Raw genomic sequence first — 57,671 nt, 5'->3', positions numbered from 1 at the left:
CAAGTTCATAGATAAACTTATCGCGCAAGTTTGTGATTTTTTTGGTACCGGGACGTTCGCTAAGTTGAACCATTGTGATTCTCCTAAAGGTTGACGTTGTATTTCACGGTCATACCCTAAACCTACGTCCCTCACCAAATCTTCTCTTCATACCTGAGGCACAGCTAAGTGTTAAATCTGACTGCTAAACTCAATACACAATCTCACATTCAAAGAGTGTAGGGGGTAGAGTGTGGGGAACCCACGTTTGAAAACGTGGGATTGCAACAAGGAGCCAAGCTTCGGAGGCTCTGGCTTTGCACTATTTTTAAGACGCTTTGTGTTCCTTAAAACATTTTTTTAAACTGAGCTTTAAATTTGGCAACTTTAGTTTTTATTTAAACCCATACACCCCAGACCCTATTCTTTGTAAGTAACATTTGTTTATTTTCGATTCATAATCGAGCCATTTTGTAAAGTAGCCAAACACCTACTTCAGTAGGGGGACGGACTGAAGTAGGAATCAGGTAAATTAAGATAAGTAAACAAAACGTTTTGAATTCAATGACAGCTTTAAGCTTAGAAGAAATTTCTACTCAGTTAGAAAGTCCAAATTTGCGCGATCGCATGGTAGCCCTTGCTAATCTGCGTCACATTCCTGCTGAGGATGCACTACCTTTAATCAAAAAAGTATTAGACGACGAATCTTTGCAACTGCGATCAATGGCAATATTTGCCCTTGGAGTCAAGTCTACGCCAGAATCTTTTCCGATTTTAGTGAGAATTCTGGAAACTGACCCAGATTATGGTATTCGTGCTGATGCAGCTGGTGCTTTAGGATATTTGGGTGATGCCAGAGCTTTTGAGGTACTCTCACGGGCGTTTTATGAAGATACTGATTGGTTAGTACGCTTCAGTGCAGCCGTGTCTCTAGGTAATATTAAAGACCCACGTGCCCATCAAGTTCTCCTGCAAGCCCTCGATAGCAAAGAAATAGTATTGCAAGAAGCTGCTATCTCTGCACTTGGAGAAATTAAAGACATTGAATCTGTCGATAGTATCCTACGGTTTGCCCAATCTGATGATTGGTTAATTAGGCAGCGTCTAGCAGAAGCTTTGGGCAATCTTCCCACTCCCAAAAGCTTCTCAGCTTTAAAATACCTAGAAAAAGACAATCATTTTAACGTGGCTGAGGCAGCAAGAATTAGCCTCAAGAGGCTTGAGGAAATAGGCAATCAAGCTTAATATTAAAGCCTCCTACTAGCTTTTAATAATAATTAAGTGAGAATTTTTGCATTTTGATGCAGGGTAATTTCATTCATGAATATTGAAGAGTTTTTTGAGTTAAGTGCTGGAAAATGGTTTTCCCATCGTACTATTCATTATTTAGCTTTGAATCAATCTGAACATGGCAAGTCAGAGATTGTCATTGAGACACTGCCAGCAGAACATCCAGAAGTGAGTAAATTGTGTCAACAGTACGAAATTAATTCTAGTTCCGCCTCCTGTGGTCTTAAAGTCACCTGGAACGGCACAACAGAACGGGAGCAAGTAAAACATAGTGGTTCAACTGTGTTAGTTTCAATACCTGATACCGATAATCCACGGCAAGGCAAGTTACTTAGACAAATAGTTGATACCAACGAAACTCCAGTTCACGGACGTTATCAGATAGACAGTGATGGTGCTTTGACTTTAAGTATAGAAGATGAAACCATGAAGTCTGAGGAGCGTCTCTGGTTTGCTAGCCCCAATTTGCGAATGCGGGTGAATGTCTTAAAGCGTTCTGCTGGGTTAAGTATCACTTCCTTTACTTCTGAGATTCGTTTGGGTGGCTTTCCACCTGCGGCGAAGGCGAACGAGGCAGCTAGTTCAGTTTCGAGTTAATTTGAATACAAAATATTCCCCCTTTTGTTCGGGGGAATTGCATTTAACATTTGAATACAGGTATGACAAAAATCTCTAGACGTAAACACCAAATTAGCAAAGCGTCCAAATCAAGCCTTTTGCTGTTTCTTTAAACAAATTTTTAACGAGTCAGTTAATTCAATAGACACTCTTAACACCCAAAAACTCAAATCTATGTAATTAAACTTACTACAAAAAGGGAAGTCGAGGCTGCTATTGGCAGCCCCAACTTCTCTACATATAATGATAATCATTCTTAATGATTGAGGATTTTATTTTTTGTCAGTCCCTTTGTTGACCTGTAGCGAGACTTTTTAGATTTGTAAAAAGTTGGCGATCGCCTGAGGTAATGGCAGTACAATCACAACCAACAAAGCCATTCCTAACAATCCCAAAATATCACGTCCATTATCCAATTCAGTAACATCATTCAGGGCAGGTTCATCAATTAATGGCATAAATAATAAGATAATTGCCCACAACAAAAATTCTTCTCGAACTAAAGAAAGTAATAGTAATAGTATACGAGCTATTTGACCAATTACAATTGCAGTTCGTTGTCCAAACATGGCATGGACAATGTGACCTCCATCTAGTTGTCCCACAGGCATTAAATTTAAAGCAGTGACAACTAATCCCAGAAAACCAGCTACTGCAACTGGATGCAAGTCAAGAGCGGATTTTGCTGTTAATTCGCTACCCAAAGCTAACTTCGAGAGTAGCGCTAATAAAATAGAATATTTGGGATTGAGGGCATCAGGATTCAAAAGTTGAGTTTTTTCTGTTAGGGGAACCACATCAGAATGAGCCAATCCCCAGATTAATACTGGCAAGGTGACGACAAAGCCTGCAATTGGCCCAGCAATGCTAATGTCAAATAAAGCTTTACGGTTAGGAATTGGACTACGCATTTGAATGAATGCCCCAAAAGTTCCCAAGAAGAAAGGCACGGGAATAAAGTAAGGCAATGTCGAGCGAATCTTGTAAAATTTAGCTATTAAATAATGTCCAAGTTCATGAGTGCCTAAAATCGCCATTAATCCTAGAGCATAGGGCAATCCCTTGAGTAGGATATCTGGATTAGATAGAACTTCGAGCAAAGATTTTATTTCCCAGATTCGTGGCAGAGAAACATCAGCAATTTCTACTCCCACCAAAGTAGTAGTTATCAAAGTAGCGAATAGCAATAAAAGTGCTAAACCTGGGCGAGTTAACTGTTGTTGGTCGCGTCGTGGTGTATTTGTCTGTTTCGCAGCTTGAGTATTGGGAACTAGTACAAAGAAAGGTTTGCCATTGAAACCTTCTTGAAAGATTAATAGAAAGCGATCGCCAAATTGTGCTTCAATATTACTCTTAATCTGCTGATAAGCGTTGCTAGCTTTGGTTCGCAACTGACCTCGACAAATCACTGCTTGTGGTCGATACTCAATATTTTGGACGTAATATACAGACCAAGGAAAACAATTTCGCAGTTGAGTTTCTTCCCTTGGTTCAATGGGACGCACTGTTGTTTCTACGGGAGGCTGGATAATTGGCTGTGATTCCGGGGCTTGGGTTTGGGCTTCGGTCTGAGTATCTGTTGGTACTCGACGCCCCCATTGAAACAATATCCAGTAGAACACTATGGAGATAAATAAAGACCACATAAACAATCCTACTGGCGGAGGTTGTTTCGCCCCGTACATCAGCATCCATCCAATCAACAGCAATGCTGGTGTCATTAAAACCAACCACAACAACCATACTGGCGTCCGGGTGATCTGAGCGACCCTATGCTGCACCATTAGATAAGTAGCTAGCCCCAGTAGGAGGAGAAACAAAAACCAAAATTCCATATTATCTTCAGTATTTTTGACAAAACGCCCTGCCGATAGCTTTAGCACCATCGCCTTAACACCAGGCAGACCTCAAACCCGAATCTTTTTAACAATGGTTACCAGTGCTAGTTAAAGCTTAAGTTTCAATCCTTGAGAATTTTCACACTATAACCAGATCATCCACAACTCCTGAGTTTCAGTTCTTTATATTATGTCTCCTTTACCTCAACAACCAAGTCGCACAACCAACCCACCACGGGCTGTGTTTGTTGACGAAATTCCTAGCAAAGATTCTCTGGGAAGGAATTTCGCACAAGAGAGTATTTTTGCTTTTCCACCCAATCGAGACACATTAGGGGGAACCTCTTATTTTATTGTAAGAAATGAAAGCAACATCCTCATAGACTGCCCTACCCTAAACCAAACAAATCAAGATTTTTTAACAGCGCATGGGGGCGTGGATTGGTTATTTCTCACCCATCGAGGTGCTATTGGCAAGACCCCTGAAATTCAGCAAATTTTTGATTGTAAAGTCCTGATTCAAGAGCAAGAAGCTTATTTATTACCAGGTTTAACCGTAACTACTTTTAGTCAAGAATTTACTACTGATGCAGAAATACAAGTGATTTGGACACCAGGTCATTCTCCTGGCTCATCTTGCCTATACTACAGCCAACTTGGAGGCATACTGTTTTCTGGTCGCCATTTAGTCCCCAACCAGCAAGGTCAAGCAGTACTATTACGGACAGCCAAAACTTTCCACTGGCCGCGACAAATTAACAGTCTTCGATTGTTATTAGAACGTTTTACACCAGAAACTCTTCAGTACATTTGTCCAGGAGCCAATATAGGTTTTCTTAGAGGCAAGCGGTTCATAGCTCAAGCTTATCAGCACCTTGCCTCTGTTGATTTACAAGTTTTGTTGCAGATATCCAGACAGCTTCTATGATTTTACGCTGGTATACGTATCGTTAGCGGGTTAAAGAGTATCATAAAATTTTCAAGTCGGGATGTCAGGTGGAAAGATTATGTAATTGTTTAAAGTTAAATGAAGCGGCAATTAACATCATAATTCTGGAAAAATAGCTTTTGATAATACCGAATTAAACTTTTATACAATCAACCTTTACTGGAGCAATTTTTTTGATGRCAACTCAACTTACTCATCGCAAAATTATTCTCGACACCGACCCAGGTGGAGATGATATCTATACCTTCCTGTGGCTTGTGAGCTTAGTCAAACAAGGATTTGCTGAACTTGTCGCTGTTACTTCCGCAGATGGCAATGTTGCTGCTAAATGCACATTTTCTAGTGCTAGCCAGATTTTAAATTTAACAGGATTCCCACACATTAAAGTGGCTCGTGGTGTCCTTGCAAAAAGAGAAATTATAGAAGATGCCAGCCATATTCATGGTTCGGATGGGATGGGCAATCTTTCTCAGACTTTACCCCCTACCACCCACACTTTTGAAGATGCTCTGTACTCTGATGAACTGATTATCAATGAGTTGAACACTGCTCCGGGAGAAATTACCATTGTAGCGATCGCACCCTTGACCAACCTCGCAGCAGCAGAAATAAAAAGTCCCGGCATCCTCAAAAAAGCGAAGGAAATCGTGATTATGGGGGGTGCTTTCTTCTGTCCTGGTAATGTGACTCCTCATGCTGAATTTAATATTTGGTTTAATGTTGAAGCTGCTCAGACAGTATTTGATAGCCGAGACGATATCGTTGTGTTGCCGTTGGATGTAACCCGACACTTAATTTTCACGCGAGATATGGCTGTGACAGTCACTCAGGCGAATCCAGAGGGTAAACTTTCTCAGTTTTTGAGGGGTCTTTGTGAGTTTATGATTGGCACAGCCTTGAGTTATCGAGAGACAGCAGGAATTTCAGGTTTTCTTGTCCATGATGCAGCAACATTAGGATACTTGTTTTATCCAGAAACTCTGATGTTGAAAAGAGCAAAAGTCCGGATTGAAACAAAGGGACAGTGGACACTAGGACAGACATTGATTGATAGTCGTCCTGCTCCGAAAATAGCAGCAAATGCCTGGGTGGCATTGCAGGTAGATAAGGACAAATTTTTTACCAGCTTCGTTGAAGATTTGAAGCACCTATTCTAAGCGCTAATATTTAAGCTTCTCTTGTAGAGGCGCTTGCTCTTGATTTTAGGTTAGTAGTTAGTGGCAATTTTCACTAGTTGTTTCAAAATGTAACCACTGGCGATCGTAAGAAAGAATTTATTCAAAGATGAAATTCCTTAGGCAACTGATTTTCTATTTGACATTTGCTTCACTTAAATTCACGATTACAGAGATTTATCTGGGAGCAAACAAGCTTTAGAAACGCAAGCATGATCAAGCGGTTGCTAAGAGTATTTCGATTAGGGACAGACAAATAAAAAAACATCCCAAATTTTATTTTAGGATGGGTATCTTCACCCGTCCCACATTCAGGGCGGGCTTTCCTGCCCACCCCACAAGAGGGATGATTTATTTTCTGGAAATCCTCAAAGGACTGACAAATAAAAAAATATCCCAGTGTTCACAGTCATCAGTCATCAACTTCTAACTTTTTAAGTTTTTCCGGCCACAACTGAGTTTTCTAGCAACAGTTCCATTGCTGCTTGATATTGCAAATCCGCAGTTGTGGCAATCTCTTCGCGATTCAAGGGTGCTTGGGAAATCACTCGATCTGGCTTAATACCTAGTTTGTTAATATCCCGATGTTTAGGAGTTTCATACTTAGCAATTGTTACTGCTAAACCCGAACCATCTGATAATTCAAACAAAGATTGAATTAAACCCTTACCAAAAGTAGTTTCGCCTACCAACTGGGCACGCCCATTATCTTGGAGTGCGCCAGCAAGAATCTCACTCGCACTGGCAGTTCCTTGATTCACCAAAATCACCAGAGGATCGCTTGTCAAAGCAGGGCCAGAAGCTTCAAAACTACCCTGAATGCCTTCTCGGTTAACAGTGTAGACAATAGTGCCAGAGTCTAACCACAGACGGGCGATTTCAATTCCAGCTTGTAATAGACCTCCAGGATTATTTCGCAAATCTAGAATGTAGGCAGCAGCGCCTTTTTTTTCTAGACTAGAAATAGTGTGTGCCAATTCCATAGAGGCGTTGGCATTGAATTGAGTAAGGCGAAGGTAGCCAATGGGTGTACCCTTCGGGGAAACACGCAATTCAGAAACCACAGGGTTAAGAGCAATGCGTGAGCGTCTAAGTCTAATTTCTGTTTCTGCTTCTCCATCTCGTTCGATTAGGAGAGTCACAAGGCTGCCACTGGGGCCGCGCATTTTCGCTGCAGCTTCATCAAGAGTGAGATTTTCAGTGGGAATACCTTCGATTTTGAGAATGCGATCGCGTGGTTTAATTCCCGCTTTATCTGCTGGTGAACCTGTGATGGGAGCCACTACTTCCAGCCTACCAGTTTCAGCATTGAGAGCAATTTGTAATCCCACTCCCGTTAGTTCTCCAGAAGTGTTTACCTGTAAGCTGCGGTATTGTTCTGGATCTAAAAAGCGGGTAAAAGGGTCGTCAAGGCTCTTGAGCATTGTCTGAATGGCCGTATAAGCTGCATTGGAATCGCTAAGCGGCTTCTCCAAAACTTTTTGTCGGACTGCCGCCCAATTTTGATGATTAAAGGTCTCATCCAGGTAAGTACGATTGACAACTCGCCAAACTTCAGAAACCAGCTTTTGTTGTGCCGTCAAAGCCAGTGTCGGCTGGGTAAGTGTACCCATAGCCAAACAAAACGCCATTAGCAGTGAAAATCCAACTCGGAAAAACTGTTTGTTCATGAACCCCATTATCAATTCCACCTCAACCCAATTGCCTACGATTGCCCACTTGTCCTGTTGTTGATGAAATCTATCTCTCGATTATGTTACTTTTTTTATAGAAGTGGTGCATTCTTCTCATCAAGTTATTTACTCAACTGATGCAGTTCATCCCACTCAGCAAACGATAAAATCTACTTTGTGCCCACCATTTTGTGTGTTGAGGCATAAAGAGACCGCAATACATTCCATCTTTACAGAGTGTAAAGTTTCTGAAAACTCTCTAGCACACTCAAAGCTCGCAAACAAAAAAGTCCCCTTTACTAAAATCCCAAAATTGCTAATTGGGAGAGAAGTCAGGACTCGGCGGCTTCTAGAAAGTCTGCAGAGGGTTATGCTGCTACTCTAGCCTGTGGCATCCCTTGGGAGAAGCTCGAAAGCCAAACTCACAAAATGCCGAGGCTTGGAACCCTTGAAACTTACGTCGCCGATTTACAACTTCAGAATTTATCAAACGCAACCGATTCTTAGGAACTTGAGATTGTATGGCCAACGTTTACGACTGGTTTGAGGAACGCTTGGAAATTCAAGCGATCGCTGAAGACGTTACTAGCAAGTACGTCCCTCCCCATGTCAACATCTTTTACTGCCTGGGTGGAATTACCCTAACTTGCTTTTTGATCCAGTTTGCCACTGGATTTGCCATGACGTTCTACTACAAGCCAACAGTCGCTGAAGCTTTCTCCTCAGTGGAGTACATCATGAATGAAGTGAACTTCGGTTGGCTAATTCGCTCCATCCATCGCTGGTCTGCCAGCATGATGGTATTGATGATGATTTTGCACGTCTTCCGGGTTTACCTCACAGGTGGTTTCAAAAAGCCTCGGGAACTGACCTGGGTGAGTGGTGTCATCTTGGCTGTAATCACCGTTTCCTTTGGTGTTACCGGCTACTCCCTGCCTTGGGACCAAGTTGGTTACTGGGCTGTGAAAATCGTTAGCGGTGTACCAGAAGCAATTCCTGTGGTTGGTGTTCTAATCTCTGACCTCCTGCGTGGTGGTTCGAGTGTTGGTCAAGCAACACTGACTCGTTACTACAGCGCACATACCTTTGTTTTGCCTTGGTTAATTGCAGTTTTCATGCTGTTTCACTTCTTGATGATCCGCAAACAAGGGATTTCTGGCCCTTTGTAATTTCAGGGATTAGCAAAAGGCAACATTTGTCAGTTTCCAGATCGAGATTGTTTGTTCTAAACTTATGGAACACAAGAAATTAAGTTCTACATAAGTTACAAAAAACAAACACTTGTATCGCAAGCCAAAAGCTTTAGATGCCCTCAAAGCGGCTGAGTGTAGATAAACGTAACGCTGCTAGCCGCTTGTTAGGTTTGTCTAATAGCTGATGGCTTTCAACAAATGCTTTAATTAAACTTAAGCAGGAGAGCACATTTAAAAATGGCAACACACAAAAAACCAGATCTCAGCGATCCCAAATTAAGAGCCAAACTCGCTAAAGGTATGGGTCACAATTACTATGGTGAACCGGCTTGGCCTAATGACCTACTTTACGTGTTTCCCATTGTAATCATGGGTTCGTTCGCTGCAATTGTAGCTCTAGCTGTGCTAGATCCAGCTATGACGGGTGAACCAGCAGATCCTTTTGCCACACCATTGGAAATTTTACCGGAGTGGTACTTATACCCAGTGTTCCAGATTTTGCGATCGCTTCCTAACAAACTTTTAGGAGTGTTAGCAATGGCTTCCGTACCTTTGGGACTAATCCTGGTTCCTTTTATTGAGAACGTGAATAAGTTCCAAAACCCCTTCCGTCGTCCAGTTGCAACTGCAGTCTTCCTGTTTGGTACCTTTGTCACTCTGTGGCTGGGTATTGGTGCTGCCTTACCATTGGATAAATCTTTGACCTTGGGACTATTCTAAATTAGTCACCAGATAGTGCTTTGACGCCTGTGAGTTTTAAGAGCATCTGCAAATGTGCTTTTAAAAAAATTAACAGGCGTCAATTTTAATAGTTCAGCTGAGATATTGGATTTGAAGTTTTGRATGAAAAAGCCTCAGAATTGGGCATCTATGAGTCAAAAGTCAGAATTAATTAGAAGTTTAGGATAATTGGTATGTTCATCGCTCAAATATTCTCCTAATTATTTAAGTATTCTGACTCTGTGTTGGTATAGCGTCCCGCTTTGAAGTTTCACTCTCAGTCAGTCTTAGTGCAACTTGAAAGCGAATTCTGACACTAAGCCCCGCAGTTTCTTTGACTTGCTCTTGAATTCTAAATTCTTATGCAAAAGCAATTCCAAAATTTAAAACCACTAAAAGTCAACAAATACAAACATTTTCACTTACTCAAGGTAAGTTGCTAGTTACAACCCGAGAATGCCAAAATTGTTCATGTTTTGTATTTTGTTRCACAGAATATGTCAATTTAGATTTTTAGATGTCAAAGAAATTTTGCACAAAGCGCAGAATTTAATCACTAGCAATTTGGGTTTACTTTTATTTAAGTCAAAGTTAGTGCTTACCATAGTGCAGCAAGACCATCTGACGGTTAGGAGCGAACTTAGTCTCCTAAACGAAGTCCAAGAATGGTTTGAGCAATTTTGTTTACAACATTTGTCTCAACTTGGTTGGTCAAAAACCCAACTCGATCGCCTCAATTTAGCATTAGCAGAAGGCTTTACCAATGCTGTTCGTCATGCTCATCATGCCTTACCACCAGAAACCGCCATTGACATAGGCGTTTATTTATGGATTGACCGACTAGAGATTAAAATTTGGGATTATGGAAAACCTTTCAATCCTGATGCGATTCCAGAGCCGAAGCCAGGCAGTCTGATAGTAGGCGGATATGGATGGTTTCTGCTACGGCGTTTGGCTGACCGTGTTGTCTACGAACGTGTTGCAGATGGGAGAAACTGTCTGCTGATTGTCAAATATTCTACAAAAGTACAAAAATCAAAGTTAGGTATTCAAGGATAAACCAGGGCAAAAATAGTTTTGCTCCCAATTTGAGATTTTGTGGAAAGTATGTAGTAAGTGTATTGCCTTAGAGCAGTTCCTTTGCAAACACTAACAGACACTATTGATTAGCTAAAGGGTTTTCCTAATTAATATCAACACGCAACATGAAGACCTAGGATAAACAAGTTAGGCAACGCAGTGGCTCAACCTTCCAATCACGATTTTGGCTAATCATTGAGCCATCCAATTCCAAATAAAACTATCAATAGAAACAGTATTTAGCAACCTAGTGTCTAGTTTTTGATTGATAAAAGTATACTCTTTTTTCATAATACATGAATTGGAGTATTATGTTTTTTCAGTTAAATTGCTTAACTATTATAATTTTTTGATGAAAAATCAAAGAGCAATCCTTGTATAAAAAGAATTTACTGAATACAGTAAAGATAGCATTCGAGTTGTAAAACCTCCTTTGTTAAGATTTGTCAGCAGTGTTGAGAGTCTTATTTTTGTTCTCCAACAAGTGCCATTTAGTGCTTAAAGAGATAGAAGATATAGGAGACAGAATATGACTAAGACAGCCCTAATTACAGGAATCACTGGTCAAGATGGCTACTATCTCAGCCATTTGCTCCTCAACCAAGGTTACCGAGTTGTCGGATTAGTACCCCCACACCGACAACCTAATTTGACAAAATTAGGAAAATTGGCAAATCAGGTAGAAATTTTTACGGTAGATTTGAGAGATAGTATGGCGCTGTTGACCGCTGTTGAACAACTACGTCCTCAAGAAATTTATAATTTAGCAGCTCCGAGTTTTGTACCCGATTCTTGGAAGGATCCCTTAGGAACTCTAGATTTAATAACTGGTACAGCCACTAGGCTGTTAGAAGCAGTACGGCAAGTTGGTTTGTCTACCAGATTTTATCAAGCCAGCAGTTCAGAAATGTTTGGTGATGTCTTGTTTTCGCCTCAAGATGAGGAAACTCCTTTTCGACCGAAAAATCCTTATGCTGCAGCCAAGATGCACGCCCACTGGACAATGGTGCATCACAGACAGCGTTATGGACTATTTGCCTGTAGCGGAATTTTATATAATCACGAGTCTCCTCTACGCGCACCTCAGTTTGTCACACGCAAAGTTTCTTTAGGAGTTGCATCGATTAAATTAGGTTTAACTGACACTTTACAAATAGGTAACCTAGATGCCAAACGCGATTGGGGTTTTGCAGGAGATTACGTAGAAGCGATGTGGCGGATGCTCCAAATAGATGAGCCAGAAGAATACGTGATTGGCACAGGGAGGCTACACAGTGTCAAAGACTTAGTAGTTACAGCCTTTGAGTCAGTAGAATTAGATTGGAAAAACCATGTAATCATCAATACTAACTTATTGCGACAAGATGAGCATTTTCAATTAGTTGCCAACCCTAGTAAAGCTAAAAGAAACCTTGGTTGGGAACCACAAGTCAGCTTTGAGCAACTTTTAGAAAAAATGGTCAAAACAGATTTAGAGCAGTTACAAAGCGGTGCGTTGGATGAAGTCCTTGCCGCAGGCATCGCCCCCTTGCCACGAATGTAAATAATCAAATATGCTCATTAATACAGTGACAGAAAACTTAAAATTAGGTAATAAAGTTAATCAAAAAACTAACCACGTTTTCGTGTTCTTAGAAATTTTTACCCAGGAAGGCGGTATTCAATCATATATAAAAGATATTTTTCGAGCTTATTTAAAATTGAATCAAGGCTATAAAGCGGAAGTTTTTTTACTGCGAGATAGTCCTAATTGCTTAAATTATTTTGCAAACGAAAATTTAAAATTTCATTACTATAAAAATCACTCTCCCCATTTGGGAAGAGTCAAAATCGCAGCAGCTTTACTCAAATGTCTGTTACAAAACCGTCCGCAGCAAGTTTTCTGCGGTCACATTAATTTAGCAGTATTAATCCAAACCCTTTGTCAGCCCTTGGGGATTCCCTACACCGTACTAACTTACGGCAAAGAAGTCTGGGAACCGCTCAAAAGTCAAGAACGTCGCGCCCTAATATCAGCAGCAGGAATTTGGACAATTAGTCGCTACAGCCGTGATCGCGCTTGTGTTGCCAATGGTCTAGACCCTAAAATGATACAGATGATGCCTTGTGCAATTGATGGGGATAAATTCACCCCTGGTTGCAAACAGCCAGAATTAGTTGAAAAGTACGGCTTAACTGGTGCTAAGGTGTTAATGACAGTGGCAAGGCTGTGGTCGGGGGATATTTACAAAGGCGTAGATGTCACGATTCGAGCGTTACCACAAATTGCCAAGGTTTTTCCAGAACTAAAATATTTAGTAATTGGTCGTGGTGATGACCAACCGCGATTAGCTCAACTTGCTGCATATTTAGGTGTGAGCGATAGGGTTGTGTTTGCTGGTTTCGTTGCCACAGAAGAATTAATGGAACATTATCGCCTTGCTGATGCCTATATTATGCCTTCTCAAGAAGGCTTCGGAATTGTCTATTTAGAGGCAATGGCTTGTCAAGTACCTGTATTATCTGGTGATGACGATGGGTCAGCTGACCCCTTGCAGGATGGTAAGCTGGGATGGCAAGTACCACACCGCAATCCTGATGCTGTAGCAGCAGCTTGTATAGAAATGTTGCAAGGCAATGACCAGCGCTGTAATGGAGAGTGGCTACGAAAACAAGCGATCGCTATGTTTGGCTTGGATGCGTTTGGGTTGAAATTGCAACAGTTGCTTCTGTCCTCAGTCCTCAGTCCTAATCACAAATGACCATAATGACTAAAATTGCTATTTAAGAGCGTGAGAAACTATGACTAAAATGTTCGATACAGCTAATATTAATAGATATTTTGTCCAATAGAAAACTTGCTATACTTGTATGAGCGCAAAAATCAAGTAAAAAAATTAAGGCTTGAGAACCTGTACAAAACTTTTAAGAGTAGCCCACCTGATCTAAGGCAACTCTTGAAGTCCAAAAAACCTTAATAATGCCTAATTAGTGGATTAAAGTAGCAAAGTTTCTCAAAATCTCACTCAAAGACAATTTAATTTATAACTAGGGTAAGCTTTATCTGAGCTTAAACCTGTAGAGTGGTGAATGCCGACACTGCTAGAACGTAGCAGGAAGAAATCTGGGCAATGTGTGACAAAGTTGAAGTTTGTTTAACTTTATCCAAATGTTGTATAGCGGAGAGCAGGACGACATTTAAAAATGAGCTTTAAGTCATCTCAATTAAATCTTTTAAATCTCCGTCCCTGGCTGACTCTGCTAGCAGTTATTTGGTTGCTAGCATCACTAGGCTTGGGTTGGTTAGTAAATTCGTTGTTAATTATTTTTGGGTTGCTGTTGTTAGCACCTATTGTGGCTTTCTTTGGTTTTCGTTGGTGGCTGCAACGCAACTTGATTGCTGACCAATGTCCCGTATGTAGATATGAATTTACAGCTTTAAATAATAGCCAGGTACAGTGTCCTAACTGTGGTGAGTCGTTGTTAGTACAGAATCATTTTCAGCGCTTGACACCAGCAGGCACTATTGATGTCAAGGCAATTGAAGTACCAACCCAATCATTGGAAGATTAGTCATTGGTAACTGACAAATGACAAAGAGCAAAGTCTGTAAAAGCTTCTGCGGCTTCCTGCTGGGTGCGCCGACTTGAGGCAATCTGATGTTACTCGCAGTGGCTCAACGGCAGTTTCTTTAAGCGGGGGAAAAGAGCCAACGAACTGCCTTAACTTTGCACGAGAGGACGAAGCACAAATGATTAATGACTATTTCTTTTGTTGCGAGATTGAGAGGATGTAGTTATACTCTTGCCCGGATAGTTCGCCTACGTATAGTGAGTATTTTCCTGCTTGCCAGTAACCAGAAAGTTCTGGTTTGCTTCCAGAGTAATTATCTGCTTGTACACAGAACTTTCCTCCAGGGCCGTCAATTAACAGGGTTGGTTGACCTTGGCTCTCTAGTGTTAATCGTAAGTAAGGCAGTGACTCTGTAACTTGGATAATTTGATTAGGTGCAGTGGTGATATTACCACATTTACTTTTGACAGACCCCCCAGACTTTCCCTTCAAAACTAGCGGATCTGGTTGCAAATTCCGGTTAATTTCGATCTGTGGTGTCTGTGCTAAATTAGCCTCAGTGAAAATTAAACTAATCGCTAAAGCTGTAGGAACAATCGTCAATAGACTAAACGCCTTCATTTTAATTAGTGCTCCAGATTTTTCTAGAGCAGTATAGTTATGTATACTCTGATTCAACAGACGACAGCGATTCCTACTTTGTTCCACAAATGCTAGTATATTTTAATACTTTAAAATCTAGGATTGTTGGGAAAAATTTGGAGAAGTAAGAGCTGCAAACAGATGCTTCATCAGTCGAATGTAGTGAAGTTAATCCTTCCTCTTGATTTTTTACTAATTATAATTTTTACAATAAATACAAGTTATAGTACTGATAACAGAAAGTGGGTTGCAAGATAAAAGAAAAAATATAATTTTCCCTGCCGAAAAAGGTCTTGCGAGACAGACATTAGCTAAAATCACTAACACAACCACCAAAGTAGAATTTGATTGGTATGTTGTTGAACAAGTGTCCTAGCTGAGGTAGGAAAATTGATGAACCCTCAAAGAGAAGAAGACTTGCAGCGTCGCCTCAATAAGCTAGAGGCAGAGATTAATTCCTCACCCAAGGTGGTTCCCCAATCACCAGAACAAAAACAGACATCTGAGTTTAGTTTTGCTAACTTAAACTTGCAACTAGAGCGATTTCGGATCTGGTTTGGGAGTTTATCAGGGGCGAAAAAGCTCTTGTTTTTGGGTGCAGCAGTGCTATTGGGCTTGGCGATAGTGCAAGCAGTATTCAAACTGGTTGCATCTGTAATCAGTCTGGCAGTTTTAGCAGTGTTAGTGTATGTTGGATACAAATTTTTTGTATCTAGTAGCTTTGAACGTAAGCGATAGTCTATTTTAATTGTGCCAATTAAGGCGTAGTAATAATGTCAAAGGGAATTATGCGATGACGACACCAACTGTGAGGAGAAGTAATCAATCTGGTCAGTCACAAGAACCAGAAAAAGCTAATTCGCTGCTGCTAGCCAGTAGGCGTTTTGCTGCTTGGGCGGCTGAAATCACACTAGTGGTTACTAGTGGGTTGATTCCCTTTGGCATTGGTGTCTATGCCAATTCTAGGAGTGATCTCAACCGAGTGCCCCTCAATCCCGTACTAGTAACAACGGAAAGAGCGATTGCTAGGCCATTAGCTTTGCCCGTTAGCTATGGCATTCGTAACGTAGCATGGCCGACTAATTTTTTGTGGACAATCGCGATATTAGCGCCTGTAACTCTTTCATGGTGGCAATTGTATTTATTGGGTAAAACTGGTAGCACAATTCCCAAACGTTGGCTAGGAGTGCGGGTTGTGAACGACCGAGGATCAGCACCCGGTTTGGCAGCAGTTGCAATCAGAGAAGGAGTTGGTCGTTGGACTATACCCATTTCCATCGCTTATCTACTGTGGCGTTACAGCTTTGCTTTTCCTAATTTAGGATTATTCACATTTTTAGCTGTGTTAATGGTGCTGGGTGAAGGGATAGCTTTACCGTCGCGTCACGGGGGGCGTCGCGCGCTGCACGATCAACTTGCAAATACTTATAGTATAGATGCAACTCGCCCCTTACCAGTTTCACTTTTTGCTAACAAACAAATCCAGTCTACTAACGATAGTGATCGCCAAGCAGAAGAATGGCAGCAGGGAAATGCAGAATTAGCCCCAACCGCAACTAAAACACCTCATCTGTGGCGGCGCATACAACAAAATCCTAATCTGACTTTGTTTGGAGTTGGGCTAGTAAGCATGACTGCTGTGCTGGCAACTTTAATAGGTACTCAAGTTTATATCCAAATTCAACAATCTCAGCGAGCAACTAAGCAAATCAACAGTCAACAGTTCCTCGAACTTGTCAAACAATTGAGTCCCGACTCTGGGGCTACCAATGAACAACGCCAAAGTGCAATTTTGGCCTTGGGTGGTCTCAAAGATCCACAGTCGATTCAATTTCTCGCAGATCTCTTGGTGAAGGAAACCAACCCCAGCCTCTTGGATACAATTCAACAAGCCCTGACAAGTATCGGTACCCAAGCCATCCCCGAATTAAAAAATAAGAATCAATTTCTAGTGAGTGAACTGGAGTCTTTGAACAGCAGTGCAACCCAAGAGCGAGAATTGCGGCAAGGGCGGCTACAAAGAAACCAGCAGACAATCAATAAAATTCTGTCTGTTTCTAATGGGAAAATCGAAGGTGTCGATCTCAGTCGCATCCAATTAGGTCAAAGCAGTACTCCAGGTAATTCCTCATTCAACTTGGTACTAGACAACATTGATTTGTCAGGAGTTAAATTAAAATCTGCAAATCTGAACCAAGCCAGTTTTAAAGCTAGCCGCTTTCGTAGCGTGGGTGAAGATGGACGTTGGGATACTTTCGATGATGTGATGGCTGATTTAAGCCAAGCTCAATTGCAGCAAGCTAATCTTACTGATGCCAATCTCAGCCGAGTTTTGATGAACCGTACCGATTTGAGTCGCGCCACTCTCAACAGAGCCAACTTATCCAATGCCCGTTTGTATGAGGCTAAACTCAATAGCACCCAACTAGTAGGAGCCGATCTGCGAAACGCAGTCTTGGAACAAGCCAGCTTAACTGGGGCAGATTTAGGTGACGCCAAATTGAACGAAGCCAATCTCTACGCTGCACGTTTAGGTCGCGTTACTGCCATAGGAACACAATTATCCTTTGCCAACTTAACTAATACCGATTGGGAAGGGGCAGATTTATCAGGAGCATATTTGGATCGGGCTAATCTCAGCAATGCGAACTTGAGTGCGACTCGTCTGACGGGTGCTGTTTTACGTTCTGCTCAAATGCAAAACGTTAACTTGCAAAATGCCGACCTCAGTCTTGCAGATCTACGGGGAGCAAATGTAGCCGGAGCAAATTTTCAAGGAACAATTCTCGCTCCTAGTAAACAAGATCCAGCCGATCAATTTGTCCAAACCCCAGATTTGGGCTCAGTATCTGCCGTAGTTCAAGGCGTTGATTTTTCTCAAGCCAAAAATTTAGATTCTAAGCAACTAGCGTATATTTGTACACAAGGAGGCATTCATCCCCGTTGCCCGTAAAATGAGATCAGGGAGATGAGGAGATGAGGAGGTGGGGTGATGGGGATATGGGAGAGAATTTCACCCCCATTACTCCACCGACCCAGTGCCCCATACCCTATGCCCAATGACAATTGAGAAAATGGTGTGAGGAATTGGGTTATGAAATATGTTCCATATTTGCTTTCTGTTTTGGGGGCTACCTTGGTTTGGAATTTGGCTCAACCAGCACAAGCTCAAGTAGCGTATGGTAGTTATATCGGTATTGGGCCAGCTATTGGTTTTACAGATGGTGTCCAAATTAGTGGGGTAATAGCTGGCCGTTACAAACTTTTGGAAGCACCAATTTCTCTGCGTGCCCAAGTGTTAATTGGTAATAATACGGCAATTGTACCGACAGTTTCTTACGATGTCCCTCTGAACTGGCAAGCTGATGCCTATTTAGGTGCTGGATTAGTGTTGGCTAGTGGTGGTGGTTCTTCTCCTGTGGGGGACAAAATTAGTTTTGCTTTACAGCCGGGGATTGATTATATGATTCCAAATAGCAATACTGTGCTTTTTGGCAACGCTATCATCGCTTTTGATGCCTACCGTGATAGTGGTGGTACAGCGATCTCTGTGCAAGGTGGTATCGGTTTGAGATTTTAACAGACTGGCAGCGTAGCGCGCACTTGTGTAGGAGACGCTGTTGCTAGCTTGCTTAAGAGCAGGGGTACGACAAGCTCAGTGACCATTGTAGATATCGCTATGTCTAAGAAGCGTTAAACTTCATTGCAAATTAAGAAGTTAGTCCAAACAACGTGATAGTTTTTGATGATGTCAAGCAAAAACCTTGAGCAGCGACTGCCGACGCTCAAGGTTTTTCAAGAGGAGAGACAGCATAGGATTAATACAGGAGAACACAGTGGTAATGGAATCAAATTTATTAAAGAATGCAGATGCAGATGAAATGAATCAATATTTCAGTGAATATGTTGCTAACTTACAACTTCACATGACTCTGCAAGCTCGCAATCTTGTTCCACCCCTGAAGCAAACACTGGTCGATAGTCGTCAGCAACTACTCCATCAAACCCAAGCCCACTTTGAAAAGCTAGTTTCTCGACAAGGCTTATAAATATATACATACTTTAATTAAAATTCAAATAAAATAAAGGCAGATATTGTTGGGTTAATACCAATGGTTATTCCCACAACATCTGCTTTTTCTGCTTTTTTAAGTATTGAGTTTCTAAAATCACCCTTTTGGCGCAATAGTCAGGAGCAGAAAGTAGTTAAGATGATTGCAACAGTTCTGACAAAGAGCAGTTAGTTAAGGCTAAATGGCGGCTGGAATAAAAATGACTTCATTACTTCCCCGAAACCTCAGCGTTGTCATCCGACCAGTCCAATACCGCGATCTGGATGGAATCGAGCGCATAACTCAAGAGTCATTCGCAGCCCTTACTCCCAAGGAAGCAGATTTTGCCATCAGCCAGATGCAATGGTTGCGTCGCTGGTATGGATTACTCAAATTTTTGAGTTGGTTTCCTAACCCGCTACAGTATCGCCTTTGTGCTTACGTAGCAGAGCAAGGGCGTATACTTCTAGGGATGATTCAAGTATCACCTTTTAATCGCACACGCAGTACTTGGCGGATTGATCGAGTGCTATTAGAGCGCGGTGTCGATAAACAAGGAATTGGCTCCCAGCTTTTGCGTCATTGCTTTGAATCGATTTTGGAAGCTCGCACTTGGCTACTGGAAGTTAACATCAACGACATAGAAGCGCTGGCATTGTATCGCCAAAACGGATTTCAGCGTCTGGCAGAAATGACATATTGGGAGATCGAGCCTCAATTGTTGATTGAATTGGCACAAGCAGAGCCAGATTTGCCCAACCTCTTGCCAGTCAGCAATGCTGATGCTCAGTTGTTATATCAATTAGATACAGCATCAATGCCACCTTTGATCCGTCAAGTTTTTGACCGCAATACCCGCGACTTTAAAACCAGTTTGTTCGGTGTTTTAACTGATGCTGTCAAGCAATGGGTAACCAAAACAGAAGTAGTGAGCGGTTATGTATTTGAACCCCAACGCAAAGCGGCGATTGGCTATTTTCAAGTGCAACTTGACCGCAAGGGACAAGTCCCCCACGTTGCAACGCTGACAGTTCATCCTGCTTACACCTGGCTTTATCCAGAATTACTATCTCAACTGGCTCGGATTGCCCAAGATTTTCCCCAGCAAGGCTTACAATTAGCTTCCTCAGATTATCAGGCAGAGCGAGAAGAATATTTGGAGCGAATCGGGGCAAAACGCATCGAACACACGCTAATTATGTCTCGCTCGGTGTGGCACAAGTTACGTGAGTCAAAATTCGTCTCCTTAGAAGGAATTCAGTGGACTGATATGCTACAAGGTCTACAACCAGCTCGCAAACCCATACCAGGCGGAATGTCGTGGGTACAACCACCATCGCCATCGTCAGATAGACCACAGCCAAGCAAATCAGAACCAATTAATTTTTCCGGAAAAAACACTAGCATAGAAGCATCGCCAATTCCGGAATCACTAGATACACAGCAGGAGAATTAGGTGATACCCCAACAGCAAGCAAAACCGTTTATTTCAGCTTTGGGATTAGATTTCGGTCGCAAGCGGATTGGTGTGGCTGGGTGTGATCGCACCGGTTTGATTGCCACGGGGATCGTTACAATTGAGCGTGCATCTTTTGATTGGGATGTCGAGCAAATCCGACAAATAGTTAATGAACGCCAGGTGCAAATCCTGGTTATAGGTTTACCTTATTCAATGGATGGCTCAATAGGATTTCAGGCACGTCAAGTTCAAAAGTTTGCTAAAAGACTTGCCAAAGCGCTGAATTTGCCTGTGGAATATGTTGATGAACGATTAACTTCATTTCAAGCAGAACAACTGTTAATTGCTGAAAATCGCTCTCCATCACGCCATAAAGGTTTGATTGACCGCAAGGCAGCCTCTTTGATTTTGCAACAATGGCTCGATACTAGGCGTACTAATTCCCGCACTTCAGTGGCGGCTATTGAGTATTGATACCTTTTAACATGATATTCTGAAAACGATTACCCAGCATTTGGATCTACGTGTAAAGCTATTTGATAGTTAAACGATTTACGAACTTGCTGGTATTTATTAAAGTTATACATTTGGCCATGTCTTTCTCTCCATTTCCTGAAGAAAATGATAACGCTCATGAGGGTTCCATCACTTTGACCGATGACAAAGGGCGATCGCTCGAATGTTATATAGAGCATTCCCTGGAGGTAGATGGGCAAGAATATGTTTTACTTCTTCCTGTAGACTCACCTGTCGAAATTTTTTCTTGGCAAGGTGAAGATGAGGAGGAAGAAGCAGTTCTTGTAGAAGATGACAGCATTATTGAGCAAATTTTTAGCACTGCCCAAGCTGTACTATCTGAGCAAAACTTAACATTGAAGAATACAGCTTATGCTCTGACAGTTGCAGGTGATTTACCGCCAGTTGAAGAATCAGAACTTTTTACTTTAGAAATTGAAGACGAAGAAGCAGATTTAGAGCCAGAGCAATTACAGCTACTCGCTAGCTTCTATGATGAACACCAGGAGTATGCAATTTATACACCCCTGGATCCACTATTATTTTTTGCAAGAATAGCGAAAACAGGTGAACCCGAATTACTTTCTCCAGAAGAGTTTCGCAAAGTACAGCCTTTGTTAGAGGAACACCTTTTTAATGAAGTAGAATAAGATGCAAAAATAAAATTTAAAATTAACATTTTGAATTTTTTGATTGGGATTACCCAAATATTTTGCTATGCTCCATTAAATATAGAAGCAATAAAACATTACACCTGCCTGAAAAATAGGGTATTAGGCGTTGGCAATCTAAAATACAAAATTGCTATGAAGTGCTAAAACTGGCTTATAGCAAGTTTTTATTAAGTAAATTTAAAAAGTCATTCAGCATCGGTATTGATGAAGAAACTGATTTGTGTGCCAATGTAGAACCTCTACAAAGCGATCAACTCACGAATACTTTAGAAGAAACCACAGAACTGGCTTTAGCAATTAATAATGAAAAAGCTAGTTTAAAAGTGATTACTAGACCAATATTATTGGAGGTAAGACGTAGAGCTAGTTATCCAATTAGTTTATTTTTTGTAAATTGACTTTAATGTAGAATACAGAAAAAAGTCTGAATGGTTATTGTGACTTTATTATCAGTCTTTCTAAACAACTAATAATTAATGTGCCTGTGGTAATTATTATCGAAGCAAAAAATGAAAATCTTAAAGGTGGATGGGATCAATGTACCGCAGCAATGTTAGCAGCACAATTATCTAATCAACAAAAAGGAAATGAAATTAAAAAAATTGATGGTGCGGTAAGAACGGGAGATATTTGCAAGTTTTTGAAGTTAGTAGAAAACGAGATATTTATTGATTTGAATAATTATTATACTAAAGAGATAGATAAAATTTTAGGTATTTTATCTGAAAGTGTTCATGGAGATATTCCAGGATTGAGTTCGACTAACTAAACTGTATTGGGTTATGCTCGTTTCTCTAGAGCTATTTATATTTGCCTGTTGACTATGACCTGGAACAATCTTTTACAGCCTGACTTAATTTTAGAAGGTTCAGTGTTAAACCTGACACCAGATATTATCCAACAGTCTGGTCTCAAGGGGCTGGTATTGGATGTAGACGAAACTTTGGTACCCTTTAGAGTAGGAATAGCTTCCCCAGAACTACAAACGTGGGTAAAGGAAATACGTGGTTGTACTGCATTGTGCTTGGTGAGCAATAATTTGAGTGAAGCGCGAATTGGTGGAATTGCGCGATCGCTCAACTTACCTTACTATTTGGGTGCAGCTAAACCTTCCCGACGTAAAATTAGAGCCGCACTGCAAGCAATGAATTTACCTGTGCATCAAGTAGGGATGGTAGGCGATCGCTTGTTTACCGATGTTTTAGCAGGTAATCGCTTGGGAATGTTTACCATTTTGGTTGAACCGATTATTCATCCAGAGGCCGCACTCCGCTCTCATCCTGTGCGAAATTTTGAAGTTTGGGTATCTGAAATACTCGGAGCCTCTATTACGCCCAAGAAAAACAAAATTCACAAAACTTGAGAAATCATCAGGAAAGTAAATCTAAAGAAATAATTAAGGAATCTTACTGGAATCCAAAAATCGGGGATCATAGGTATTAATAATATGGAGTCAGCTAAAAAAGACTCTAGCGAATACTAAATAAATATAAACTCGTAAAGCGTCAGCCTTCACTTATAGAAGGACTGGCGCTTTACAAATTGGGGATTAAGTATGGGGCATTGAGGAGCCAGTTGCATGGGCGGGTCTCCCGACTTGTGTGAACTGGAGTTATTGGAAATTAAATTTTACATGTTAGAAAAACCTTCCCCAGTCCTTGTTAAAAGTATATTACATTAACTGTGAAAAGTATTTCATAATGCTACATAAAAGTGATACTATATTACTTAATTTTACTTAAATACTTATTAAATAATGTTACAACAAAATTCTTTTCTTGTGGGAAAACCAGTACCTCCAGAGCATTTCGCTGGGCGAACATCAGAAATTGCGGCAGCCTTCGATCAAATTTATAATCGCAGCCACCTAGCGATTTGGGGGGGACCAGGGATGGGGAAAACCTCGTTTTTGCAGAAATTAGAATCACCCCAAGCTTGGGAAGACCACGGAATGGACTCATCTCAAGCTGTAATTGTTCGTTTTAGTTGCGAGAATATTACTCCTTTCACTCCCTCGGATTTTTGGGGAGAAATACTAAGTCTTGTCAAAGATAAATTAGCAGCATTGGAGGGTGAAATTGATGCAATCTTGCAAGTAGGAAAGCCAACTAAAGATAGCCTGCGACAGATATTGCGAAAGCTGAAAGTACAAGATAAATATCTAGTGTTGCTGATAGATGACTTTCATGTAGCACTCGAGACGAACCAGGAATACGATGAAGATGCGATGCAAAAGTTTTTGAGTGAGTGCCGTAATTTAGCTGTTCACTCTGCAGAAGGACAACACATGTCGATGATTGTTACTTCGCTAAAGCGTCTCAATGAACTAGGCCCAAAGCTCAATCCGAATGCTTCTCCGTGGTACAACCATTATCTATTTTTACGACTTAAAACATTTAATAACCTGGAAATTGACGATATATTTAAGATATTAAGAGTACCAGAGTTACGGGAAGCAATTAAAGAAATTACAGGCGGACACCCATCTTTACTACAAATATCTGGTTTTTTACTCCACAGAGATTTACTGACTGCAAATGCGCCAAATGTAGATAAATTTGTTAATGAGTTTGAAAGTGTAACGCAACAGATTTTTGACAATATTTGGCAAAGGTGTAGTGAAGTAGAACAAACTTTACTGATGCTCATGGCTCTTTCTGCGTTAAAAGGTCGCCTGCATAAACAAAAACAATTTGATGTCAGTGGTATTGAATTAATTTTTAGCCAAAGAGAAGCAGAGCTAATCAAACTAGAAGAACAAGGTGTAGTGACTCACACTGTTCATGAAGAGAAAAATGTTTACTCTTTCACTTCATCAACAATGGAGCGTTGGGTAATTCAACAACTTTGGCAAACAGATGATAAGTGGTTGCAAGCACAAGAAAAAGTTTTTTTTAATTTGATGAGTCGCCAACAAATGAACAAATTTACTACAGCTGTTAAATGGTTATCAAAGAATCAAGATAAAATTCCCAAAATTATAGAGTGGTTTGGTAAGTTAGTAGCTGCTTTACCAAAAGGATTGAGCTTACCAGGTAATTAGCATGAGCAAGTAATATGAATCAAGGAAATTATAAGAACAACCCTTACATTATTGGTCGACCAATACATGTACATGAAAGCAAGAAGTTTTTTGGTCGTGAAAGTCTATTCCTCTTTATTGAAGATAATTTAAGTCAAGGTGTAAAAGTCATATTGTTGCATGGCCAAAGACGTATTGGAAAATCTTCTGTACTTAAACAGATTCCCAATTTTATTCAGCTTGACAAATTTGTTTTTATTCAATTTGATCTGCAAGATAAAGGTAGTTTAAGTCTGAGTGATATTATTTATGATTTAGCTCTAAAAATAAATGATGCTTTTAGTAGAGATGAAGATGAGTTGGTATTACCAAAAAAGATAGAATTTGAGCGAAAACTAAATTTATTTTTTGATGAATTTATCCCACAAGTTTATCAGAGGATAGGAGATAAAAATATAGTATTATTACTTGATGAATTCGATGTTGTCAATAATGATTTTTTTCCATATTTAGCAAGACTTATAAATGATGTACAAGTAAATTTATTTGTTATCCCAGTAATTGGGAGATATCTTCATGATTTACCCAACTTGCAAAGGTTATTTAAAGGTGCGCCACACCAAGAAATTGGTTTACTAGATAATACTAGTGCTAAACGAATGATTCAGAATCCTGCTAAACGAGTTTTGCAATACCAACCAGAAGCAATAGAGAAAATTATAGAACTCTCAGCAGGGCACCCATGTTTTACTCAAGTTATTTGCTCTGCTCTTTTTGAACAAGCAAGAGAAAATGATAGATGGAACATTGAACGTGCTGATGTAAAATTTATTTTAGAAAAAGCAATTGAAAAAGCTGATTCTTTTTTGCAGGGTTTTTGGGATGTACTAACCGTTGAAGAAAGAATTATTATGTCAACTGTGGCAGAGGCTCAAAAAATAGCTATTGAGCAAAGAAGAAGAACTCCAGAAGAACCATTAGATTTGCTTGCAAAAAATGACATAAATCAGACAGAACAGCTATCTGATGCATGGGAAAGATTAATTAAAAACCGTTATTTATCTGATGACGGACGCAAAGTCACAGTGGAATTAATCCGTCGTTGGTTACTACAATGTCATTCACTACAAAACGAAATCCAAGGTTTAAAAATTCAGGAATCAGAAACACAAAAAAATCAAAATCTTGAAGATATTGTTAATAACTTAATCACAATAGCAATTTTTTGGTCTGAACAGAAAAAATACAATTTAGCAATACAGCATTATGAACAGGCTCTAGAAAGAGATCCTAATAATCTTAATATTAAAGGGTCTTTGGCTGAACAATATTTACAAGCAAACAATTTTTTTAAATCTTTAGAACTTCATCAAGAACTTTTTAAAATTGATTCTCAATATTACAAAGAAGGATATTTAGATGCGCTTTCAGAATATGGACATCATTTAACAATTGAAAAAGAATACAAATTAGCGAAAAAACAATACAACAAAATCTTAGAAATTGAACTTAACAAAAAATCAGCTAAGCAAAGAATTTTAGAAATAGAAATTTATGAGAATAATTCTAAAACTATCTTACCAGATAAAAATAATTTTTTAAATGAACATATACAGGAAAAGCTAAGATTTGTAATTAGAAATTTTAGAACAACATTAACAGTAACAACAGTTTTAGTTTTGGGAACTGTAGGTTTAAGTTATGTTATTTCTCAGTTTTTATCTGAATGTTCTCCTGGTCAAGAGAAAGAGTTTGGTCTTTTTTGTATAAAAGATAAGAAAATAGTTAGTAATGGCGATCGCACTTTTTTTCCTAAAATTAAAAATATTGCTCGTGACCAAGGAATTCAAGCCTTTAAAAAACAAGATTATAAACAATCAATTAAGTTATTTCAACAAGCTATAGCAGCTAAGCGCAACGATCCAGAAGTTTTTATTTACTATAATAATGCCTTAGCCTATGACAAGGGAAATTATTTTACATTGGCAGTAGCTATTCCAGCAGATAATAATACTAACTTTGCTCAAGAGATATTACGCGGTGTATCACAAGCACAGCAAGAGTTTAATAATAAAAATGGCTTAAATGGTCGATTGCTAGAAATTAAAATTGCCAACGATGCAGGTCAACCAGAACAAGCTAAAGAAGTAGCTGCCGAGTTAAGCAAAGACAATTCAATCTTAGGAATTATTGGCCACTATAGTTCTGAATCTACCAAAGCAGCCCTGCAAGAATATAACAAAATCGATATTCCGATTATCTCTCCAAGCAGTACTAGTACACAATTACAGGGTAGGAATTTTTTTAGAAGTTTACCTTCTGATGCTGCTGGGGGAAAAAAATTAGCCCAATATGCTTTTAAGAACTTGAATTTAAGAAATGTAGTGATTTTCTCGAATCCTGAGAGTTCATACAGTAATAGCATGCGAGAAGAATTTCAACATCAATTTGAAAATATGGGGGGTAAGCTGGTTCACAAACCACTTATTAACTTAGCTGATACTTCATTAGATGTAAATGCAGAAGTTTACAAAAGTATTTATCAATATAAAGCACAAGCAGCTATCTTGATTCCAGATGCGCTACGTGCAGATGCTGCTCTCAAAGTTGCTAGAGCAAACCAGGAACTAGTTAATCAATCCCAATCTCAAAATGGAGCTAAAGTAGGACTGAAGCTTTTAGCTGGAGATATTCTTTATAGCGATGAAACCTTAAGTGAAGGTACAAATGCAGTAGAAGGTTTAATTACAGTTGTTCCTTGGTTTCGCGAAGCACCACAAGCACAAACCTATGCTCAAAGAGCATTCAAGCAATGGGGAGGAGGAGTGAGCTGGCGAACAGCAACTAGCTACGATGCTACGCAAGCTTTTATTCAAGCTTTGTCTGCTAATTCTACTCGCGTAACAGTTATCGAAAAACTAAAAATTGTTAATATTTCTCCAGATAATACATCTGGAGATCCACTTCAATTTGATTCCCAAGGAGAACGACAAACAGAGCCAGTTTTAGTTCAAATCCAAGGTGGAAAGTGGGCTATGTTACAGTCAAAATAAACGAGCGTAAAATAGATTATATCATTCCCTATTAATCTACGGTTAATTTTATGGTATTTCGGAGAAACCCTTATATAATTGGTCGTCCAATCGATGAACCAAAACTACTTTTTGKACGACAAGGTTTGTTTGATTTTATTAAAGATAATCTAAGTCAAGGTATAAAAGTAACTTTGCTGCATGGTCAAAGACGTATCGGTAAGTCATCTATTATTCGTAATATTCCAAAATTTGTTCAATTAGAAGACTTTGTTTTTATTGCTTTCAATTTAGAAGATTATTATGGTGAAAATCTATATAAAATATTAGCAGAATTATCTAAAGAAATCATTAATACTCTGCAACTAAATGCAGAAAAGATAAAGCCACCTAGTATTGTAGATTTAGAAAAAGACGAATATATCTTTTATAGTAAATTTTTGAATAAAGTTTACGAGCAATTAGATGGTAAAAAAATAGTTTTTTTACTAGATGAGTTTGAAGCATTAATGGATGAAGCTTCTGCATTACTATTGGAGCAATTTTTGACCTATTTGAATTCAATAATTGAAGTAGAAGAAAAACTATTTTTGATTATGTTTGCAGGTAGACAATCAACAAATATGCCAAATTTGCTCAATGATTTTAAGGGTGCTTCTACCTGTGAAATCGAGTTTTTAAATGAAAATAGTGCTATACAGCTAATTACCGAGCCTGCTGAGGGAATTTTAGAATATGAACCAAAAGCAGTTCAAGCCATTATTGAACTATCAGCAGGACATCCTTATTTTATTCAAGTCATCTGCTTTGCTATTTTTGTCAGAGCTAGGGAATTAGATAAATGGGATATTAACCTAGAAGATATAGATAATATTGTTGATAAAGCAATTGAGAATGCAGAAGCAGGACTAGCATGGTTTTGGGAAGGACTGACTATTCCAGAAAAAGTTGTATTTTCTGCCGTTGCAGAGTTTCAAAAGATAGCCCTTGATAAATTTCAAACAGCTCCAGACAGTCCATTAAAATTACTTCAAACATACGGAAAAGTAAAAATAGAAATTATAGAGCAAGCAGTTAAAGAGCTTGTAGACTATAATTTTTTGGATAAAACAGGTGACAGAATCAAAATTGAATTAGTACGTCGTTGGTTGCTACAACGTCATCCATTACGACAAGAAATTAAAGAGTTACAAAAATTTAATCAAGAAGATATTGGTACAAATCCTGAAGCTAAAAAATATTTACCTGTAGAGAAAAAAAAACAGAATAGCCTAGCTAATTATAATCAAAATTGGACAGAAAATTATAGTACTTTCAATTCAGCATTGGTTTGGTCTGAAGGATACTTTTACCAAGAAGATTATAAGACAGCTTTAGAACTTTACGTTCAGGCTGATAGAGCAGATTCTATCAGTAAAGAAGGATTTTTACAAGCTATTGAAAAATATGTAGATAAATTGAAGCAACAACATCGTTGGGAAGAGGCAAAGGATTTAGTTAGCAAAATATTAGACATAGAGCCATTAAGGTTTTCTGCAAAAGATAAAAAACGAGAGATTGAAATTTCCGAAAAAGAAGAAAAGTATCAAAGGATCTCAAAGACAAGATACTATTTTCCAGCCAAATGGAGGTTATCCAAAAGGATTTATGTCATTACTATAGCAGGATCAATGGCAATTTCTAGCATTGCAGGTCTAGGAATTAGCCGTTTGTCAACACCATGTTTGGCAAGTGAAAATAAAGTATTAGGTGTTTTCTGTGTAGAGAATCCAAGAGTTAATTTAAGTAGTGGTGATCGCACCTTTTTTCCTATAATAAATAATCCCTATCGTGACCAAGGTATTCAAAGTTTTAAAAACCGTAATTATCCAGTTGCCGTTAAATTATTTGAACAAGCAGTACAAAGTGATCGCACAGACCCAGAAGTATTAATTTACTATAACAATGCTCGTGCTAACCAAAAAGGAAATCCTTTTACATTAGCAGTAGCTGTCCCCGCAGATAACAACTCTAGCATTGCTCAAGAAATATTGCGCGGTGTAGCACAGGCACAGCAAGAGTTTAATCAAAAAAATGGTTTAAATAGTAGATTACTGCAAATTAAAATTGCTAACGATGGAGGACAACTGAAACAAGCCAAACAAGTAGCTGCTCAGTTGATAAAAGATGATTCTATTTTAGGAGTCATTGGTCATTACAGTTCTGAATCTACAAAAGCAGCCTTAGAAGAGTATAACAAAATAGATCTGGCGATTATTTCTCCAACGACCACTAGTACACAATTACAGGGTAAGAATTTTTTTAGGAGTTTACCTTCCGATGCTGCTGGAGGAAAACAATTAGCGAAATATGCGTTTGCTCAAAAGTTAATAAAAGTAGTGATTTTTTCTAATCCTGAGAGTTCATACAGTCAGAGCATCAGAGAGGAATTTACAAAGACTTATGAAATCGTGGGAGGCGAGGTGCTGCACAAACCACAAATTAATTTGGCTGATACCTCACTAAATATGGATTCAGAAGTTTATAGAAGTATTTATAGAGACAAAGCAGAAGCAGCTGTATTAATTCCAGATACCAGACATATAAATATTGCTCTCAAGATTGCTAAGGAAAATCAGGATATAGTTGATAGATTCAAATCTCAAAATATAAACAGACCTGGGCTAAAGCTTTTAGCTGGAGACACACTTTATAGCAATGATATTTTAAGTCAAGGTGGAAATGCAGTAGAAGGTTTAATTGTAATTGTTCCTTGGTATAACGAAGCGCCGCAAGCAATAAAATTCGCCCAGAAAGCCAAAAATCTATGGGGAGAAGAAGTGAGTTGGCGAACAGCAACTAGTTACGATGCTATGCAAGCTTTTATTCAAGCTTTATCTATTAATTCTAATCGAACAATAATTCTCGGAAGATTGGAAAAAGACAATTTTTTGATTAAAGAAACTTCAGGCTATCCACTTAAATTTAATTCTGAGGGAGAGCGGCAAAGTGAGCCAATTTTATTACAGATAAAAGATGGGAAGTATGTTGCAGTACCATAGTGAGTTATGATAAAAATTTTAGATTTGGGATTTTGGATTAAATAAAAAATCTTAGTTCTAAAATCTAAAATTTAAGGACTCGTAACTCTTAACTTTTTTGATGTCACTAACGATTGTTGTCAAAATCGGTACTTCTAGCCTTACTCAACCAGAAACGGGACAATTAGCACTTTCTACCATCGCCACCTTGGCGGAGACACTCTGTCATTTAAGACGCCAGGGACATCGGGTGATTTTAGTTTCTTCTGGGGCTGTAGGGGTGGGTTGTGCGCGGTTGGGTTTAACCGAACGTCCGAAAGCGATCGCCCTCAAACAAGCTGTAGCAGCAGTTGGACAAGGCAGGTTAATCCGTATATACGATGATTTATTTAATACTTTACAACAAGCGATCGCTCAAGTATTATTGACTCGCAGCGATTTGGTACAGCGCAGCCGCTATCTAAATGTATACAATACTTTTCAAGAATTATTAGGACTAGGAGTAATTCCCATAGTCAATGAAAATGATACCGTAGCAGTAGAGGAACTAAAATTTGGCGATAATGATACCCTTTCAGCATTGGTTGCTAGCTTAGTACAAGCTGATTGGCTATTTTTGCTCACCGATGTCGATCGCTTATACTCGGCCGATCCGCGTTCTGTGCCAGATGCCCGGCCGATCGCTTTAGTTAGTAGCATTAAAGAATTAGCTCAATTACAAATACAAACAGGTTGCCAAGGTTCTCAATGGGGCACCGGCGGTATGGTAACAAAAATTTCTGCTGCGAGGATCGCGATCGCCGCTGGAGTGCGGACTGTAATTACCCAAGGACGATTTCCTCACAATATAGAAAAAATTCTCCAAGGAGACTCGATTGGGACGCATTTTGAACCGCAACCAGAACCAACTTCTGCGCGTAAACGTTGGATAGCTTACGGACTTGTACCTGCGGGAAAATTGTATTTAGATGAAGGTGCGATCGCCGCAATTTCTTTAGCAGGAAAATCGTTATTAGCAACTGGAATTAAAACAGTAGAAGGAGAGTTTGACACACAAGATGCTGTGCAATTGTGTGATATCAACGGTAATGAAATTGCCAGAGGACTTGTGAATTATAACAACGATGAACTGCAAAAAATTCGCGGACATCATTCACGGGAAATTTCCACAATTTTAGGCTACGCCGGTGCGGAAACTGTGATTCATCGGGATAATTTGGTTTTGACTTAGGATAGAAATAAGTGAGTATTAACTGAGAGAGTAAAAAATATTATGACTCAAACGTTAGAAAATTCTCTCAACTTACCAGAAGAACTTTTTAAGAATGTGATAACAAAGAAGGCAGTTGATACATGGAGTGAAAAACACGCGCTCCACATGCTTCGAGTAAAGTAGCCTCACTTTGATTGCTGTAACCTAAAACTCTCATCCCAGCAGCAACACCGGCACGCACACCCAAAATGCTATCTTCTACAACAGTGCAAAATGAAGCTTCAAACCCCATATTTTTAGCTGCATGTAAGAACAAGTCTGGTGCTGGTTTCCAGCTGCCGATTTCATAAGAACTAAAGATGCGCCCTTCAAATCGCGGTAGCAGATTAGTGACACCCAAAGCTAACTTAATTTTTTCCGGGGGACCACTGGAAGCCACACAAATAGGTAAGTTTATTTTGTCTAGAGCCGCTTCTATGCCGTTGACAGGAAGCAGTTCGCGCTCGAATGCTTTAGCAGTGCGGGCACGAAACTGAGTCACAAAATCTTGTGGCAGGTTTTCTCCCAGCCTTTGCTCAATAACCGCAATACAATCAGCCATTTTGCAACCCTTAAATAACAAAATGGCTTCTTTAAGTCCGAGTACTAGTCCGAACTCTGCAACAAATTCGACAAGAATACGATTGCCCAATGTCTCGCTATCTACCAATACCCCATCACAATCAAAAATTACCAGTTCTGTTTGCACTTATACACTCCGTACATAGCTTGAGTACCAGTATTACCATAAATTTTTTACAAATCCGAGATGCTCATTATAGAAGCGATCGCCACCGCCCCCCACAACGGCGCATCATCACCCAATGCCGCTGGTACAATTTCAAAATCAACTTCCGGTAAAGCTGTCTCCCGCGCCACCTGTCGCACCACCCGCCAAAAATCCTCGCCCGCCTTTGTCACGCCACCCCCCAACACGAAGCGCTGCGGATTCATCAAATTCGCCACATTTCCAATACCCACACCCAGCGCCCAAGCAGCCTTGTACAAAACTTGCTTAGCCACATCATCTCCACAGGCTGCCGCCTCACTTACCAACTGTCCCGTCAGTAACGTTAAATCATTTTCCACAAAACCCCTTAAGACCTCTCCACCTCTGTGGGGTTGATTTTCTAAAACTTCCMTAGCATTCTGTGCCATATAAGGCCCCGAAGCCAAACGTTCCACACATCCCCGCTTCCCACATAAACATACTGGCCCAGCAGGATCTACAACTATATGTCCAATTTCACCAGCCATTCCACCCACACCCCGCCAAGGCTGGCCGTTGAGTATCCAACCACCACCCACACCAGTGCTGACAGTTATATAAAATAAGCTATCGTAACCCTGTCCTGCACCAAAGCGATGTTCGCCCAAAGCCGCAATGTTAGCATCGTTATCTACACCAACACCCACACCAAACTCCTCCTCTAACAAGTCTTTGAGCGGAATATTTTCCCATCCAGCGACATGATGGGATAGTCGCACTATCCCCGTGGAAGCATCTACAGGGCCGCCAAAGCTAACACCGATGGCACTCACTTTTGTATCTTTTACTAAAGAGTAAATCAGCGATCGCATAATTTCCAAGTCAGTGCTAGCATCTGCATTCGCTGGTGAAAAGCGGCGTTCATAGCGCAACCACTTTCTTGAGCCAATATTTACTAATGCAGCCGCTAATTTAGTTCCGCCAAAATCGAGAGCTAAGATTAATGTCATTGTCTATTCTCTTCTTAAACCATTACACAACGTAGTTTCTCTCTCAAAAAAGATGTTTGCCCTCAAGATACATTTAACACTAGAAGAAACTACACTATTATTTAGCAACTGATGACTACTGAGCAACCAAATCCACTCATTGATTTCTCTGACGCCAAAAAATCTCCTCGCTCTCTTGAGCTTGATAAACAAACAGCACTGATTAAACCAGAATAAGTTAGTAAAGATGATTTTAATAGCCAAGAGGAAAGCAAAGAAAATCAAAGGGAGCCACAAATAATAATTGCCAATGTTCCAGGTAGAGTAGTTGTCAATCCAGAAGATGATAATTACTAATCTATTCACCTGTTTTTGAGTCAAGTACCCCATTGATAAACTGTTGCAAGCGTTCATAATGCGAACCTTTCCAATAAATGCGATCGCAATCTTGGCAGCGTTGAAATTCATCAATCTGCACTCGCACCTTTTCTGGCACTTGTTCAACAATCGATTGTTTATCTACAGGTTCTAATAATCCATTGCAGCGCAAACACCTTTGAAATGGTGAAACTAATTTAAATAGGTCGAAGCGTTGCAATACTTCTAGGATTTGTTTGTCAGGGTTAGTATTTCTCACATAATACCCATGCGTTACCAAACTACGCATTAATAAACCCTTATCACGAGTTAAAAGAATTCGTGCTTGGTTGTCAGATATCTTTGCTAATTCCTCATCCTCGTAGTCATTGCGGTATAAAGTATCAAAGCCTAAAAGTCGTAGAGATGTTGCTAGTTTGCCTAAATGAATATCTAAAACAAAACGAATAATACTCAGGGATTTTGGTGATACAGAAACACTTGGTGTTATATCACTCCTACTAGAAATCGGATAAACATTAATAATATCTTCGTCTGCAACAATGTAAGAAAAATCTACATATTCATCATTAACTTTTATAAAATCAATTTCTGGATGAGGAACGCCCAATGACTCGATCATATCTTTAATTGAGGCTCTCTCCTCAAAATAATGGGAAATTCTCACTTCCTTTTGCTGCCGTGGTAAAAAATGATTCAATTCTGCGTGAAAGTATAAGTATGCGATCGCCATAATCATAAATCTTTGGATTAGTCATTAGTTACAGTTGGTAGCCAGGCTGAGCGCAGTTGATACAATTGCAAATAATTCTCTATTATTTGAAAAGGATCTATTCTTGCTCTTGTAAAACCTGTTTACCATGAATTCCCTATTTACCTTAATTTAACTAACTTCTTGGAGATGAAAAGTTGTAAAGATAATATAAAGATTATCAAATACTTGCATTTCTTATTGACTTCAGTTACAGTCAAGGCAGCTATCTGAAATCAAACCCTGATGTAATTTTCAGGAAGTTAGTACTATTGCCTTATAAGTCACGCACTCAAAAGTCAAAGGTTTACACTGAGCAAAGTCGAAGTGTCAAAACAATTGTATTTTTGGCGGGCTATTTTGGAGACAGGAAGTAGCTGACCGCAGGGCATGGTCTGTTTATTTCCACGCCCGCTGTATTAAATTAGGTAACAAAGTAAACACTAGGTTTGTTAACGCTGAAATTAGTGATGGTGCTAAATAATCAGTCACTAATCTCAATCGTTAACATATCGCCCATCGAGTACAGCGTACTAAAGCATTTACCGTTGAATCTAGGGATGATTCTTGTAGGGTAGGCATTTCGCCCGCTTTGGAATACAACTGACGGGTAAGACGTAGCACCTTTTTGAGGATGACGCGAGCATTGTAAATCAGCTTGCTTGCTATTAACTTCTGTCTATGCCACAAAACTAACAAAATCATCCCTCAAACCTAACTATCTTTATTTTTCTCATTCAATTGAGAACATTTTGCAATATATGTATGGAAAGATAGATTAAAATGTATCAGTAAGGGAAAATTTATGAAATACCAAATAATAATAAAACTAGATACAAAATTAACATCGCTCTTAGAGAAAAATATCTTTTGACAGCGTTTTATCTTTCTTATGGAGAATTAACTAAATGGCAAGACATTAATCAATAATAATGTTAGAAAATAACTAAAAATTTTAACTTTTATATACATATTGTTCTTTTTATTTATTGTAATTATGAATATTTTATTAAAGAACAAAAATGTAGTTCCTCGTACCTTTTGTCCAAAAAATACACTAATGAGTATAGTTAGATGAACACCTTTTTTTGTTCTGATTCTTCACGGCAAGCAGCAGAAGATATAATTGGTACCGCCACCAATTATCAAACTTATATTTTAATTGAGTGTCCGCCACCTTGGACATCAGAAGCGTTTAATTCTAAATGGGTGCCCAATAATTTGAGGATTTTAGTTGAGGAAGTGAAGCGTGCTAAACTACCGATTAGATTCCTCTTAATTGCTAATGATTTTTCTCACAAAGTCAATAAAACTACGCTTTTGATTTATCAAAGAAAAGAAGGGTTGAGTAATGGATATCAAAAGCAAGAGATTATACTAGCAAATATTGAGCAGGTAGCAGCAGTTTTACAAAAATGGTTATGGGGTATTGGTTCTAATTCTGAGGTTGAAACTACTGCAACTAGAGATATTTTAGTTTGTACCCACGGTAGCCATGATAAGTGCTGTGCCAGATACGGAAATCCCTTTTATTTTCATGCTACAGCAACTATTTCTAATTTGAACTTAGACAATGTGCGGATTTGGAAATCATCGCATTTTGGTGGACATCGCTTTGCACCAACAATTATAGACTTGCCAGAAGGAAGATACTACGGTGTTCTGGAGCAAGATTCATTCAGATCAATTTTGACTCGTAGCGGCGAAATTCAATGCTTGCATACAGTGTATCGAGGTTGGGGAATTTTGCCGGCTGCACTTCAAATTTTGGAGAGAGAATTAATTTTCACTGAAGGATGGGATTGGTTGAACTACAAAGTTGTAGGCAAAATCTTAGAGCAAAGTTTAGATAATAATACGATTTTAGCTGAGCTAAGTTTTGAAAAAACTTCTGGTTCTCTCTACACTTACCAGGCTAAACTTGTGAAAGATGCTACCAAGATTAAAAAACTTAAGAGTTCATGCAATGCTGTACAAGAGTCAGTGATTACTAAATATGCTGTAGCTAGTATTTGGCTTACTTGTAGTAAGGTAATGACTTATAGTACCTAAATAGGAGTCAGAATAATTCGTAATTCGTAATTCGTAATTACAAATTACGAATTAATAATTATTCGTTCATACACGATTCATTCTGAATTCTTGCTAAGGCATATTTAAGACTTTTCGTAACAGTACTTGGTCTTCTAATTTGGCTTTTAAACGACCATTTTCTATATCTCGAATCCAGCTTTGGCTTTTACCTGCAAGCTTTGCTAATTCTCTTTGAGAGAGATTCAAATTTTTTCGCGCTTCCGAAACCTCTTCACCTAGTAAATCACCTGTGGTGGCGGACTTCCTTTTACTTTTAACACCTCGCCGCTGCTTTTTCTGTGATTGTGAGATTTGTTGTTCCCATTCTGCTGGTAGTTCAAAAGCCAAAATCCGCGCATTCATTAGCAGATTCCACTTCCCACGAGGACCTGTATCTGTTAGGCGAGTTTCAGCCCCGCCGTCATTAGTCCAGAATTCCAATGCTTCATCTGGATCTTCGGGAATATCCATTAACTTTGCCCACAAAGGTTGGATTTCTGGTGGGTAGGTAACTGGGTCGAAAATTGGTTTCATTCCATAATGATTGAGAACTTCCAAATCGTTTTCAAAAGTTCGTAGCAGGCGTTTGCGTTCTTCCCGTTGTCTGGATGCAATGGCGACTTTTTCTTCACCGTAAGCAACACGCAGCAAGGTAGGAACAGTAATGCGTTGTTCTTTACCCATTTTAGTTTTAAACAACAACCACAACATTAGTCGGACTGCTCCTTCATGTTGTTGCCAAATGCTCATGACTGTAGTTAGCAGCGTTTTGGGGAGACTACCATATTGATAGAATGCAGTTCGCTCTTTACATGCTTGTTTGTTTAAGAAATATTGTGCCCAAATACCGGCTTTGACTTTAAAAGTTAGCCCAATCAGATATTTGCAGCCGAGAGCATCTTCTTGAAAATGGTGCTGAATGTCCACCAAGTGCCATAAACGGGTTCCTGTAACAGAAAATCCGTTGACTCGACCTTGTTGAGGCCAGTCGATGGAGATAATTAGCGAGCAAGCTTGCTGCACAAGATTTTTCATCAAAGCTAGCTTGGCAGCTTTGTTTAAATCTTTGCGTTTCTCCATCCCCAAATATTTCTCAATTTGGCGCTCATCGATCGCAAATTCCTGTTCCCAAGGTCGATCTAAAGCTGTAGCATAAGCTGCAAAAATTAGATGTATGCAAGCAGCTCTGATATCTAGCCCTTCAATTGCTGCTAAATCTGTCGCTTTATCGCTCACCTTGAATGGATCTTGGATATGGAAAGCGATCGCTCCTTTACCTTGGTTAACTTGTCTGCCATAACATAAGTAACCCTCTTCATCAGTTTCCCAATGTAAGGATGTGCGTTGCGCCAGTAGATTACAAGCTTCCCAAATCGCGATCGCCGAAGCAAATGGATTATTCTTTCCGTTAGAAAATAAATCTAAGCTGGTAGCATCTCTCGGCTCAATTTTACATCTACCCTTTTTTACCTGCCAAGGAATGGGAGAATTAGTTGGACAAGCTATTACACATTGTGGTTCTGGATAATAACCCTCACAATTGTTACAAAGACAAGGATCGATCCAGTAATCATCATCCTCTATTTTGATTGCACCCGTAGGACATTGGGGGCGGCAGTTGTCACATCCAACGCAACTGTTGTTAGGAATCGTATAAGGCATATGGCTCTGTTCCCACTCTAATCGTTGAGATGTCTGGCTCAGGTCTCCCCTGGATGAGTCCTGTTTATTTATCACTCGCTACCACATGATCTTTCTGGTAAGAAAAATCTTTTCTTACCTCAGCTAAAACACATATTCACTTTATTTGGTTGTCATTTGTTAGTTACTAATGACCAATGACTAATGACTAATGATCAATCACTAATACTTCTCTACCTTGGGCTGCGCCAACAGCTTCTCCTAAAGGAGACCCTCTTGCTAGCTTGCTTAAGAGCAAGGGTACGATCAGTACAAGTGACCAATCACCAATGACAGACTTAACCAGAGAATGTGCAAATTGGATGCATACTAGCTTGCTAAGTCCCCACATCCATCTGCTTGACTTTGCATCCAAATTGAAAGCTATTTAAGGCTTTCAAACCGAGCCTAGTATTACTTCTTTATTAAATATACATTTCATAAATTAAATAATTAAGTTGTTCGCAATGAGCTTAGAAAAAAACCTTAACATTTATTTAATTATGTAGTTAATGAACATTTCACCTTTAGCCGTAGAACCTTACCCAAAGTCTTTTTAGTCAAAATTTAAGCCAATAACAATTCCTTGTTCGCTGATTTATTAATAATTTTAATATTTAAAGCTTCATAATATTCTGCCATAAAGTTTACAGTTTCTTCATGATAAGCTCTTTTTCATCTAGTGAATCAAGGAAAAACAATAATCTTTACTTTGTCAGTATTTATTTAGATATTTTCATAAAAAATAAATTCAAAATTGTTGTTTGAAAAATACATAATGCAGATATAAAAATGTAATTAAAAAACATTTAATTTTGTATATAATGCTACTGTTATTATCTATTTTTTGGTCTCAATATTAAAATATTTGAAAAATAATATCATCATTTTTATAGATAAATTTAGAGCTTCAGGAAACAATAGTTATTGCTAGTAGAGGCTTTGATAAACATTTCACTATTCAAACTTATATCATAATTATTGGCAATAAATTTCATTTATCAAAATCAAATTAAAAAGAATTTAGTTTGAAATGAAAGCTCATGAAAATTTGATGATTAAAAATATTATTAAATCTTGGAAATTAAAGAATTAGGATAATATAATGATTAAAGTAGGAATAGATTGTCAGGCAAAATTGCCGAGGATTAATTCATGGCACAACTAACAGGTTTAACATTTGGTGGTAAGACTTGGACACCAAAATTTGCTCAAGAAATTGACAAAGACAAATGTATCGGCTGTGGCAGATGTGTTAAAGTATGCGGATACAATGTACTAGGTTTGAAGGCACTCAACGAAGAAGGGGAATTTGTAGAAGACGAAGATGATGATGAAATTGAACGGAAAGTAATGGCAGTTAGTTATCCAGAAAACTGTATTGGTTGTGAAGCTTGTTCGCGGATTTGTCCCAAGAACTGCTACACCCATGTTGTATTAAATAATTAAGGTTTGTGGAGTTAGTCAATATTGTTGTTCATCTAAGGAGGCACTGTTTGTAAAAAGGGCAAATGCCCTAAGCAAGGTAACTAGAGGGGAATGCCAGTGCCGCTGTGCGGAAGTCAAAAATCAAAAGTCAAAAGGCAAAAGGCTTTTATTTTATGCTTTATTGCTGTTTGCAATGGTAGCTTTATTTCCGTGCTGTTGTACTTAAGATTTACTGGAACTAGATAAAAAGTTCATAGTAGACAAATCTGTAAATCACAAAATGTTAGTTATTGACAATTTTAAACTTGCTGATAATATAGCCTAATCAATATTAGGACTAACAGTGTCCTCTGAACAACTAGCTTTTCTGGAAGCAGGTGAGCTTCCTTTGTCATAGGAGTTGAAATATAATTGATAATTTTATGGGGGAAAGATATGAAAAAATCTGGAAGTTTCCCCCATTTTTTATAGCTGCACGTTAGAAAGTTAATAAGTGAAAACAAAAAACACTGCCCTGTGAAAGGGAATGGGCAATGGTGAAGTCAAAAGGTAAAAGGCAAAAGTAAAAAGAAAAGAATATGAGTACATCTTTACTTTTTATTTTTTACTTTTTTATACCCAATACCCAGAAAATCACACCTGAAAAGACGGTTTACAGAGCAGGTAGGATGTATGCAACAAGTTCCTGTTTCACTATGGACTCTGGTTGCTGGGATAGTAATCACAGCAATTAGTATTTTGATTGGTCAAAGCCACACTCTACTGCCGGTACAAGCATCGCAACAAGCGCCTTTGGTAGACGGTTTTTTCAACGTTATGTTTACCATCGCCATTGCTTTGTTCTTAGTAGTAGAAGGAACAATTATAATTTTTTTGGTTCAGTATCGTCAGCGTCGGGGAGATGACACCGATGGCATACCAGTAGAAGGCAACTTACCTTTAGAAGTTTTTTGGACAGCAATCCCAACACTAATTGTCCTCGGCTTGGGCATTTACAGTGTAGATGTTTTTAACCGCATGGGAGGCTTTGAACCTGGAGATCATCCTCATTTGCCGGCTCATGTTGCTCATATGCCAGGAAGTGCGATCGCAGCCACATTAAGCGACACTTCTCAACCAACAACTGCTCCAACAATTGGAATTGGCGCGTCTCCTAAGGTTATAGGCAAACCAGCAGATTTAGTGGTTGATGTTAAAGGGATACAGTACGCTTGGATATTTAACTATCCTGAAAGTGGCATTACCTCTGGGGAATTGCACATTCCTGTTGGTGCAGATGTGCAACTCAACCTTTCAGCAGATGATGTAATTCACTCATTTTGGGTGCCAAACTTCCGCCTGAAGCAAGATGCCCTTCCTGGTATCCCTACCGAACTACGATTTGTTGCCACCAAACCAGGTACATATCCGGTAGTTTGTGCTGAATTGTGTGGTGGTTACCACGGCTCAATGCGAACACAGGTATTTGTTCACACACCAGAAGAATATAAGAGCTGGTTAACAGAAAACCAGGTTGCTCAAAAGCAAAACTTGGATCAAGTTGTAGCGCTTAACCCTGCTGAGTTATCAACATCAGAGTTTCTCGCCCCTCACATCCACGATATGGGGATTAGTGCTGCAACTCTAGAATCAGTTGTTAAGAGTCATTAGTCATTGGTCATTGGTCATTAGTCATTAGTAACTGACAAAGGATAAATGACAACAGACAAACAACGAAAGACAAAAATATGACACAGGTAGAATTTCCACCCAACACTCCACCGGAACAAAAGAAACCGGAAATGGCTGTTGCCCACACGTCTCATCAAGAAGCGTGGAAATGGCAAGACTATTTCACATTTAATATTGACCACAAGGTTATTGGTATCCAATATCTAGTAACGGCGTTTGTGTTCTATTTAATCGGCGGACTGATGGCGATGGCTATCCGCGTCGAATTAGCAACACCTGATGCAGATTGGTTAGACCCCAATTTGTATAACGCTTTCATGACCAATCACGGGACGATTATGATCTTCCTGTGGATTGTTCCCAGTGCCATTGGGGGATTTGGTAACTTTTTGGTACCCTTGATGATCGGTGCTAGGGATATGGCTTTCCCGAAGCTAAACGCGATCGCCTTTTGGCTAAACCCACCAGCCGGTGCACTGATATTAGGTAGTTTCATTTTTGGCGGTTCGCAATCGGGTTGGACAGCTTATCCACCTTTGAGTTTGGTGACAGCACCCATCGCCCAAACCATGTGGATACTGGCGATCGTTTTGGTGGGAACTTCCTCAATTTTGGGTTCGCTGAACTTTGTGATCACCATTTTGATGATGAAGGTTCCCAGCATGAAATGGGATCAGCTACCTTTGTTTTGCTGGGCAATTCTAGCAACCTCCGTCTTAGCACTCGTCTCCACACCTGTATTAGCAGCAGGTTTAATTCTGCTGTTGTTTGACCTCAACTTTGGCACCTCCTTCTTTAAACCAGATGCAGGCGGTAACGTTGTAATTTACCAACACTTATTCTGGTTTTATTCTCACCCGGCAGTATATTTAATGATTCTGCCCATCTTCGGCATCATGTCCGAAGTGATTCCAGTCCACGCCCGCAAGCCAATCTTTGGTTATAAAGCGATCGCTTATTCGAGTTTGGCAATCTGCGTTGTCGGTCTGTTCGTCTGGGTACACCACATGTTTACCAGCGGTACACCCGGTTGGATGCGGATGTTCTTCACCATCTCGACTCTGATAGTTGCAGTTCCCACTGGTGTTAAGATTTTCGGCTGGGTTGCTACCCTTTGGGGTGGTAAGATTCGCTTCACCAGCGCCATGCTTTTCGCCATTGGTTTGTTATCGATGTTTGTCATGGGCGGCTTAAGCGGCGTGACAATGGGAACAGCTCCCTTCGATGTTCACGTCCACGACACCTATTATGTTGTGGCACACTTCCATTACGTTCTATTTGGCGGTTCCGTGTTTGGCATTTATGCCGGCATTTATCACTGGTTCCCCAAAATGACCGGACGGATGTTGAATGAAACCTGGGGTCGCATTCACTTTTTCCTCACCTTGATTGGCACGAATTTAACCTTCCTACCCATGCACGAATTGGGTTTGCAAGGAATGCCGCGACGAGTTGCAATGTATGACCCCCAATTTATCGACCTCAATCAAATTTGTACCTTCGGTTCATTTGTTTTGGGGATATCAGTAATTCCCTTCACGATCAATATTATTCAAAGTTGGCTTAAAGGACGCCCAGCAGGCGATAATCCTTGGCAGGCTTTGACCTTAGAATGGACAACTAGCTCACCACCCGCGATTGAAAACTGGGAAGTCTTGCCAGTTGTCACTCACGGCCCTTATGACTACGGTAATGGTCATGTTACTGAATTACAGCCATCAACGACATCGGAAGCTAATGCTTAGTTAGTAGAGTCAGTAGCGCTATTTCTTTAAAGGTGACTGAAATTTCTAATCATGTGATTTGAGAACTCACAACTCTAGGCTTGGAACTCAGAACTCCAAGCTTAGAACTTGAAACTTCAAGCTTAGGGATTTTCAAATCAAAAAAAATTCAACTTTTCTTGTGGGGTGGGCGTCTCGCCCGCCTGTAAGCAAGGGCGGACAAGATGTCTACCCCACAATGATTGAATAATTCATTTCTCGGTAATCCCTTAGAACTGGAAACTTCTGGTTTAGAACTGGAAACTTCTGGTTTAGAACTGGAAACTTTTCGTCTAGAACTAGAAAGTTCTTGTTTAAAACTGGAAACTTCTCGTTTAGAACTAGAAACTTCTCATCTAGAACTGGAAACTTCTCGTTTAGAACTGGAAACTTCTCATCTAGAACTGGAAACTTCTCGTCTAGAACTGGAAACTTCTCATCTAGAACTGGAAACTTCTCGTTCAGAACTGGAAATTTCTATTTATTTATGGGCAGGCTAGTTAAAAATCATGCAAGATATTTTAGCTTAGTCCCAAGTCCCAAGTCCCAAGTCCCCAGTCACTTTTTTGCCAACAAATCTATGACTATAGCGACAACAGAACATAACAGTGCAGAACATCACGAACAACATCCAGATTTAAGAGTTTGGGGACTGTTAACATTCCTCGTCTCTGAATCCCTGATGTTCGGCGGACTTTTTGCTACCTATTTGTTTTTCCGCAGCAGTACAGCAGTTTGGCCTCCAGAAGGAACAGAAGTAGAACTATTGTTGCCAACGATTAACACCATTATTCTGGTGTCCAGCAGTTTTGTGATTCACTTCGGTGATACGGCAATTAAAAAGAATAATGTCAAGGGAATGCAACTATGGTACACAATTACTGCCATCATGGGGGCAATTTTCTTGATTGGTCAGGCTTATGAGTACGCAACTTTAGGATATGGTCTGACTACCAATATCTTCGCCAACTGCTTTTATTTAATGACAGGCTTCCACGGTTTGCACGTTTTTGTGGGACTGTTATTAATATTAGGTGTGTTGTGGCGATCGCGTCGTCCCGGTCAATATTCTGCAACAAATCACACCTTCATCGAAATGGCAGAAATTTACTGGCACTTCGTAGACATTATTTGGATTGTTCTTTTCAGTTTGGTGTATATTCTTACGCTGTTTTAAAAGTGAGTGGGGAGAGACGCGATAACCCAAGTCTTTCCAAGAGTTAGGAATTATTTTCTTTGTCTCCTCTCCCCATCTCCCTATCTCCCCATCTCTCTATCTCCCCAATCCCCATTTCCTAATATGCAACTCGAACCAAATAAATTCTCATGGTTTCAGGTTCCTGAGGATATCAAAAATTTATTAATTTTAGCTGCAAACAACTGGGAAAATACATCAGAATCCGAAAAATATATTCACCAAGCTTTAGATAAAACTGGTGAAAATACAGATGTCTTAGTAGCAGCATATAGATTCTTTTACTATAAAAATAATTATTCTTTAGCACTGCAAACAACAACCAAATTATTAGATAAAATTAAAGAACTAGAACAATTACCTGAGGAATGGCAGCAACTTAAGCCGATATTAGTCAATCGCAAAGAAGATCCACAAATTCGATTGTACTTGAATGCTTATGCTGCTTCTGGATTGGTTCTAGCAAAGTTAGGAGCAATAGAGGAAGCAAAAGAAATCAGCGCCAGAGTCAAAGAGATAGACGCAAAGCATGATTTTGGAGCCGGAATTCTCTTGGATATTTTGACACATCCAGCAGAAGAAGACGATTAATGAATATGTGGGGATTAGGAATTGAATATTGAGAAAGTATTCCTAATTTATTTCCTAGTACCTAATCCCAGTCCCCAGTCCGTAATCCCTAGTCCCTAATTCCCTTCTTAAATCAAGGTGAACACTCATGAACAATTGGTTATCTACTTCATCTTCCTCTTACTCGCTTTTAGGAACTACGAGTAATAACAACTCTATTTTTCCTGTAATCTACATTCCTACTACACCTCCTGTGGAAACTTTTCCTAATGTTTCTCCGATTATTGTCATCCAATCTTCTCATATCAGATTTTAAAAGTTATGCAAGGTAAGGATTGGCTAATAACGGCAGATGGTGAGTGTCAAGCCTGTAAGTCTGTCAGAGGATGGGATTTATTGAGAGATAATTACCGCCTGTATCGGTTTTTAACTGAGGTGGAAGATGTTCTCAATAGTGCGGAAGATGAATCGAGTTGTTTGCCAGAAATGCGGATGCTAGTCAGGCGCTTGATTGTCAATTCCTACTGGGTGCGGAGTCAATATTTAGAACCTTCTGCAAAAACTGGAACCTCTGTTTCACTCCTATATGATGAATTGGGTTTTCCATTGACAGTGCAAGTAGTAACATTTGCACCAGGAACTCGCTCGAATATTCATAATCATGGAACGTGGGGAGTAGTGGCGGTGTTAAAAGGTCAGGAAAAAAATACTTTTTGGCAACGCACTCATAGCTCAGAATCTCAGGAGAAAATTGAATATAAGGGAGAAGTGGCTCTTTTTCCAGGAGATATTATTAGCTTTGCTTCCAATGCAATTCATAGTGTAGAAGCACTGGGTGATGAACCAACTGTGACTTTTAACGTTTATGGCGAAACCACTCCGAAAGAAAGATTTGAGTTTGACTCTGTTACCCATAAGGCGAAGAATTTTTGATAAGAAAAAATTCCCAAGTCTGGAGTCAGACTGAATTTTATCCGAGTGGTAAATGAATAAACGGTGAAACACCAGACTCAACAGTTATCAATTATCAGTTATCAGAAAACTGCTGAGAATTGATAACTGATAACTGTTAACTATCCCAATCCCCCACTATCAAGATTGCTAAATTCTTCTTCAATTAGGAATCTCAAGATTATTTGCATGGATTAGTAGTTTGTGCTGTCTTTGGTAAAGCGCCAACTACGAACAATTGAGTAATTAAGAGGTAGTTACATGGCAAGAGTAATTTTTTATAGCAAACCAGGCTGTAAAGGTGGTACTAAGCAAAGAGTTTTGCTCACAGCTGCTGGTCATGAGGTGTTAGCATACGATTTGTTAACAGAACCTTGGACAGTTGAGCGGTTGCGCTCATTTTTTGGCGATCGCCCCGTAGCTGATTGGTTTAATCGTTCTTCCCCACGGATAAAATCTGGTGAAATAGTTCCAGAAAAAATTGAAGCCCAAACTGCTTTGATGCTGATGTTGAGAGATCCGCTGTTGATTCGCCGTCCTTTGTTAGAAGTAGGCGATCGCCGTGAAGTCGGATTCGATGTGGAAAAGATTGATGCTTGGATTGGTTTAAACCCTGTGGATGAATCCTTGCGAGAAATTAGCGAAAATCTGATGAACCAAAATTTGCAAGGCTGTGCCCACGGTGGCGATCACAATCATCATCATAATGAGCAAGGTGGTTGTAAGCATCATGCTGAAGAACAGCAAAAGCAAGGCAGTTGTAACCATTAGTGATGGTGGTTTTTAAGGACTGTGTTATCTAAAGACAACCTTGTGCATTGTTAATGCATCGACTTGCATTGTTAATGCATTGACCTGCATTGTTAATGCATTGACTTGCATTGTTAATGCATTGACTTGCATTGTTAATGCATCGACTTGCATTATTAATGTATTGACTTGCATTGTTAATGTATTGACCTGCATTGTTAATGCATTGACTTGCAAAAATTAACACGCTGTTTGTTGAGAGCGTTTTTTAATCACGAGTAAAGGGCACAGCATTGCTGTGCCCCTTCTTTGATTCATATTAACGGACGCTAGCAGTTTCTAAGGACAAGTCTTGAAACATTGGGGTGCTGAGGTAACGTTCGCCGAAAGAAGGCTGAATCATTACAATTAAACGTCCAGCATTTTCTTTTCGTTTACCTACTTGAATTGCAGCACATAAAGCTGCACCAGAAGAGATTCCAGACAATAAGCCTTCTTCTTTTGCTAACCGTCGCCCGTAAGCAATGGCTTGTTCGTCGCTGACTCTAATTACTTCATCAACTAATTCCAAGCGCAGAACATCTGGAATAAATCCGGCGCCAATACCTTGAATCCTATGAGAGCCGGCTTCACCACCAGAGAGGACTGGGCTGTTGCTGGGTTCAACTGCGATCGCTTGGAAAGTTGGCTTGCGGCTTTTAATTACCTCTGCAATCCCAGTAATCGTCCCACCAGTACCAACTCCGGCAATGACGATATCCACTTCCCYATCTGTATCAGCCCAAATTTCTTCGGCGGTGCTTTCGCGATGAACTTTCGGATTAGCAGGGTTACGGAATTGTTGCAGCATAAAAGCATTGGCAGTATTAGCTACAATTGTTTCGGCTTTTTTGATTGCTCCCCGCATTCCCTCAGTACCCGGTGTCAACTCTAAAGATGCCCCATAAGCTCTGAGCATAGCCCGCCGTTCATGGCTCATGGTTTCTGGCATCGTCAAAATTAATTTGTAGCCCCGCGCCGCTGCTACCATCGCTAGAGCAATTCCTGTATTACCAGAGGTAGGCTCTACTAAAATAGTTTTCCCCGGCTCAATTAAACCCTCTGCTTCTGCTGAGAGTACCATACTTATGCCAATGCGGTCTTTGACTGAAGCCGCTGGGTTCATACCTTCGAGTTTGACAACTATTCTTGCTAGTACCCCCTCAGCTTGAGGAATTTTGTTCAGTTCAACTAAAGGAGTTCCTCCAATAAGTTCTGTTACATCTTTAGCAATCCGCATTATTTAACTCCTAAAATCCTAAATCTTAGTGCAGAGTATCTATTTATAACGATAAACTTTTATGTATTGATTTTGCGGCTGAGTAATGAGAATTCAAAAACTACAATTCAGGAATCTAAGAGTTACAGAATTACGATAAATTTGTTGAATCAATATACCAATCATCCAATGTTCCTGAGAAATTTGGAATTTTTAACGGCAGTTGCTCGTTTATGGAAACTAAAGAGACTGCACCGCCTCTTGCTTAGGGTTGAATTCTTACCTGGAATGTAGATGAGTGTATCTACTATGTATTTTAACTCAATCACCAAATATATAAGTTTAAGAAGAACTTTTTCTAAATGTTCCCAAGCAAGAATCAATACGTTAGTTGCTAAAATTCATTTAGTTATAGAAGTATGAATTAAGCGCATCAAATTTAATTGTTTTTTTTATTTATTCAGTCTATCCTGATCAAGAGACATTGATATTTGGTTTTGAGTACAGATTTTGTCAGCCCAAAAATTCATAAAAAAAGTCTTTGAACCGTGTCTACATTGCTTTGAGATTGAGTACTCCACACCCCAGAACCCCACCTGAAAAATACTAGAACCCTACCTGAAAAATACTAGCACCCATACCCCAATGAATTTTTATAAGACTTATCAGGCAATAATTACAGGCTGTGAGTACTGTTTTAATAAATTTAATAATCTTAATCGAGCTGCGATAAACTGTTTTGTGAAAAGGTGGCTGATATAAAACATATAGGATTTACGCAGAGATTCCCCTCTACCCCCCAAAATTCTTAGGCGAAAGCTTAGTGAACTAGGGGGGACTTCTTAATCTCTCTTTTGAGAGTCAGCTAATGTGCTTAAATATTTTTAGTCATTAGTCATTAGTCCTTAGTTCTTAGTCATTGTTATTAATTATTAGTTATTGTTAACTAACAAAAGACAAAGCACAAAGTTACCAGCGGAGGTTTCCCGCAACCAGAACTTTGTAAGAAAAGACAAAGGACATATCTTACTGGGTGGATACTACCTAGCAAGGGAGAGCCAAAATGAAAGCCAAACTTTTAAATCTTCTTACAGTTTGCATAGTTACTATAGCAGTGCTTTCTCCAGGGCTAGTAGTATTTGGCATAATTTGGGAGCGACATCTTGAGTTATTAGAATCACAAAATTTAGCCTGCCAAGTTAGCAAGACTAGTGGAGCGATCGCTGTGACTCCCCAGACAGAAAGTACACCATTATCTCAAACTAGCATCCAATCCTCTGACCAGAATGTGGTTAATCAAATGGTGACTGTTGCTGAGCAATATAAATTTGGTGCTATCCTGCAATGGTTCTTTTTGTTAACCCCGATTTGTGTTGGGTTAGGAATAATCTTTTACGATAGATATCTTGTTTATCGTGCTGCTATTTTCAAAGAACAAGTTGAAATGTTGGAAAGGCTGTGGCAGCAAAGTATCGAACAGTAATCAATTATCCCATCTAAGATTTCTTTAGAGATTTTAAATCTCTGACTAGGCTCCAAATTTATTCATTCAAATCAATAGATTTACCATGACAGAACAACGCCAACAATTGTACTTTAACCTAATTGATGAGCTACTTAAATGTCCTAATGGTCAGGAGCCAGAAGTTTTGGAAGCTCACCCAGAATTAATTGATTCTGGCTTTGTAGAAACAATGTTACAAGTGGCAACTATGTTCGCCCATGAAGGCAATCAAGATGGGGCAAAATTTTTATTTTTTGTAGCACGCGAGTTAGCGAAACAACTAGGTTTATATCCTGAAGTATCCAACTCTGAAGTCGTTAATAAGGAGTAAAAATGCTATTGACTTCAACTGATGCCGGACAAATAGCTTTAGAGCTACTCATGGCAGATTGGAACATTTCAGAAGAAAATAGAGAGTGGTTTACAATGTTTAACTCTCGTCTGATTGGCGAGAGTTGGTACATTGTAGAACTAGGTATACAAGGATTTCCAGATCGGTGGTTTATTCAAGTATATGACAATGGAGCGTGCGATCCAAACTATACATTTATTTCACCAATTTCTGGCTCTGAAGGATTTACAGACTTGATAAATCTGCCGGATATTGTAGCAGAGGTTTTAGTTTGCGAACGCAATGCTCGATAATAAAAATTAAAAATTAAAAATTCAGAATTCAAAATAAAAATGTGCAATTTAGCTACATTTGATTGAATTCATCTTTTCTAAATCAAATAAAAAAGCTGTAAGCAAATGAGAGGTATCCTAAATCAGGTATACCTCTTTTTCGTATAAAAATATAACATAATTGAAGATTGTAAAATCAGAAGTTAAACAAGCTTGATGTTGTACTTTAACTTGATAAAAATATCTGGGAGGATTGTAACTTTTTTTCAGTAAGGTATCACTCAAGTAAACTTTTTTATTTTTTGCTATTAACTATCAAAATGAATTGCCATCTTTAATATTTTATTTCAATTAAATTAGTTAATTTATCATCATTAATTGACAGTATTATGTTATATTAAATAGAGTGATCGACGCTACAGAAATATCAGTTGAAATGATTGCTGAAGACATCTTAGCTAAAGAATTCACAAGAGTCGTTAACCACTACTATCCGACAGTTGGGGAATTACTAGACGGGTGTTATGTGAAAGTCATTACCTGTTTTTGGGGACGACCTGCAAGACGCTTGCAATATATAGGAATTTATTGCTCTGATGAAATGATTTCTTGTGTGCAAGCTCAAAAAGAAATACTTCGAGAAGTAGCAGACAACATGGGTTTAATGCAGGTAGTCTGCATAAATGCCAAGCGATTGTTACGCGACCCGATGTCGAAGCTCAAACATAACAATCCACGCCTATGGTTGGAGTTGCAGTGGGTTGCTACTGCTACCTAAGACTCTGTGAATTAAAAATCGCCGATTTAAGACTGATATCATGTCCGCTCAAATAACCGTTATTACGACCGTAGGGAAGCAATCCTAAAAACTTTGTGATTGCATCGTTTCACTCGCTTCGGACATATTACGAATGAGCCGGACATCAGATAACACTCTAACGCCAAGAGTTTTAAATCGAGCAAAGTTACCTTGACAGACTAATAAATAGCCAGCACACACGGTGGGTAAAAAGTACCAACGCTAATGAAAACTGGAATTTTCTGCAATTACGAAAATCATCACCAAGATGGTCATCGTGCCATTTTTGAGCAAGTGACGCTGATTAAACAAGCAGAAAGCTTAGGCTTTGAGGAAGCTTGGGTGAGTGAGCATCACTTTAATGAATCCAATCTTAGCCCATCCATGTTGGTGTTAATGGCACACTTGGCGGGATTGACTTCAACTATCAAATTAGGTACGGCGGCGGTGTTGCTGCCATTTTATAACCCAATTAGGGTAGCAGAGGACATTGCCACTTTGGATAACTTGTGCAGTGGACGATTATTATTTGGAGTTGCTAAAGGAGGGCCTTTCCCTCAACAAAATAAGCATTTTGGTACACCAATGAGTGAATCGCGTCCCAAAATGTTAGAGGCAATGGCATTGATTCAAAAGCTTTTGTATGAAACTAACGTATCATTTAATGGGCAATATTATCAATGCGATCGCCTAACAATTTACCCCAAACCATTGCAGCCAAAAATTCCCGTATATGTTGCCACTGGTGGTGATAATGGTATCGAGTTTGCCGCCAAACATTCCTTCAGTTTAATGGGTGGCCCGCCGTTTTCTCTACAAAGATTGAAGAATACGATTGCCAAATATCAAGCGTTAAATGCTAGTGGTGCAGAAAACTTTGTGCTGGCACGCTTCTTTTATGTTGGCAAAACATTTGATGAGGCAGTGAGTGAAGCGTTACCTTTTATTCGCCAATTTAGCCAGAAAATGAAAGCTAATTCGGCCCAAACATTGCAAAATAGTGCGAATCCCAACCAAAAACCATTCGATCGCACAAACATTTGTTTCGATGAAGACTATTTGATTGAGAACTCAATTATCGGTGATGTGGAGACTTGTCGAGACAAAATCAAAAAATTTCAGGATGAATTGAATTTAGGTACGCTAGCACTCAAACCCTCATCTTTAGATATGGAAAAAAACCTAGAGAGTTTGACGCGCTACAACCAAGAGGTGCGAAATTATGTCTTCTAAATTATACCTGCTGCCTCCCGATGATTTACCTCCAGCCGAGGTAACAAGAGAGGATGGAATGTTGCAGATGGAATTAGAACAGTCTACTGGCAGATGCTTTTATTTAGCCTGCGATCGCATTACGCGAGTGCTGTTATCTAATTGTCAATGGTATTTGACAACAAATACCAATATTCTCACATTAATTATTGACTGCCCCGACTTAGTATCTTACTGGCATATTGTCAGCAATATTCCCCAATTAGGTAATCGGTTAGAGCGGTTTAGTAGTAACGCCAAAATTCGCGTTTATCCACCATTTGGCAAAGGGATGCCATTTGAAATTGGTGTCAATGAAATTTCAGCCTATCGAGATTGGCTTTGAGGTCAATAAACATTCATATATATTTATTCACCATTATCTCTATCTCACACCCTGTACTCTAAGAGTGCAGGGTGTTGCAATTTTAGAAGAGTGTACAATATTGTCTGTAGTGCTTGCTTACGCCAAAATTACCATTCCAGAAGGAGGCAAATCAATTCGCACCGTTGCGCGACCATCGTTATGATGTTGTACAGCTACAGTTTGATTCTGCCGTGGGTTGCGTAAATCGGCATTGCTCCAATCACTTTTGTATAAAAAAGTCATTTCTGAGTCTTGAGGATGCATATAAGTATCTACTGTCACTTCTGCACCCCGATTTTCTAAGCCGTTGCTATTCAATACCATCAGCACTTCTGTGTCAAATAAAACTTGTGACCAAGCAACCAATTCGCCTTGTGGGGGAATCGAGAAGGGGTAATTACAAAAGGATATTTCCCGCAGATAGTGATGTCCACGGCGCAATGCTTTGCCAATTTTATCTTGACGGTTACGGATACGGGCGATCGCAGCTATCCGCAAATAGGTAGGATGGTCGATATCGAAGAAATGACAATTTACTGTTTGAAATGCGCCAAAATCACCGCCAAACATTGCTTCTTTGATATATCTATCTTCTGCTAACCCTTCACCTTCTAAACTGTAATCGTGATAACCTTGATTGCCATCAAAAGCCTGTTCTGTTCCATAATAAATAGCAGGAATTCCTGGCATAGTTAATTGCACACCGACAGCATGAGCGACTTGCTCATAGAGATTAGGCACATTACTATATGCGGCAAATCGCTGCTTATTAGTACGGAATGACATCCGCTCGTCATCCAAGACACAGACATGATATATTCCAATTTGGCGATATTCTCCGGCGAGATTATTGCTATATAAATCGAAAAATTGCTTTGGATCTACTAAACCTTTTGCAAGTGCAGTCAATTCATTAGGAGCCTGCACATTGTCTAATACAGCACTAAGGTTGCGACCAATAATGTCTATGTCAGCAGCAGCCATACTCCCGGAAGTCATTTCCCCAGCCAGTAAAAAGTTGTCTTTACCAATAGATTGGGTGTACTCAGAAATAGCAGTGCAGAATTTGCGGGAATCTTCTAAAGAAACGTGTTTAAGGGAGTCTATGCAAAAGCCATCGCAGTCAGAAACAGCAATCCAATATTGGTAAACTCTTGCTAAAGCTGCAATCAGGTCATCTCGATAGAACCAGTTATCAGCGCTCTGGTTATAAATTACATCTAAGATGACATACATCCTGCGATCGTGGGCAGCATCAATTAAATCTCTTAAATCTTGACGGGTGCCAAAGTGGGGGTCAATATCTAAAAAGTCTTGAATGCGATCGCTGTGATAAGTTTCTAATTGAGAGGGTTGTCGCCAAAGCGGATTAATCCACAGCGTTGTTACTCCCAATCGTTGCAAGTAATTTAACTTACTTCTAATTCCCCTAAGAGTACCACCAGCAAACTTTGTACCTGCTGTCATCCAGTCGGCTTTGTCTTTAACCTGGAATTTTAAAGGGTTAGCGCGGTCAAAAAGTTCCCTTTGATTTTCATTGTCATCACTGAATCTATCTACTATCAATTGGTACAAAAACTGGTCGCGCCAACTGATCGGACTCGGATAAACTCTCCCTCGTGGTTTTAGGTCTGTTATGGAGAGTTGCTGGGGTGTCAATTCTTCAATTTTAGCCATGAGGATTTACGCACAGATAGAAAAATGGAAGTATGCATCTCTAATGTTGTAAAAACTACTTCCAATTTTCATGAACCCGCAGGGGGATTTCATAATTCCATGACTTAATTTTATAATATTAGGTTTTTCAGATTATCTATTCTTCCTTGAAATCAGGTGATTAATAAATATCTATTAAAGTTTATCAAAATGAGTTATAAATGCTGGAGGTACAGTAAAAAATACTTCAGTAGTGCTGGAGTTTTAAGACTGATATTGCAGTTTTTCACAACAGTGGAATATGGAGCGATCGCTAATAATTAAACAAGATATCCAAGTTAATTAATCTACACTTTTTCAGTCAACCATTTGTACCAATTATCTAAGCCTATATCAGTAGTTGCAGAAACTTGAAAGATTTTAATTTGCGGATTTACTTGCTTAGCATATTCTATGCATTTTTGTACATCAAATTGCACGTAAGCCAGCAAATCAATTTTAGTTAAAATCATGATATCACTAGCACGGAATATGTGCGGATATTTTATCGGCTTATCTTCTCCTTCTGTGACGGAGAGAATCACGACTTTTGCATTTTCTCCTAAATCAAATAAAGCTGGACAAACTAAATTTCCCACGTTTTCAATCATCACAACTGAGTTCAACGGTGGATTTAGTTGTTGTAAACCCCTGTCTATCATCGATGCATCTAAATGACAGCCTGTTCCAGTATTAATTTGAATGACTTTACAACCTGTTTCTTGAATTTTTTTAGCATCATTAGCAGTTTCTTGGTCGCCTTCAATTACACTAATAGATAACTGATGCTTTAAATCATTGATAGTGCGAGTTAAAAGAGTTGTTTTCCCAGCACCAGGAGAACTCATTAAATTTAAAGCAGTAATATTTCGACCTTTAAACCATCCCCGGTTTTGAGCTGCTATTAAATTATTCTTTGCTAATATATCTTGTTCTAAGGATATAGTTGTGCCATGTATCTTGGCATGAACTTGAGATACTTCTATATGAGGCTCATGACTGTGAGAATGGGTAATAACAGTGCCATCAGCTAAAGTGTGAGTATGATGATGGTGATTATATTCAGCTTTACTGAATTCCAGATTAGTAATTTTAGTTTCACCATCATCAGAACAACCGCAAGTTACACACATAATTCCTCTATTTCTATTTCTTTAATTTTTAGTTCTTCACCAGATATTAAATTTAATTCCACGCTACCGCAGCTACAAATACCAAATGGCTTATCTAGATAAATTTCTGCACCGCATTGCTGGCATTTTGCTAAACCGGGAATTTCTAAAATTYCTAATGTCGATGCTTGTAAAACTGTTCCTTGTGTACAAATATCAAAACAAAATCGGATAGCCTCAGGCATAATAGCTGAAAGTTTGCCAATTTCTAATACAACTCGTTGTACTTTTGCACCTTTTGCATGTTCAGCTACAATTGCTACAATGTTTTGAGTAATTCCTAATTCGTGCATCTAAAAATATCTGAAATATTAACAAATTCTGGGCAATTGTTCGCCTACCAACATATCAACAATTCTTTCAGCACCAAAAATTGTTTTTAACGAGACGATACCTGGAGGTGAGGTAATAACTTCACCAATCATACAAGCATCTTTTCCTGCTGGGTGAGATTTCATAGCGGATAAAATAGATGCAACATCTTCTCTTTTTGCTACTACAACTAATTTACCTTCATTAGCTAAATACAATGGATCTAAACCCAAAATTTCGCAAACACCTTTCACTTCTTCACGCACTGGAATAAATTCTTCCTCGAGGCGAATTCCTATATTTGAACTGGAGGCAAATTCATTTAAAACTGTAGCTAAACCACCACGTGTTACATCCCGCATCGCATGAACCTGGGGACAGACATTGAGGATAGTTGCTACTAAATCATACAACGCCTGACAGTCACTCTCAATATTAGTTTCTAAAGCTAGTTCTCCACGGGCAATTAAAATAGCTGCCCCATGATTGCCTAATTCACCATTAATAATTACAGCATCCCCAGGTTGAATATTGCGAGCAGAAATGTTAACTCCTTGGGGAATGATACCAATACCAGCAGTATTAATAAACAGTTTATCAGCAGCACCGCGATGTACAACTTTTGTATCACCAGTGACAATTTGAACACCAGCATTTTTCGCCGCTGCTTTCATACTGGCTGCAATACGTCGTAAGGTTTCTATTGGTAATCCTTCTTCTATAATTACGCTACAAGTTAAATATAAAGGTTTAGCGCCACTAACGGCTAAATCATTCACTGTACCGTTGATGGCTAACTCTCCGATGTCACTACCGGGAAAAAATAAAGGGTCTACAACATAAGAATCTGTGGTAAAAGCGAGTCTATCTCCCTGTTGTAAAAGAGAAGATAAGTTGAAGGTTGCTTGGTCTTCTAATAGAGAAAGAATTGGGTTATCAAAAGTATTAACAAAGATATCGTCAATTAAATCGCGCATGGCTTTACCACCGCTACCATGTGCGAGAGTTATATGAGTATCTTGGATTTTATGGGATTTTGTCAATAGAGGATTTTGTATTGAGTTTGTGGGGAAAAGATTCATATTAAAATGGGAGATTTTTTCAACGCAAAGGAAAGCACAGAGGTTCGCAGAGTATTTGTAAGATGTATTAGTCTAAAGAAAAACCACAGGCAGGAAGAGGTTCTTGGGTGATGGTAATTTTTGGTTTCTCAGCTATTACTTTTTTAGCCATTGTAGAAAGTCGTCCATATTTGTAATAGGCTGCACAAGCACCTTCAGAAGATACCATACAAGTACCGATGGGTGTTTCTGGTGTACAAGCTGTACCAAATACTTTACATTCCCAAGGTTTTAAAACTCCTTTGAGAATTTCTCCACATTTACAAGCTTTATGGTCAGCTACTTTGAGATTGGGAATGGTAAATTTAAGTTCGGCATCGAATTGAGCATATTCAGATTTAATTTTTAATCCTGAATAGGGAATATCACCCAAACCCCGCCAATCAAAACTATCTCGCACAGCAAAAACTTTATTTATCGCTTGCAGTGCTTGTATATTTCCAGATTTTTGGACAATTCGATTATATTGGTTTTCGACTTGGCAACGATTTTCTACTAGCTGTTGTAACAGCATCCAAATTGATTGGAGAATATCTAAAGGTTCAAATCCTGAAACGACAATTGGCTTATTATATTGTTGGGAAATAAATTCATAAGGTTCAGTACCAATTACCATGCTCACATGACCAGGCCCAACAAATCCATCCAATTGTAAATCGGGGTTATCTAGTAGGGCTTTGAGGGCGGGAATCACAAGCACGTGATTGCAAAACATACTGAAGTTAGGAATTTCTTCGGCTGTTGCTTGGAGAATGGTGAAGGCGGTGCTGGGGGCTGTGGTTTCAAAGCCTAAGGCAAAGAAAACTACTTCTTTGTTAGGGTTATTTTTAGCAATTTGCAGGCTATCCAAAGGAGAGTACACCATCCGGATGTCTGCGCCTTGTGCCCTGGCTTGTAGTAAACTTGTTTTGGAACCAGGAACTC

General features: G+C 39.3%; 56 protein-coding genes (2 of these 56 only partly in view). 40 read left to right on the top strand and 16 right to left on the bottom strand.

Annotated features, from left to right (window positions below; translation table 11 throughout):
• Nucleotides 1-73, bottom strand: partial view of a ferritin-like domain-containing protein gene (locus FCR06_RS01335; RefSeq protein WP_138497057.1) — the start only. The gene continues 482 nt to the left of window position 1, outside the view; the window shows 73 of its 555 coding nt (coding positions 1-73); the start codon lies at nucleotides 71-73; its stop codon lies beyond the left edge, outside the window.
• A gap of 470 nt (nucleotides 74-543) precedes the next feature.
• Here FCR06_RS01335 and FCR06_RS01330 point away from each other — a divergent pair, with 470 nt between their 5' ends.
• The gene (locus FCR06_RS01330; RefSeq protein ID WP_138497056.1) at nucleotides 544-1,224 is read left to right on the top strand and encodes a HEAT repeat domain-containing protein; all 681 of its coding nucleotides are present in this window, start codon (nucleotides 544-546) and stop codon (nucleotides 1,222-1,224) included.
• Nucleotides 1,225-1,299: 75 nt separating this feature from the next.
• Nucleotides 1,300-1,866: a phycobiliprotein lyase gene (locus FCR06_RS01325; protein WP_138497055.1), complete on the top strand. Its 567-nt coding sequence runs from the start codon at nucleotides 1,300-1,302 to the stop codon at nucleotides 1,864-1,866.
• A 335-nt stretch (nucleotides 1,867-2,201) separates the two neighbouring features.
• Here the strand turns inward: FCR06_RS01325 and FCR06_RS01320 are convergent, their stop codons facing one another.
• The gene (locus FCR06_RS01320; protein ID WP_138497167.1) at nucleotides 2,202-3,722 is read right to left on the bottom strand and encodes a site-2 protease family protein; all 1,521 of its coding nucleotides are present in this window, start codon (nucleotides 3,720-3,722) and stop codon (nucleotides 2,202-2,204) included.
• A 193-nt stretch (nucleotides 3,723-3,915) separates the two neighbouring features.
• On the opposite strand from FCR06_RS01320, the gene FCR06_RS01315 reads away from it, so the two are divergent.
• Together FCR06_RS01315 and FCR06_RS01310 are read left to right on the top strand one after the other, a co-directional pair.
• Nucleotides 3,916-4,653 carry an MBL fold metallo-hydrolase gene (locus FCR06_RS01315; RefSeq protein WP_189523292.1) on the top strand — a complete coding sequence of 246 codons (738 nt, stop codon included), beginning with the start codon at nucleotides 3,916-3,918 and terminating at the stop codon, nucleotides 4,651-4,653.
• A gap of 197 nt (nucleotides 4,654-4,850) precedes the next feature.
• Entirely contained in the window at nucleotides 4,851-5,831 is a 981-nt protein-coding gene (locus FCR06_RS01310; protein ID WP_138497054.1) for a nucleoside hydrolase, read from the top strand.
• Between the two features lie 452 nt (nucleotides 5,832-6,283).
• On the opposite strand, the gene ctpA is transcribed toward FCR06_RS01310, so the two are convergent.
• The gene (ctpA, locus tag FCR06_RS01305) at nucleotides 6,284-7,528 is read right to left on the bottom strand and encodes a carboxyl-terminal processing protease CtpA (RefSeq protein WP_138497053.1); all 1,245 of its coding nucleotides are present in this window, start codon (nucleotides 7,526-7,528) and stop codon (nucleotides 6,284-6,286) included.
• Between the two features lie 515 nt (nucleotides 7,529-8,043).
• Between ctpA and petB the strand changes: the two genes are divergently transcribed.
• The 6 genes from petB to FCR06_RS01275 all read left to right on the top strand — a co-directional run bounded on the left by petB (nucleotide 8,044) and on the right by FCR06_RS01275 (nucleotide 14,067).
• The gene (petB, locus tag FCR06_RS01300) at nucleotides 8,044-8,691 is read left to right on the top strand and encodes a cytochrome b6 (protein WP_138497052.1); all 648 of its coding nucleotides are present in this window, start codon (nucleotides 8,044-8,046) and stop codon (nucleotides 8,689-8,691) included.
• Nucleotides 8,692-8,952: 261 nt separating this feature from the next.
• Nucleotides 8,953-9,435, top strand: coding sequence for a cytochrome b6-f complex subunit IV (gene petD, locus FCR06_RS01295; protein ID WP_138497051.1), 483 nt, complete (start codon nucleotides 8,953-8,955; stop codon nucleotides 9,433-9,435).
• A gap of 594 nt (nucleotides 9,436-10,029) precedes the next feature.
• Entirely contained in the window at nucleotides 10,030-10,494 is a 465-nt protein-coding gene (locus FCR06_RS01290) for an ATP-binding protein (RefSeq protein ID WP_138497050.1), read from the top strand.
• 550 nt (nucleotides 10,495-11,044) lie between these two features.
• The gene (locus tag FCR06_RS01285) at nucleotides 11,045-12,058 is read left to right on the top strand and encodes a GDP-mannose 4,6-dehydratase (RefSeq protein ID WP_138497049.1); all 1,014 of its coding nucleotides are present in this window, start codon (nucleotides 11,045-11,047) and stop codon (nucleotides 12,056-12,058) included.
• A 10-nt stretch (nucleotides 12,059-12,068) separates the two neighbouring features.
• Nucleotides 12,069-13,256 (top strand): glycosyltransferase, encoded by a 1,188-nt coding sequence (locus FCR06_RS01280; protein WP_138497048.1) that lies wholly within the window; start codon nucleotides 12,069-12,071, stop codon nucleotides 13,254-13,256.
• A gap of 442 nt (nucleotides 13,257-13,698) precedes the next feature.
• A complete protein-coding gene (locus tag FCR06_RS01275) occupies nucleotides 13,699-14,067 on the top strand; it encodes a hypothetical protein (protein WP_138497047.1) in 369 nt (122 codons plus the stop codon).
• A gap of 189 nt (nucleotides 14,068-14,256) precedes the next feature.
• On the opposite strand, the gene FCR06_RS01270 is transcribed toward FCR06_RS01275, so the two are convergent.
• Complete coding sequence (locus FCR06_RS01270; RefSeq protein ID WP_138497046.1) at nucleotides 14,257-14,688, bottom strand: hypothetical protein; 432 nt, start codon at nucleotides 14,686-14,688, stop codon at nucleotides 14,257-14,259.
• Nucleotides 14,689-15,102: 414 nt separating this feature from the next.
• On the opposite strand from FCR06_RS01270, the gene FCR06_RS01265 reads away from it, so the two are divergent.
• The 14 genes from FCR06_RS01265 (at nucleotide 15,103) to proB (ending at nucleotide 31,715) form a co-directional block, all read left to right on the top strand.
• Complete coding sequence (locus FCR06_RS01265) at nucleotides 15,103-15,447, top strand: hypothetical protein (RefSeq protein WP_138497045.1); 345 nt, start codon at nucleotides 15,103-15,105, stop codon at nucleotides 15,445-15,447.
• A 55-nt stretch (nucleotides 15,448-15,502) separates the two neighbouring features.
• Nucleotides 15,503-17,662: a pentapeptide repeat-containing protein gene (locus FCR06_RS01260; protein ID WP_138497044.1), complete on the top strand. Its 2,160-nt coding sequence runs from the start codon at nucleotides 15,503-15,505 to the stop codon at nucleotides 17,660-17,662.
• A gap of 141 nt (nucleotides 17,663-17,803) precedes the next feature.
• A complete protein-coding gene (locus tag FCR06_RS01255; RefSeq protein ID WP_138497043.1) occupies nucleotides 17,804-18,289 on the top strand; it encodes a hypothetical protein in 486 nt (161 codons plus the stop codon).
• 262 nt (nucleotides 18,290-18,551) lie between these two features.
• Nucleotides 18,552-18,758 carry a hypothetical protein gene (locus FCR06_RS01250; protein WP_138497042.1) on the top strand — a complete coding sequence of 69 codons (207 nt, stop codon included), beginning with the start codon at nucleotides 18,552-18,554 and terminating at the stop codon, nucleotides 18,756-18,758.
• A 205-nt stretch (nucleotides 18,759-18,963) separates the two neighbouring features.
• Nucleotides 18,964-20,217 carry a GNAT family N-acetyltransferase gene (locus tag FCR06_RS01245; protein ID WP_138497041.1) on the top strand — a complete coding sequence of 418 codons (1,254 nt, stop codon included), beginning with the start codon at nucleotides 18,964-18,966 and terminating at the stop codon, nucleotides 20,215-20,217.
• A complete protein-coding gene (ruvX, locus tag FCR06_RS01240; protein WP_138497040.1) occupies nucleotides 20,218-20,694 on the top strand; it encodes a Holliday junction resolvase RuvX in 477 nt (158 codons plus the stop codon).
• 119 nt (nucleotides 20,695-20,813) lie between these two features.
• On the top strand, nucleotides 20,814-21,386 hold the full coding sequence (locus FCR06_RS01235) for a DUF3727 domain-containing protein (RefSeq protein ID WP_138497039.1): 573 nt from the start codon (nucleotides 20,814-20,816) through the stop codon (nucleotides 21,384-21,386).
• A gap of 161 nt (nucleotides 21,387-21,547) precedes the next feature.
• Complete coding sequence (locus FCR06_RS33285; protein ID WP_223280001.1) at nucleotides 21,548-21,808, top strand: hypothetical protein; 261 nt, start codon at nucleotides 21,548-21,550, stop codon at nucleotides 21,806-21,808.
• A gap of 80 nt (nucleotides 21,809-21,888) precedes the next feature.
• Nucleotides 21,889-22,179: a hypothetical protein gene (locus FCR06_RS33280; protein WP_223280000.1), complete on the top strand. Its 291-nt coding sequence runs from the start codon at nucleotides 21,889-21,891 to the stop codon at nucleotides 22,177-22,179.
• Nucleotides 22,180-22,233: 54 nt separating this feature from the next.
• The gene (locus FCR06_RS01225; RefSeq protein ID WP_138497038.1) at nucleotides 22,234-22,773 is read left to right on the top strand and encodes a YqeG family HAD IIIA-type phosphatase; all 540 of its coding nucleotides are present in this window, start codon (nucleotides 22,234-22,236) and stop codon (nucleotides 22,771-22,773) included.
• Nucleotides 22,774-23,166: 393 nt separating this feature from the next.
• On the top strand, nucleotides 23,167-24,453 hold the full coding sequence (locus FCR06_RS01220) for an ATP-binding protein (RefSeq protein WP_138497037.1): 1,287 nt from the start codon (nucleotides 23,167-23,169) through the stop codon (nucleotides 24,451-24,453).
• A 14-nt stretch (nucleotides 24,454-24,467) separates the two neighbouring features.
• Nucleotides 24,468-27,485 carry an ABC transporter substrate-binding protein gene (locus FCR06_RS01215; protein WP_138497036.1) on the top strand — a complete coding sequence of 1,006 codons (3,018 nt, stop codon included), beginning with the start codon at nucleotides 24,468-24,470 and terminating at the stop codon, nucleotides 27,483-27,485.
• Between the two features lie 50 nt (nucleotides 27,486-27,535).
• Nucleotides 27,536-30,505, top strand: coding sequence for an ABC transporter substrate-binding protein (locus tag FCR06_RS01210; protein ID WP_138497035.1), 2,970 nt, complete (start codon nucleotides 27,536-27,538; stop codon nucleotides 30,503-30,505).
• Between the two features lie 100 nt (nucleotides 30,506-30,605).
• Nucleotides 30,606-31,715: a glutamate 5-kinase gene (gene proB, locus FCR06_RS01205; protein ID WP_138497034.1), complete on the top strand. Its 1,110-nt coding sequence runs from the start codon at nucleotides 30,606-30,608 to the stop codon at nucleotides 31,713-31,715.
• A gap of 88 nt (nucleotides 31,716-31,803) precedes the next feature.
• Here the strand turns inward: proB and FCR06_RS01200 are convergent, their stop codons facing one another.
• The 4 genes from FCR06_RS01200 to FCR06_RS01185 form a co-directional block, all read right to left on the bottom strand.
• A complete protein-coding gene (locus FCR06_RS01200) occupies nucleotides 31,804-32,445 on the bottom strand; it encodes an HAD-IA family hydrolase (protein ID WP_138497033.1) in 642 nt (213 codons plus the stop codon).
• A 47-nt stretch (nucleotides 32,446-32,492) separates the two neighbouring features.
• Nucleotides 32,493-33,455 (bottom strand): ROK family protein, encoded by a 963-nt coding sequence (locus FCR06_RS01195; protein ID WP_138497032.1) that lies wholly within the window; start codon nucleotides 33,453-33,455, stop codon nucleotides 32,493-32,495.
• Nucleotides 33,456-33,792: 337 nt separating this feature from the next.
• Nucleotides 33,793-34,545 carry a Mut7-C RNAse domain-containing protein gene (locus FCR06_RS01190; protein WP_138497031.1) on the bottom strand — a complete coding sequence of 251 codons (753 nt, stop codon included), beginning with the start codon at nucleotides 34,543-34,545 and terminating at the stop codon, nucleotides 33,793-33,795.
• Between the two features lie 522 nt (nucleotides 34,546-35,067).
• On the bottom strand, nucleotides 35,068-35,268 hold the full coding sequence (locus FCR06_RS01185) for a hypothetical protein (RefSeq protein WP_138497030.1): 201 nt from the start codon (nucleotides 35,266-35,268) through the stop codon (nucleotides 35,068-35,070).
• 369 nt (nucleotides 35,269-35,637) lie between these two features.
• Here FCR06_RS01185 and FCR06_RS01180 point away from each other — a divergent pair, with 369 nt between their 5' ends.
• Nucleotides 35,638-36,615, top strand: coding sequence for a sucrase ferredoxin (locus FCR06_RS01180; RefSeq protein WP_138497029.1), 978 nt, complete (start codon nucleotides 35,638-35,640; stop codon nucleotides 36,613-36,615).
• A gap of 93 nt (nucleotides 36,616-36,708) precedes the next feature.
• Here FCR06_RS01180 and FCR06_RS01175 read toward each other — a convergent pair whose 3' ends face one another.
• The gene (locus tag FCR06_RS01175) at nucleotides 36,709-38,298 is read right to left on the bottom strand and encodes a helix-turn-helix domain-containing protein (RefSeq protein WP_138497028.1); all 1,590 of its coding nucleotides are present in this window, start codon (nucleotides 38,296-38,298) and stop codon (nucleotides 36,709-36,711) included.
• 1,173 nt (nucleotides 38,299-39,471) lie between these two features.
• Between FCR06_RS01175 and fdxB the strand changes: the two genes are divergently transcribed.
• The 9 genes from fdxB (at nucleotide 39,472) to FCR06_RS01135 (ending at nucleotide 46,665) form a co-directional block, all read left to right on the top strand.
• Nucleotides 39,472-39,765 carry a ferredoxin III, nif-specific gene (fdxB, locus tag FCR06_RS01170; protein ID WP_138497027.1) on the top strand — a complete coding sequence of 98 codons (294 nt, stop codon included), beginning with the start codon at nucleotides 39,472-39,474 and terminating at the stop codon, nucleotides 39,763-39,765.
• A gap of 651 nt (nucleotides 39,766-40,416) precedes the next feature.
• Entirely contained in the window at nucleotides 40,417-41,394 is a 978-nt protein-coding gene (locus FCR06_RS01165; RefSeq protein WP_138497026.1) for a cytochrome c oxidase subunit II, read from the top strand.
• Between the two features lie 77 nt (nucleotides 41,395-41,471).
• A complete protein-coding gene (gene ctaD, locus FCR06_RS01160) occupies nucleotides 41,472-43,160 on the top strand; it encodes a cytochrome c oxidase subunit I (protein ID WP_138497025.1) in 1,689 nt (562 codons plus the stop codon).
• Between the two features lie 221 nt (nucleotides 43,161-43,381).
• The gene (locus FCR06_RS01155; RefSeq protein ID WP_138497024.1) at nucleotides 43,382-43,678 is read left to right on the top strand and encodes a hypothetical protein; all 297 of its coding nucleotides are present in this window, start codon (nucleotides 43,382-43,384) and stop codon (nucleotides 43,676-43,678) included.
• A gap of 80 nt (nucleotides 43,679-43,758) precedes the next feature.
• Nucleotides 43,759-44,355: a heme-copper oxidase subunit III gene (locus tag FCR06_RS01150; RefSeq protein ID WP_138497023.1), complete on the top strand. Its 597-nt coding sequence runs from the start codon at nucleotides 43,759-43,761 to the stop codon at nucleotides 44,353-44,355.
• Between the two features lie 123 nt (nucleotides 44,356-44,478).
• Nucleotides 44,479-44,964, top strand: coding sequence for a hypothetical protein (locus FCR06_RS01145; RefSeq protein WP_138497022.1), 486 nt, complete (start codon nucleotides 44,479-44,481; stop codon nucleotides 44,962-44,964).
• A gap of 127 nt (nucleotides 44,965-45,091) precedes the next feature.
• Complete coding sequence (locus FCR06_RS32335; protein ID WP_189523291.1) at nucleotides 45,092-45,259, top strand: hypothetical protein; 168 nt, start codon at nucleotides 45,092-45,094, stop codon at nucleotides 45,257-45,259.
• Between the two features lie 5 nt (nucleotides 45,260-45,264).
• Nucleotides 45,265-45,876, top strand: a complete 612-nt coding sequence (locus tag FCR06_RS01140; RefSeq protein WP_138497021.1) for a cupin — start codon at nucleotides 45,265-45,267, stop codon at nucleotides 45,874-45,876.
• 279 nt (nucleotides 45,877-46,155) lie between these two features.
• Entirely contained in the window at nucleotides 46,156-46,665 is a 510-nt protein-coding gene (locus tag FCR06_RS01135) for an ArsC/Spx/MgsR family protein (RefSeq protein ID WP_138497020.1), read from the top strand.
• Between the two features lie 24 nt (nucleotides 46,666-46,689).
• Here FCR06_RS01135 and FCR06_RS01130 read toward each other — a convergent pair whose 3' ends face one another.
• Nucleotides 46,690-46,881 (bottom strand): hypothetical protein, encoded by a 192-nt coding sequence (locus FCR06_RS01130; RefSeq protein WP_138497019.1) that lies wholly within the window; start codon nucleotides 46,879-46,881, stop codon nucleotides 46,690-46,692.
• Between the two features lie 82 nt (nucleotides 46,882-46,963).
• On the bottom strand, nucleotides 46,964-47,923 hold the full coding sequence (cysK, locus tag FCR06_RS01125; RefSeq protein ID WP_138497018.1) for a cysteine synthase A: 960 nt from the start codon (nucleotides 47,921-47,923) through the stop codon (nucleotides 46,964-46,966).
• Between the two features lie 1,042 nt (nucleotides 47,924-48,965).
• On the opposite strand from cysK, the gene FCR06_RS01120 reads away from it, so the two are divergent.
• From FCR06_RS01120 to FCR06_RS01095, 6 genes are all read left to right on the top strand, one after another.
• Nucleotides 48,966-49,385: a hypothetical protein gene (locus FCR06_RS01120; protein ID WP_138497017.1), complete on the top strand. Its 420-nt coding sequence runs from the start codon at nucleotides 48,966-48,968 to the stop codon at nucleotides 49,383-49,385.
• A gap of 85 nt (nucleotides 49,386-49,470) precedes the next feature.
• The gene (locus FCR06_RS01115; protein WP_138497016.1) at nucleotides 49,471-49,737 is read left to right on the top strand and encodes a hypothetical protein; all 267 of its coding nucleotides are present in this window, start codon (nucleotides 49,471-49,473) and stop codon (nucleotides 49,735-49,737) included.
• 2 nt (nucleotides 49,738-49,739) lie between these two features.
• Nucleotides 49,740-50,051, top strand: a complete 312-nt coding sequence (locus FCR06_RS01110) for a hypothetical protein (RefSeq protein WP_138497015.1) — start codon at nucleotides 49,740-49,742, stop codon at nucleotides 50,049-50,051.
• A gap of 415 nt (nucleotides 50,052-50,466) precedes the next feature.
• Nucleotides 50,467-50,808 carry a hypothetical protein gene (locus FCR06_RS01105; RefSeq protein WP_138497165.1) on the top strand — a complete coding sequence of 114 codons (342 nt, stop codon included), beginning with the start codon at nucleotides 50,467-50,469 and terminating at the stop codon, nucleotides 50,806-50,808.
• Between the two features lie 246 nt (nucleotides 50,809-51,054).
• A complete protein-coding gene (locus FCR06_RS01100; RefSeq protein WP_138497014.1) occupies nucleotides 51,055-52,062 on the top strand; it encodes an LLM class flavin-dependent oxidoreductase in 1,008 nt (335 codons plus the stop codon).
• Nucleotides 52,052-52,426: a hypothetical protein gene (locus FCR06_RS01095; protein WP_138497013.1), complete on the top strand. Its 375-nt coding sequence runs from the start codon at nucleotides 52,052-52,054 to the stop codon at nucleotides 52,424-52,426. Before FCR06_RS01100 ends, FCR06_RS01095 begins: the two co-directional genes overlap by 11 nt.
• A 117-nt stretch (nucleotides 52,427-52,543) precedes the next feature.
• On the opposite strand, the gene FCR06_RS01090 is transcribed toward FCR06_RS01095, so the two are convergent.
• From FCR06_RS01090 to hypD, 5 genes are all read right to left on the bottom strand, one after another.
• Nucleotides 52,544-54,124 (bottom strand): alpha-amylase family glycosyl hydrolase, encoded by a 1,581-nt coding sequence (locus FCR06_RS01090; RefSeq protein ID WP_138497012.1) that lies wholly within the window; start codon nucleotides 54,122-54,124, stop codon nucleotides 52,544-52,546.
• 326 nt (nucleotides 54,125-54,450) lie between these two features.
• Nucleotides 54,451-55,275: a hydrogenase nickel incorporation protein HypB gene (hypB, locus tag FCR06_RS01085; RefSeq protein ID WP_138497011.1), complete on the bottom strand. Its 825-nt coding sequence runs from the start codon at nucleotides 55,273-55,275 to the stop codon at nucleotides 54,451-54,453.
• Complete coding sequence (locus FCR06_RS01080) at nucleotides 55,266-55,607, bottom strand: hydrogenase maturation nickel metallochaperone HypA (protein ID WP_138497010.1); 342 nt, start codon at nucleotides 55,605-55,607, stop codon at nucleotides 55,266-55,268. The genes hypB and FCR06_RS01080 overlap by 10 nt, the downstream gene beginning before the upstream one ends.
• 18 nt (nucleotides 55,608-55,625) lie before the next feature.
• Nucleotides 55,626-56,708, bottom strand: a complete 1,083-nt coding sequence (hypE, locus tag FCR06_RS01075) for a hydrogenase expression/formation protein HypE (protein WP_138497009.1) — start codon at nucleotides 56,706-56,708, stop codon at nucleotides 55,626-55,628.
• 67 nt (nucleotides 56,709-56,775) lie between these two features.
• A protein-coding gene (hypD, locus tag FCR06_RS01070) for a hydrogenase formation protein HypD (protein ID WP_138497008.1) crosses the window boundary here: on the bottom strand, nucleotides 56,776-57,671 show its 3' portion. The gene runs 289 nt beyond the window's last position; the window shows 896 of its 1,185 coding nt (coding positions 290-1,185); the start codon falls outside the window, past its right edge — the gene reads right to left on this strand; it ends in the stop codon at nucleotides 56,776-56,778.

Source organism: Nostoc sp. PA-18-2419 (genome assembly GCF_005869855.1).
Lineage (GTDB): Bacteria > Cyanobacteriota > Cyanobacteriia > Cyanobacteriales > Nostocaceae > Nostoc.
Note: the sequence above shows the minus strand (reverse complement) of the source record. Positions and strands in the feature narration are given on the sequence as shown.

Excerpts from the sequence above, each read along its gene's own strand:
- FCR06_RS01330 (WP_138497056.1), top strand. The coding sequence starts at position 544 with ATGACAGCTTTAAGCTTAGAAGAAATTTCTACTCAGTTAGAAAGTCCA.
- FCR06_RS01325 (WP_138497055.1), top strand. The coding sequence starts at position 1,300 with ATGAATATTGAAGAGTTTTTTGAGTTAAGTGCTGGAAAATGGTTTTCC.
- FCR06_RS01320 (WP_138497167.1), bottom strand. The coding sequence starts at position 3,722 with ATGGAATTTTGGTTTTTGTTTCTCCTCCTACTGGGGCTAGCTACTTAT.
- FCR06_RS01315 (WP_189523292.1), top strand. The coding sequence starts at position 3,916 with ATGTCTCCTTTACCTCAACAACCAAGTCGCACAACCAACCCACCACGG.
- ctpA (WP_138497053.1), bottom strand. The coding sequence starts at position 7,528 with ATGGGGTTCATGAACAAACAGTTTTTCCGAGTTGGATTTTCACTGCTA.
- petB (WP_138497052.1), top strand. The coding sequence starts at position 8,044 with ATGGCCAACGTTTACGACTGGTTTGAGGAACGCTTGGAAATTCAAGCG.
- petD (WP_138497051.1), top strand. The coding sequence starts at position 8,953 with ATGGCAACACACAAAAAACCAGATCTCAGCGATCCCAAATTAAGAGCC.
- FCR06_RS01285 (WP_138497049.1), top strand. The coding sequence starts at position 11,045 with ATGACTAAGACAGCCCTAATTACAGGAATCACTGGTCAAGATGGCTAC.
- FCR06_RS01280 (WP_138497048.1), top strand. The coding sequence starts at position 12,069 with ATGCTCATTAATACAGTGACAGAAAACTTAAAATTAGGTAATAAAGTT.
- FCR06_RS01275 (WP_138497047.1), top strand. The coding sequence starts at position 13,699 with ATGAGCTTTAAGTCATCTCAATTAAATCTTTTAAATCTCCGTCCCTGG.
- FCR06_RS01270 (WP_138497046.1), bottom strand. The coding sequence starts at position 14,688 with ATGAAGGCGTTTAGTCTATTGACGATTGTTCCTACAGCTTTAGCGATT.
- FCR06_RS01265 (WP_138497045.1), top strand. The coding sequence starts at position 15,103 with ATGAACCCTCAAAGAGAAGAAGACTTGCAGCGTCGCCTCAATAAGCTA.
- FCR06_RS01260 (WP_138497044.1), top strand. The coding sequence starts at position 15,503 with ATGACGACACCAACTGTGAGGAGAAGTAATCAATCTGGTCAGTCACAA.
- FCR06_RS01255 (WP_138497043.1), top strand. The coding sequence starts at position 17,804 with ATGAAATATGTTCCATATTTGCTTTCTGTTTTGGGGGCTACCTTGGTT.
- FCR06_RS01250 (WP_138497042.1), top strand. The coding sequence starts at position 18,552 with ATGGAATCAAATTTATTAAAGAATGCAGATGCAGATGAAATGAATCAA.
- FCR06_RS01245 (WP_138497041.1), top strand. The coding sequence starts at position 18,964 with ATGGCGGCTGGAATAAAAATGACTTCATTACTTCCCCGAAACCTCAGC.
- FCR06_RS01235 (WP_138497039.1), top strand. The coding sequence starts at position 20,814 with ATGTCTTTCTCTCCATTTCCTGAAGAAAATGATAACGCTCATGAGGGT.
- FCR06_RS01225 (WP_138497038.1), top strand. The coding sequence starts at position 22,234 with ATGACCTGGAACAATCTTTTACAGCCTGACTTAATTTTAGAAGGTTCA.
- FCR06_RS01220 (WP_138497037.1), top strand. The coding sequence starts at position 23,167 with ATGTTACAACAAAATTCTTTTCTTGTGGGAAAACCAGTACCTCCAGAG.
- FCR06_RS01215 (WP_138497036.1), top strand. The coding sequence starts at position 24,468 with ATGAATCAAGGAAATTATAAGAACAACCCTTACATTATTGGTCGACCA.
- proB (WP_138497034.1), top strand. The coding sequence starts at position 30,606 with ATGTCACTAACGATTGTTGTCAAAATCGGTACTTCTAGCCTTACTCAA.
- FCR06_RS01190 (WP_138497031.1), bottom strand. The coding sequence starts at position 34,545 with ATGGCGATCGCATACTTATACTTTCACGCAGAATTGAATCATTTTTTA.
- FCR06_RS01185 (WP_138497030.1), bottom strand. The coding sequence starts at position 35,268 with ATGATTTTGTTAGTTTTGTGGCATAGACAGAAGTTAATAGCAAGCAAG.
- FCR06_RS01180 (WP_138497029.1), top strand. The coding sequence starts at position 35,638 with ATGAACACCTTTTTTTGTTCTGATTCTTCACGGCAAGCAGCAGAAGAT.
- FCR06_RS01175 (WP_138497028.1), bottom strand. The coding sequence starts at position 38,298 with ATGCCTTATACGATTCCTAACAACAGTTGCGTTGGATGTGACAACTGC.
- fdxB (WP_138497027.1), top strand. The coding sequence starts at position 39,472 with ATGGCACAACTAACAGGTTTAACATTTGGTGGTAAGACTTGGACACCA.
- FCR06_RS01165 (WP_138497026.1), top strand. The coding sequence starts at position 40,417 with ATGCAACAAGTTCCTGTTTCACTATGGACTCTGGTTGCTGGGATAGTA.
- ctaD (WP_138497025.1), top strand. The coding sequence starts at position 41,472 with ATGACACAGGTAGAATTTCCACCCAACACTCCACCGGAACAAAAGAAA.
- FCR06_RS01150 (WP_138497023.1), top strand. The coding sequence starts at position 43,759 with ATGACTATAGCGACAACAGAACATAACAGTGCAGAACATCACGAACAA.
- FCR06_RS01145 (WP_138497022.1), top strand. The coding sequence starts at position 44,479 with ATGCAACTCGAACCAAATAAATTCTCATGGTTTCAGGTTCCTGAGGAT.
- FCR06_RS32335 (WP_189523291.1), top strand. The coding sequence starts at position 45,092 with ATGAACAATTGGTTATCTACTTCATCTTCCTCTTACTCGCTTTTAGGA.
- FCR06_RS01140 (WP_138497021.1), top strand. The coding sequence starts at position 45,265 with ATGCAAGGTAAGGATTGGCTAATAACGGCAGATGGTGAGTGTCAAGCC.
- FCR06_RS01135 (WP_138497020.1), top strand. The coding sequence starts at position 46,156 with ATGGCAAGAGTAATTTTTTATAGCAAACCAGGCTGTAAAGGTGGTACT.
- FCR06_RS01120 (WP_138497017.1), top strand. The coding sequence starts at position 48,966 with ATGAAAGCCAAACTTTTAAATCTTCTTACAGTTTGCATAGTTACTATA.
- FCR06_RS01115 (WP_138497016.1), top strand. The coding sequence starts at position 49,471 with ATGACAGAACAACGCCAACAATTGTACTTTAACCTAATTGATGAGCTA.
- FCR06_RS01110 (WP_138497015.1), top strand. The coding sequence starts at position 49,740 with ATGCTATTGACTTCAACTGATGCCGGACAAATAGCTTTAGAGCTACTC.
- FCR06_RS01105 (WP_138497165.1), top strand. The coding sequence starts at position 50,467 with ATGATTGCTGAAGACATCTTAGCTAAAGAATTCACAAGAGTCGTTAAC.
- FCR06_RS01100 (WP_138497014.1), top strand. The coding sequence starts at position 51,055 with ATGAAAACTGGAATTTTCTGCAATTACGAAAATCATCACCAAGATGGT.
- FCR06_RS01095 (WP_138497013.1), top strand. The coding sequence starts at position 52,052 with ATGTCTTCTAAATTATACCTGCTGCCTCCCGATGATTTACCTCCAGCC.
- FCR06_RS01090 (WP_138497012.1), bottom strand. The coding sequence starts at position 54,124 with ATGGCTAAAATTGAAGAATTGACACCCCAGCAACTCTCCATAACAGAC.
- hypB (WP_138497011.1), bottom strand. The coding sequence starts at position 55,275 with ATGTGTGTAACTTGCGGTTGTTCTGATGATGGTGAAACTAAAATTACT.
- hypE (WP_138497009.1), bottom strand. The coding sequence starts at position 56,708 with ATGAATCTTTTCCCCACAAACTCAATACAAAATCCTCTATTGACAAAA.